The 57671-nt window shown below is 48.6% G+C and carries 56 protein-coding genes (1 of these 56 running past the window's edge); 32 read left to right on the top strand and 24 right to left on the bottom strand.

Annotated elements, in window-relative coordinates; translation table 11 throughout:
• Window positions 1-1172, top strand: partial view of a UDP-glucose/GDP-mannose dehydrogenase family protein gene (locus tag TK45_RS02850; protein ID WP_131257122.1) — the 3' portion only. The gene continues 172 nt to the left of window position 1, outside the view; only the last 1172 of its 1344 coding nucleotides appear in the window; the start codon falls outside the window, past its left edge; it ends in the stop codon at window positions 1170-1172.
• 12 nt (window positions 1173-1184) lie between these two features.
• Window positions 1185-2075: a UTP--glucose-1-phosphate uridylyltransferase GalU gene (gene galU, locus TK45_RS02845; protein WP_131257121.1), complete on the top strand. Its 891-nt coding sequence runs from the start codon at window positions 1185-1187 to the stop codon at window positions 2073-2075.
• Window positions 2076-2128: 53 nt separating this feature from the next.
• On the opposite strand, the gene wecC is transcribed toward galU, so the two are convergent.
• Both wecC and wecB read right to left on the bottom strand, forming a co-directional pair.
• Window positions 2129-3376, bottom strand: coding sequence for a UDP-N-acetyl-D-mannosamine dehydrogenase (gene wecC, locus TK45_RS02840; protein ID WP_131257120.1), 1248 nt, complete (start codon window positions 3374-3376; stop codon window positions 2129-2131).
• Window positions 3377-3385: 9 nt separating this feature from the next.
• Window positions 3386-4456 carry a non-hydrolyzing UDP-N-acetylglucosamine 2-epimerase gene (gene wecB / locus TK45_RS02835; protein ID WP_254426538.1) on the bottom strand — a complete coding sequence of 357 codons (1071 nt, stop codon included), beginning with the start codon at window positions 4454-4456 and terminating at the stop codon, window positions 3386-3388.
• Window positions 4457-4809: 353 nt separating this feature from the next.
• Here wecB and wecA point away from each other — a divergent pair, with 353 nt between their 5' ends.
• Window positions 4810-5850 carry a UDP-N-acetylglucosamine--undecaprenyl-phosphate N-acetylglucosaminephosphotransferase gene (wecA, locus tag TK45_RS02830; RefSeq protein WP_131257118.1) on the top strand — a complete coding sequence of 347 codons (1041 nt, stop codon included), beginning with the start codon at window positions 4810-4812 and terminating at the stop codon, window positions 5848-5850.
• A 64-nt stretch (window positions 5851-5914) separates the two neighbouring features.
• Here the strand turns inward: wecA and TK45_RS02825 are convergent, their stop codons facing one another.
• The 4 genes from TK45_RS02825 to queF form a co-directional block, all read right to left on the bottom strand.
• The gene (locus TK45_RS02825; protein ID WP_131257117.1) at window positions 5915-6922 is read right to left on the bottom strand and encodes an isocitrate dehydrogenase; all 1008 of its coding nucleotides are present in this window, start codon (window positions 6920-6922) and stop codon (window positions 5915-5917) included.
• Between the two features lie 166 nt (window positions 6923-7088).
• On the bottom strand, window positions 7089-7475 hold the full coding sequence (locus TK45_RS02820; RefSeq protein WP_131257116.1) for a DUF3192 domain-containing protein: 387 nt from the start codon (window positions 7473-7475) through the stop codon (window positions 7089-7091).
• 108 nt (window positions 7476-7583) lie between these two features.
• Entirely contained in the window at window positions 7584-8939 is a 1356-nt protein-coding gene (gene ppnN / locus TK45_RS02815; RefSeq protein WP_131257115.1) for a nucleotide 5'-monophosphate nucleosidase PpnN, read from the bottom strand.
• A 421-nt stretch (window positions 8940-9360) separates the two neighbouring features.
• Complete coding sequence (queF, locus tag TK45_RS02810; protein WP_131257114.1) at window positions 9361-10191, bottom strand: NADPH-dependent 7-cyano-7-deazaguanine reductase QueF; 831 nt, start codon at window positions 10189-10191, stop codon at window positions 9361-9363.
• Window positions 10192-10288: 97 nt separating this feature from the next.
• On the opposite strand from queF, the gene syd reads away from it, so the two are divergent.
• Window positions 10289-10795 (top strand): SecY-interacting protein, encoded by a 507-nt coding sequence (gene syd, locus TK45_RS02805; protein ID WP_131257113.1) that lies wholly within the window; start codon window positions 10289-10291, stop codon window positions 10793-10795.
• On the opposite strand, the gene TK45_RS02800 is transcribed toward syd, so the two are convergent.
• Window positions 10766-11059, bottom strand: coding sequence for a hypothetical protein (locus tag TK45_RS02800; protein ID WP_131257112.1), 294 nt, complete (start codon window positions 11057-11059; stop codon window positions 10766-10768). The two genes, syd and TK45_RS02800, sit on opposite strands and share 30 nt — an antisense overlap.
• 160 nt (window positions 11060-11219) lie before the next feature.
• On the opposite strand from TK45_RS02800, the gene TK45_RS02795 reads away from it, so the two are divergent.
• A complete protein-coding gene (locus TK45_RS02795) occupies window positions 11220-11573 on the top strand; it encodes a DUF3192 domain-containing protein (RefSeq protein WP_131257111.1) in 354 nt (117 codons plus the stop codon).
• 13 nt (window positions 11574-11586) lie between these two features.
• On the opposite strand, the gene TK45_RS02790 is transcribed toward TK45_RS02795, so the two are convergent.
• A complete protein-coding gene (locus tag TK45_RS02790) occupies window positions 11587-11817 on the bottom strand; it encodes a DUF2789 domain-containing protein (protein ID WP_131257110.1) in 231 nt (76 codons plus the stop codon).
• 150 nt (window positions 11818-11967) lie between these two features.
• Here TK45_RS02790 and TK45_RS02785 point away from each other — a divergent pair, with 150 nt between their 5' ends.
• Both TK45_RS02785 and TK45_RS02780 read left to right on the top strand, forming a co-directional pair.
• Complete coding sequence (locus TK45_RS02785; protein WP_131257109.1) at window positions 11968-12600, top strand: GNAT family N-acetyltransferase; 633 nt, start codon at window positions 11968-11970, stop codon at window positions 12598-12600.
• 5 nt (window positions 12601-12605) lie between these two features.
• Complete coding sequence (locus TK45_RS02780) at window positions 12606-12935, top strand: DUF962 domain-containing protein (protein ID WP_131257108.1); 330 nt, start codon at window positions 12606-12608, stop codon at window positions 12933-12935.
• A 569-nt stretch (window positions 12936-13504) separates the two neighbouring features.
• On the opposite strand, the gene TK45_RS02775 is transcribed toward TK45_RS02780, so the two are convergent.
• Window positions 13505-13804 carry a DUF3301 domain-containing protein gene (locus TK45_RS02775; protein ID WP_131257107.1) on the bottom strand — a complete coding sequence of 100 codons (300 nt, stop codon included), beginning with the start codon at window positions 13802-13804 and terminating at the stop codon, window positions 13505-13507.
• Window positions 13805-13806: 2 nt separating this feature from the next.
• Window positions 13807-14829: a DUF3549 family protein gene (locus TK45_RS02770; protein ID WP_131257106.1), complete on the bottom strand. Its 1023-nt coding sequence runs from the start codon at window positions 14827-14829 to the stop codon at window positions 13807-13809.
• 68 nt (window positions 14830-14897) lie between these two features.
• Between TK45_RS02770 and TK45_RS02765 the strand changes: the two genes are divergently transcribed.
• Genes TK45_RS02765 through TK45_RS02755 form a run of 3 tightly spaced genes read left to right on the top strand, consistent with a single transcriptional unit; the run spans window position 14898 to window position 16366 of the window.
• Window positions 14898-15212 carry a YqcC family protein gene (locus TK45_RS02765; RefSeq protein ID WP_131257105.1) on the top strand — a complete coding sequence of 105 codons (315 nt, stop codon included), beginning with the start codon at window positions 14898-14900 and terminating at the stop codon, window positions 15210-15212.
• Window positions 15206-15919, top strand: a complete 714-nt coding sequence (truC, locus tag TK45_RS02760; protein WP_131257104.1) for a tRNA pseudouridine(65) synthase TruC — start codon at window positions 15206-15208, stop codon at window positions 15917-15919. The genes TK45_RS02765 and truC overlap by 7 nt, the downstream gene beginning before the upstream one ends.
• Before the next feature lie 3 nt (window positions 15920-15922).
• Complete coding sequence (locus tag TK45_RS02755; RefSeq protein ID WP_131257103.1) at window positions 15923-16366, top strand: flavodoxin; 444 nt, start codon at window positions 15923-15925, stop codon at window positions 16364-16366.
• A 36-nt stretch (window positions 16367-16402) separates the two neighbouring features.
• Here TK45_RS02755 and dapD read toward each other — a convergent pair whose 3' ends face one another.
• From dapD to map, 3 genes are read right to left on the bottom strand one after another with little or no spacing between them, the layout of a single operon-like run.
• Window positions 16403-17227 carry a 2,3,4,5-tetrahydropyridine-2,6-dicarboxylate N-succinyltransferase gene (gene dapD, locus TK45_RS02750; RefSeq protein WP_131257102.1) on the bottom strand — a complete coding sequence of 275 codons (825 nt, stop codon included), beginning with the start codon at window positions 17225-17227 and terminating at the stop codon, window positions 16403-16405.
• Between the two features lie 13 nt (window positions 17228-17240).
• Window positions 17241-19865, bottom strand: coding sequence for a [protein-PII] uridylyltransferase (gene glnD, locus TK45_RS02745; RefSeq protein WP_131257101.1), 2625 nt, complete (start codon window positions 19863-19865; stop codon window positions 17241-17243).
• 24 nt (window positions 19866-19889) lie between these two features.
• Window positions 19890-20684 carry a type I methionyl aminopeptidase gene (gene map, locus TK45_RS02740; RefSeq protein ID WP_131257100.1) on the bottom strand — a complete coding sequence of 265 codons (795 nt, stop codon included), beginning with the start codon at window positions 20682-20684 and terminating at the stop codon, window positions 19890-19892.
• 288 nt (window positions 20685-20972) lie between these two features.
• On the opposite strand from map, the gene rpsB reads away from it, so the two are divergent.
• The 18 genes from rpsB (at window position 20973) to tilS (ending at window position 41054) form a co-directional block, all read left to right on the top strand.
• The gene (rpsB, locus tag TK45_RS02735) at window positions 20973-21701 is read left to right on the top strand and encodes a 30S ribosomal protein S2 (RefSeq protein ID WP_131257099.1); all 729 of its coding nucleotides are present in this window, start codon (window positions 20973-20975) and stop codon (window positions 21699-21701) included.
• Window positions 21702-21777: 76 nt separating this feature from the next.
• Window positions 21778-22650 (top strand): translation elongation factor Ts, encoded by an 873-nt coding sequence (gene tsf, locus TK45_RS02730; RefSeq protein ID WP_131257098.1) that lies wholly within the window; start codon window positions 21778-21780, stop codon window positions 22648-22650.
• 162 nt (window positions 22651-22812) lie between these two features.
• Entirely contained in the window at window positions 22813-23550 is a 738-nt protein-coding gene (gene pyrH, locus TK45_RS02725; RefSeq protein ID WP_131257097.1) for a UMP kinase, read from the top strand.
• Window positions 23551-23605: 55 nt separating this feature from the next.
• The gene (gene frr / locus TK45_RS02720) at window positions 23606-24127 is read left to right on the top strand and encodes a ribosome recycling factor (protein WP_371414259.1); all 522 of its coding nucleotides are present in this window, start codon (window positions 23606-23608) and stop codon (window positions 24125-24127) included.
• An 11-nt stretch (window positions 24128-24138) separates the two neighbouring features.
• A complete protein-coding gene (gene uppS, locus TK45_RS02715) occupies window positions 24139-24894 on the top strand; it encodes a polyprenyl diphosphate synthase (RefSeq protein ID WP_131257095.1) in 756 nt (251 codons plus the stop codon).
• Window positions 24888-25751, top strand: a complete 864-nt coding sequence (locus TK45_RS02710) for a phosphatidate cytidylyltransferase (RefSeq protein WP_131257094.1) — start codon at window positions 24888-24890, stop codon at window positions 25749-25751. Before uppS ends, TK45_RS02710 begins: the two co-directional genes overlap by 7 nt.
• Window positions 25751-26932 carry a 1-deoxy-D-xylulose-5-phosphate reductoisomerase gene (gene ispC / locus TK45_RS02705; RefSeq protein WP_131257093.1) on the top strand — a complete coding sequence of 394 codons (1182 nt, stop codon included), beginning with the start codon at window positions 25751-25753 and terminating at the stop codon, window positions 26930-26932. The genes TK45_RS02710 and ispC overlap by 1 nt, the downstream gene beginning before the upstream one ends.
• 1 nt (window position 26933) lies before the next feature.
• On the top strand, window positions 26934-28286 hold the full coding sequence (rseP, locus tag TK45_RS02700) for a sigma E protease regulator RseP (RefSeq protein ID WP_131257092.1): 1353 nt from the start codon (window positions 26934-26936) through the stop codon (window positions 28284-28286).
• A gap of 38 nt (window positions 28287-28324) precedes the next feature.
• Window positions 28325-30787 (top strand): outer membrane protein assembly factor BamA, encoded by a 2463-nt coding sequence (gene bamA, locus TK45_RS02695; RefSeq protein ID WP_131257091.1) that lies wholly within the window; start codon window positions 28325-28327, stop codon window positions 30785-30787.
• Window positions 30788-30827: 40 nt separating this feature from the next.
• Complete coding sequence (locus TK45_RS02690; protein WP_131257090.1) at window positions 30828-31343, top strand: OmpH family outer membrane protein; 516 nt, start codon at window positions 30828-30830, stop codon at window positions 31341-31343.
• A 2-nt stretch (window positions 31344-31345) separates the two neighbouring features.
• Window positions 31346-32359: a UDP-3-O-(3-hydroxymyristoyl)glucosamine N-acyltransferase gene (gene lpxD / locus TK45_RS02685; protein ID WP_131257089.1), complete on the top strand. Its 1014-nt coding sequence runs from the start codon at window positions 31346-31348 to the stop codon at window positions 32357-32359.
• Window positions 32360-32380: 21 nt separating this feature from the next.
• Window positions 32381-32827, top strand: a complete 447-nt coding sequence (gene fabZ / locus TK45_RS02680; RefSeq protein ID WP_131257088.1) for a 3-hydroxyacyl-ACP dehydratase FabZ — start codon at window positions 32381-32383, stop codon at window positions 32825-32827.
• Complete coding sequence (lpxA, locus tag TK45_RS02675; RefSeq protein ID WP_131257087.1) at window positions 32828-33601, top strand: acyl-ACP--UDP-N-acetylglucosamine O-acyltransferase; 774 nt, start codon at window positions 32828-32830, stop codon at window positions 33599-33601.
• A 5-nt stretch (window positions 33602-33606) separates the two neighbouring features.
• Entirely contained in the window at window positions 33607-34749 is a 1143-nt protein-coding gene (gene lpxB, locus TK45_RS02670) for a lipid-A-disaccharide synthase (protein WP_371414249.1), read from the top strand.
• Entirely contained in the window at window positions 34743-35318 is a 576-nt protein-coding gene (rnhB, locus tag TK45_RS02665; RefSeq protein WP_254426531.1) for a ribonuclease HII, read from the top strand. Before lpxB ends, rnhB begins: the two co-directional genes overlap by 7 nt.
• Window positions 35311-38778, top strand: coding sequence for a DNA polymerase III subunit alpha (gene dnaE / locus TK45_RS02660; RefSeq protein ID WP_131257084.1), 3468 nt, complete (start codon window positions 35311-35313; stop codon window positions 38776-38778). The genes rnhB and dnaE overlap by 8 nt, the downstream gene beginning before the upstream one ends.
• A 40-nt stretch (window positions 38779-38818) precedes the next feature.
• A complete protein-coding gene (accA, locus tag TK45_RS02655; RefSeq protein WP_131257083.1) occupies window positions 38819-39775 on the top strand; it encodes an acetyl-CoA carboxylase carboxyl transferase subunit alpha in 957 nt (318 codons plus the stop codon).
• A complete protein-coding gene (gene tilS / locus TK45_RS02650) occupies window positions 39762-41054 on the top strand; it encodes a tRNA lysidine(34) synthetase TilS (RefSeq protein WP_131257082.1) in 1293 nt (430 codons plus the stop codon). Before accA ends, tilS begins: the two co-directional genes overlap by 14 nt.
• A gap of 19 nt (window positions 41055-41073) precedes the next feature.
• Here the strand turns inward: tilS and TK45_RS02645 are convergent, their stop codons facing one another.
• From TK45_RS02645 to TK45_RS02635, 3 genes are all read right to left on the bottom strand, one after another.
• Entirely contained in the window at window positions 41074-41958 is an 885-nt protein-coding gene (locus TK45_RS02645) for a GGDEF domain-containing protein (RefSeq protein WP_131257081.1), read from the bottom strand.
• A 76-nt stretch (window positions 41959-42034) separates the two neighbouring features.
• Entirely contained in the window at window positions 42035-43162 is a 1128-nt protein-coding gene (locus TK45_RS02640; RefSeq protein ID WP_371414248.1) for a patatin-like phospholipase family protein, read from the bottom strand.
• 22 nt (window positions 43163-43184) lie between these two features.
• Window positions 43185-44036 carry an MBL fold metallo-hydrolase gene (locus tag TK45_RS02635; protein ID WP_131257080.1) on the bottom strand — a complete coding sequence of 284 codons (852 nt, stop codon included), beginning with the start codon at window positions 44034-44036 and terminating at the stop codon, window positions 43185-43187.
• A gap of 188 nt (window positions 44037-44224) precedes the next feature.
• On the opposite strand from TK45_RS02635, the gene TK45_RS02630 reads away from it, so the two are divergent.
• From TK45_RS02630 to TK45_RS02620, 3 genes are read left to right on the top strand one after another with little or no spacing between them, the layout of a single operon-like run.
• Window positions 44225-46576, top strand: a complete 2352-nt coding sequence (locus TK45_RS02630; RefSeq protein WP_131257079.1) for a reprolysin-like metallopeptidase — start codon at window positions 44225-44227, stop codon at window positions 46574-46576.
• 17 nt (window positions 46577-46593) lie between these two features.
• A complete protein-coding gene (gene add / locus TK45_RS02625; protein WP_131257078.1) occupies window positions 46594-47598 on the top strand; it encodes an adenosine deaminase in 1005 nt (334 codons plus the stop codon).
• 47 nt (window positions 47599-47645) lie between these two features.
• Window positions 47646-48308, top strand: coding sequence for a rhomboid family intramembrane serine protease (locus TK45_RS02620; RefSeq protein ID WP_131257077.1), 663 nt, complete (start codon window positions 47646-47648; stop codon window positions 48306-48308).
• Here the strand turns inward: TK45_RS02620 and TK45_RS02615 are convergent.
• From TK45_RS02615 to TK45_RS02605, 3 genes are read right to left on the bottom strand one after another with little or no spacing between them, the layout of a single operon-like run.
• Entirely contained in the window at window positions 48275-48733 is a 459-nt protein-coding gene (locus tag TK45_RS02615) for an MOSC domain-containing protein (RefSeq protein ID WP_217350801.1), read from the bottom strand. The two genes, TK45_RS02620 and TK45_RS02615, sit on opposite strands and share 34 nt — an antisense overlap.
• Window positions 48730-50097 carry an MATE family efflux transporter gene (locus TK45_RS02610; protein WP_131257076.1) on the bottom strand — a complete coding sequence of 456 codons (1368 nt, stop codon included), beginning with the start codon at window positions 50095-50097 and terminating at the stop codon, window positions 48730-48732. Before TK45_RS02610 ends, TK45_RS02615 begins: the two co-directional genes overlap by 4 nt.
• A gap of 6 nt (window positions 50098-50103) precedes the next feature.
• A complete protein-coding gene (locus TK45_RS02605) occupies window positions 50104-50721 on the bottom strand; it encodes a putative glycoside hydrolase (RefSeq protein WP_131257075.1) in 618 nt (205 codons plus the stop codon).
• A gap of 153 nt (window positions 50722-50874) precedes the next feature.
• Here TK45_RS02605 and TK45_RS02600 point away from each other — a divergent pair, with 153 nt between their 5' ends.
• Window positions 50875-53070 (top strand): tandem-95 repeat protein, encoded by a 2196-nt coding sequence (locus TK45_RS02600; protein ID WP_131257074.1) that lies wholly within the window; start codon window positions 50875-50877, stop codon window positions 53068-53070.
• Window positions 53071-53120: 50 nt separating this feature from the next.
• Here the strand turns inward: TK45_RS02600 and TK45_RS02595 are convergent, their stop codons facing one another.
• The 5 genes from TK45_RS02595 to TK45_RS02575 form a co-directional block, all read right to left on the bottom strand.
• Window positions 53121-53369, bottom strand: a complete 249-nt coding sequence (locus TK45_RS02595) for a hypothetical protein (RefSeq protein ID WP_131257073.1) — start codon at window positions 53367-53369, stop codon at window positions 53121-53123.
• A 2-nt stretch (window positions 53370-53371) separates the two neighbouring features.
• Complete coding sequence (gene cmoB, locus TK45_RS02590; protein ID WP_131257072.1) at window positions 53372-54358, bottom strand: tRNA 5-methoxyuridine(34)/uridine 5-oxyacetic acid(34) synthase CmoB; 987 nt, start codon at window positions 54356-54358, stop codon at window positions 53372-53374.
• Window positions 54355-55104, bottom strand: coding sequence for a carboxy-S-adenosyl-L-methionine synthase CmoA (gene cmoA / locus TK45_RS02585; protein ID WP_131257071.1), 750 nt, complete (start codon window positions 55102-55104; stop codon window positions 54355-54357). The genes cmoB and cmoA overlap by 4 nt, the downstream gene beginning before the upstream one ends.
• Entirely contained in the window at window positions 55104-56813 is a 1710-nt protein-coding gene (locus TK45_RS02580; RefSeq protein ID WP_131257070.1) for a proline--tRNA ligase, read from the bottom strand. The genes cmoA and TK45_RS02580 overlap by 1 nt, the downstream gene beginning before the upstream one ends.
• Before the next feature lie 162 nt (window positions 56814-56975).
• Entirely contained in the window at window positions 56976-57461 is a 486-nt protein-coding gene (locus TK45_RS02575; protein ID WP_131257069.1) for a hypothetical protein, read from the bottom strand.
• Window positions 57462-57671: the final 210 nt, after the last annotated feature.

Below are 57671 nucleotides of genomic sequence, written 5' to 3'. Positions count from 1 at the left end.
ATTTTGAAGCCGGTCGCTTAAATTTTACAACCGACGCCAAATCAGCGGTAGAGCATGCCAATGTGTTATTCATCGCAGTGGGTACGCCACCCGATGAAGATGGCTCTGCGGATCTGAAATACGTATTGGCAGTGGCCGAGACAATCGCGACTCATATGACTCGTGAGGCGGTAATTGTGACTAAATCTACCGTACCGGTGGGCACCGCGGATAAAGTTAAAGCGCGCGTGCAACAAACACTCGACGGAGCAGGAAAATCGTTAGATTACCATGTAGTATCAAATCCCGAATTTCTCAAAGAAGGGGCGGCCGTTAACGATTGTATGCGTCCCGATCGCATCATTATCGGCACTGATTCAGAACTGGCAGAAAAACGCTTACGCAAGCTTTACGCTCCGTTTAACCGCAATCATGACCGTGTGATTGTGATGGACATTCGTTCGGCTGAATTAACCAAATACGCAGCGAACTGTATGCTCGCCACCAAAATCAGTTTTATGAATGAAATGGCTAACCTGGCCGAACGTTTTGGTGCTGATATTGAAAACGTGCGCAAAGGTATCGGTAGCGATCCGCGTATTGGCTATCACTTTATCTACCCTGGCTGCGGGTACGGTGGCTCGTGTTTCCCTAAAGATGTACAGGCATTGGTTCGCAGTGCCAACCAAGTGGGTTACAACGCTAGTATCCTCGAGGCAGTTGAAGCTGTTAACTATCGTCAAAAAGAAAAGCTATTTAGCTACATCAACGCACACTTTAATGGTGAATTGGCCGGTAAGACCGTGGCGTTATGGGGATTGAGTTTTAAACCTAACACCGACGATATGCGTGAAGCATCCAGCCGCGTGCTGATGGAGCAATTGTGGGCGGCCGGAGCAAAAGTTCAGGCATTTGACCCTGAAGCAATGGAAGAAACCCAGCGTATTTATGGTAGCCGCGATGATTTAATACTGTGTGGTACCAAAGAAGCTGCGTTGAATGATGCCGACATGTTGGTGATTTGCACTGAATGGAAAACTTTCCGGGTGCCAGACTTCGATCTACTTAAAAACAAATTATCTTCAGCTGTCATCTTTGATGGGCGTAACTTATTTGAGCCGGAGGAAATGGCCGAACGCGGATTCGCTTATTATGCGATTGGCCGTGGATTGTCGGTGAAGGCATTTAATTAAAGGGAGCTAATCATGTCTCAAGTAAAGAAAGCGGTTATTCCGGTTGCAGGACTAGGCACGCGTATGTTGCCCGCGACAAAAGCTATTCCAAAAGAAATGCTGCCCATTGTGGACAAACCTCTCATCCAGTACGTGGTGAAAGAGTGCGTTGATGCCGGTATTAAGGAAATTATTCTAGTGACCCATGCCAGTAAAAACAGTATCGAGAACCACTTCGATACCAGTTTTGAGCTAGAGGCGACACTTGAAAAACGCGTAAAGCGACAATTATTGGACGAAGTACAATCTATCGTGCCAAAAGACGTGACGATTCTGCATGTTCGGCAAGGTGTGGCGAAAGGTTTAGGACATGCAATTCTGTGCGCTCGACCCATTGTGGGTGATGCGCCATTTGCAGTTGTCTTGCCAGATGTGATTATTGATGATGTAGCCAGCAATCCTAAAAAAGATAACCTGGCCGAAATGGTAGCGCGCTTTAACACAAATCGCGTAAGCCAAATCATGGTGGAAGAAGTGCCCCATGAAGACGTTTGTAATTACGGTGTGGTAGACCTCGATGGCGTAAGTATTGAACCTGGGCAATCAGCCAAAATTCATCAAATGGTTGAAAAGCCGGCGGTTGATGACGCGCCATCAGATTTGGCTGTTGTTGGGCGCTATGTTCTATCTAAAGAAATCTGGGAGCAATTGGAGTTTACGCCACCTGGTGCCGGTGATGAAATTCAGCTCACCGATGCAATTGCTTCAGTAATGAAGCTCGAGCAGGTCGACGCGTACTACATGAAAGGCAAAAGCCATGATTGTGGCTCAAAGTTAGGCTACATGAAGGCGAGCGTGGAGTATGCAATACGGCATCCCCAGATTGGTGACGCATTCAAAAAGTATTTATCAAGTCTTAATTAATAACTAACAAAAAAGGCAGGATTAACCTGCCTTTTTCATTAGATATCTAATGACTATTTATTGCTGAACAGCCCGCGAGTATCGACAACGACTTTGCTGTTGATGTCTGCGCTGGTCATTGCTTTGAATTGCTTATGATCAACCAACACAACTAGCACATTGGCTTTATCTAAAGCATCTTTCAGGCTGACCAGTGAGATGGCTTTGTCCAACAACTTTGGCGGTAGCTCATGAATATTGGGTTCAACCGCTAATATTTCACCGATATTCATATCGGCCAACTTAGCGGTAATGTCCAATGCGGGGCTCTCGCGTAAATCATCAATGTCAGCTTTAAATGCCAGGCCCAAACATGCAATAACCGGCCGTTTAAATTCATCCGCGGCTTTACTCACCTGCTGAATAACATAATCTGGTTTGCCGTCATTAATTTCACGCGCGGTGCGAATCATCCTTGCCGACTCTGGTGCCGAGTCCACAATGAACCACGGGTCAACCGCGATACAGTGGCCGCCTACACCAGGGCCAGGGCTCAGGATATTCACCCGGGGGTGACGGTTAGCCAGTGCGATAAGTTCCCACACGTTGATTTTTAGCTCATCGCTGATAACCGACAATTCATTAGCAAACGCGATGTTTACGTCACGGAATGAGTTCTCGGTCAGTTTTGCCATTTCTGCCGTACGGCTGTTGGTGGTGATGCATTCGCCACGCACAAAGGTTTTATAAAGCGCAGTCGCACGTTCGCTGCAGCGTTTTGTCATACCGCCAATAATTCGATCGTTTGAAACTAGCTCTTCCAGTACCCGGCCTGGTAAAACCCGTTCTGGGCAGTGTGCTACCTGAATATCGGCGTCTTCGCCTACCTGTTGTGGAAAGGTTAAGTCTGCTCTGTACTCAGCCAGCCATTCGGCGAGTTGCTCTGTTGCACCGACCGGGGAGGTCGACTCCAGAATTACCAGGTTGCCTTTTTCCAGCACCGGTGCAATTGCTTTAGCTGCACTTTGAATGTAGGAAAGATCGGGTTTATGGCCATCTTTAAATGGAGTAGGTACGGCAATCATAAACGCTTGCGCTGGTTCAGGGGTGAGCGTAGCGCGCAGTTTTCCCACATTTACCGCGGCCTGAACGACCATATCTAAATCAGGCTCAACAATGTGCACTTTACCCTGATTAATGGTATTGACTGCTTTTTCGCTTACGTCGATTCCAATTACTTCGATACCGCGAGACGCGATAACGGCGGCAGTAGGAAGACCTATGTAGCCTAGTCCGACTACGGAAACCTTTTCAAAAGACATGGCTGTTCCTTATGAATTCAAAATAATGTTGGTGATACGTTCGCAGGCTTTACCATCACCATATGGGTTGTGAGCAAAGGCCATTTTTTCGTATGCATCTGGGTTGTCGAGCAATTCATTGGCCGTACTGACGATAACCTTATCGTCAGTACCAACCAGTTTAACTGTTCCCGCTTCCACGGCTTCAGGACGTTCGGTGGTGTCGCGCATCACCAACACGGGCTTACCCAGCGATGGTGCTTCTTCTTGCACGCCACCCGAGTCGGTCAGGATTAAATATGCCCGGCTCATTAGATACACAAAAGGCAAATAGTCTTGCGGTTCGATTAAATGTACGTTGCTGACATTTTTTAAGATACGGTCAACCGGCTCTTTTACATTTGGGTTGAGATGGACAGGGTACAAAATTTCCACGTCACCTCGGTCGGCTAACGCTTTTAATGCATGACAAATACGTTCAAAGCCACCGCCAAAACTCTCTCTGCGGTGGCCTGTAACCAGAATCAGCTTCTTATCTGGATTCAGAAACGCAAATTTTTGCTGCATTTCTGTGTTTAACGAAGTGTCATGTTTTATTTTATCGACAACCTGGAGCAGCGCATCGATAACCGTATTTCCGGTAATGTGCACATCGTTATTGTCGACATTTTCCTGCAAAAGATTCTGTGCGGAACGTTCCGTTGGTGCGAAATGCAGTTTTGTTAGGGAACCTGTGAGTTTACGGTTTATTTCTTCTGGCCAAGGGCTATAGATATCGCCTGTGCGCAATCCGGCTTCGACATGGCCGACAGGTATTTTTTGGTAAAAAGCGGCCAAAGAGGCGGTAAAGGTTGTAGTAGTGTCACCGTGCACCAATACTAAATCTGGCTTTGCATCGATAAATACATCACGCAATCCCAGCAATGCTCGGCTGGTGATGCTGTACAAGTCCTGTCCTGGTTGCATCAAATTAAGATCGTAATCTGGTGTTAACTCGAAAAGTCCTAATACCTGATCAAGCATCTGGCGATGTTGACCTGTAACACATACTTTTACGTTCAATTGTGAGTGGTTTTTCAGTTCCAAGGCTAGCGGAGCCATTTTGATGGCTTCTGGCCTGGTACCAAACACTAATAAAATATTCTTATATTTCACCCTAAATTTCCTTGGGATTGTAATTTTATTTGGCGCAAGTATGCCAGTCTGCAAAGGTTATGCAAAGTGCCAATCAATGTAATATGAAGATTACAGTTCTTGCCGTAAATCGCTCTATCGCTGCTATTGTAACGTGTTTTTTTTTCTTCAATGGGCTACACTTCCGCTCGCTTTAACTCGGGTGTCAGGAACTAAACGTTTTATTACATTTATTTAACTCAAAAGTCGGTGAGGGCGAGGGGTTACACGTGTTAGCATTCGAAAGAGCAGTTACTTCAAGGAATGAGGTCAAATAAGTTATGGTGAGTGTGGTTTTTTTATCTTCTTTTGCGGTGGCGTTCGCCTGTATCGCAATTCTCCGGCCGATTGCTGAAAATATCGGGTTAGTTGATAAACCTTCTGAACGGAAGCAACATGTCGGGCATATTCCACTTATCGGTGGGATCAGCATTTATTTTACCATTCTGATAATCACGCAGTTTTTCATTCAGGAAACACTGGCGGTCAATCTTTACCTCATTTCGTGTTCTTTTATGGTGTTGATTGGTGCCTTGGATGATTATTACGATATCAGCGCACGTTTTCGTCTGGTTGCGCAGCTGTTGATCGCCTCTATTATGATTTGGGGTGCTGGCTATGCTCTGTATGACCTCGGTGATTTGTTTGGTTTAGGTCGCGTCAATATCGGTTTATTAGCTTTGCCCGTTACGCTGTTAGCCGTAGCCACTGCAATCAATGCATTTAATATGACGGATGGTATTGACGGCTTAGTTGGTGTTCTTGCAACAGTCAGTTTTGGTAGTTTATGCGTACTTTTCTATTGGGCGGAGAATCAGAATCTGTTTGTGATAGCCGCTACCTTTGTCGCAGCTTTAACGGCGTTCCTTTTGTTTAATCTCGGCGGTCTGCGTCGCTTATTTGGTAAAGTCTTTATGGGTGATGCCGGCAGCATGATGCTGGGCTTGACCATAGTTTGGCTGCTGGTTATTGGTACGCAGGATGGAGAAGGAAGTTTTCGTCCGGTTACTGCGTTATGGATCATTGCTGTTCCTCTGATTGACATGTTTGCTGTGATGCATCGTCGCGTGCGCAAAGGAAAATCGCCTTTGTCTGCGGATCGAGACCATATTCATCACATCTTTATGCGGTTTGGTTTTTCGTCACGCCAGGCTTGTGCATTGATTGGTTTAATTTCCGTCGCTTTAGCCGGTGTAGGATTGGCTGGGGAATATTTCTCTGTACCAGAGCCGGTTATGCTATTTAGCTTTATTGGCCTGTTTTTGGCCTACGATTATGCCTTTTTACACGTTTGGCGCTTTTCTAAGTGGATGCGTGGTTGAGCTAACATCTGGCAATAAAAAAAACCGGCATAAGCCGGTTTTTTTATGTCTGTTTGAAGTCGTCTTACAGACGATCCAGTACCGCCTGTGTAAAGTCTGTGGTCCCTGCAGAACCACCCAGGTCACGGGTAGTGCGGTCACCGCTTTCAATCACATCTTTCAGTGCGTTGCGGATTTTCTCGGCTTTGTCGCCCATTTCCAGATACTCAAGCATCTGAATAGAGGCCAGGATTACTGAGCTTGGGTTTGCCAGGTTTTTACCGGCGATGTCCGGTGCAGAACCGTGTACGGCTTCGAAAATCGCGCAGTCTTTACCGATATTGGCGCCTGGTGCCATGCCCAGACCGCCAACCAAACCGGCACACAGGTCAGAGATGATGTCACCGAACAGGTTAGTGGTAACCATCACATCGAATTGGTGTGGGTTCATCACCAGCTGCATACAAGCATTGTCTACGATCATCTCAGCAGACTCGATATCCGGGTAACGCTCACCGACTTCACGGGCAACTTTCAGGAACAAGCCAGAAGTTGATTTGAGGATGTTTGCTTTGTGCACGGCGGTAACTTTCTTACGGCCTTCACGACGGGCTAATTCGTAAGCGAATTCAACAATACGCTCTGCACCCGCACGGGTGATTTTGCTCTTCGCTTCGGCTTCTGAACCATCTTCAGAAACGATTTGACCCAGACCACTGTACATACCTTCGGTATTTTCGCGCACAGTGATGATATCGATGTTCTCGTAGCGGGCTTGGGTACCTTTGAAAGAAATTACCGGGCGCACGTTTGCGTAAAGCTCGAATTTCTTACGCAGGCTTACGTTAATAGACGTAAAACCTTCGCCAACTGGCGTAGTCAGTGGGCCTTTTAATGTCACGCCATTTTTAGCGATCAGATCCAAGGTTTTTTGCGGCAACAACTCACCTTCGTTTTCTAACGCAGTAAGACCTGCGTCGGCAAAGTCATAGGCAAAATCACAGCCGACTTTGTCGAGGATTTGCAGGGCAGAGTCAATAATGCTTGGACCGATACCGTCACCACGGATTACGGTAATACGTCGTTGAGTCATGTAGATTCCTTAACGATTAATAAAAGTATGGGCTTATATAAAATAGCCTAATCTCAGAGGGGGCGTTTTATAGCATTTTACTGCTTGATTTTCCACTGAAAAACGTATGCAGGCCTTGATCTGCCCAGCAAAACAATGCTACCGGCGAGGTGTGTCCGAATCGATGTCAGAAGCTGTTTTGTTTGGCCAGATATTGTTGATAGCTGCCATCACCTTTGGCGATGAGTTGGTTGTTGTGAAATAGCAGCGGCGTACATTCATCTTCCGTGGTAATACCGTCGGACGTTTTGCGTTGGGTGCGGTAAAACATGACCTGATAGATATCCGTGCCTATGCGTTTCGCTTCACTGATATCCGGAGAGCCAAGTAAGTCGATAACTTTATCGCGGTGAGTACCCGATACCATCGCTTCGATTTTGACTTTATTGAACAATTCTCGGTCCTGCCAGACCATGTCTTCGGTTTTTTCTTCGTAAAAATATTGTACGGTCAACATAATTGCCGCGTAAGCGACCAGGCCGATGGCAATACGTTTAAAAATAACCTTTTTCATGCGTCCACACTCAAACTGACTGACGAATATTGTAAGGGGGGCAGTGCAAAGACTCTAAGGGATTAAACGCAGAATCACGCCATCTGACGTGATTCCGCAAGAGGAAGATTATCTTACCACTTCATAGCATGGGTTATAGGCTGAGCCAGGTAACTTCATGCGTTGTTGTTCCACAAACGAACGTAACAGGTCATCCAGCATCGCCATAATCTTGGGATCACCATTAATCTGGTATTTACCGTTTTTGCGGATTTCACGGAGGCCTTCAGCCTTCACGTTGCCCGCTACAATGGCAGAAAACGCACGACGTAGGTTCGCCGCTAAAGCGGACACCGGTTGTTCGAAGTGCAGATCCAGGCCCGCGACATTTTCGTGGCTGGGATAAAAGGGCGCCTGGAACTCCGACTCGATCTTTAATGACCAGTTGAAGTGGTATGAATCACCGGTAGCGCGGCGGTATTCCAGTAATTTGCTTTGCTGCTCTTTGATCTTACGTGCAGCTGCGGCGGCATCACCCACCACGATGGTATACAGGCTCTGTGCTTGTGGACCCAATGTTGCGCCAACAAACTCATCGATTGATTCGAAGTATGCGCGCGATTCTTCCGGGCCGGTTAACACCAACGGCAGACACTGATGTTTGTTTTGCTCGTTCAGCATAATACCAAGCAAATACAATAATTCCTCTGCGGTACCTGCACCACCTGGGAAGATAACAATCCCCTGGGCTAAACGCACAAATGCCTCTAGACGTTTTTCGATATCCGGCATGATCACCAGTTCATTCACGATGGCATTAGGTGGCTCGGCGGCAATAATGCCTGGCTCTGTCACACCTAAATAGCGTCCATTACGGTAACGTTGTTTGGCATGGCCAATGGTTGCGCCTTTCATCGGCCCTTTCATCGCGCCCGGGCCACAACCGGTACAGATATTCATTTCGCGCAATCCCAGTTCATAACCGACTTTTTTGGTGTACTGGTATTCCACGTCATTGATTGAATGCCCACCCCAGCAGACCACCATGTTGGGATCGTTTTCTGGCTTGAATACTTCGGCATTGCGCAGCATATCAAACACCATGTGGGTGATATGGCCTGAATCGTTTGCGGTCTTAGCGCCCATGTCGTATTTGGCCGACATGTGCAGTAAGTCACGGATAACGGCAAACAGATGCTCATGTGCGCCTCGAATGAGTACGTCATCCACAAACGCTAATTCAGGTGGGTTAGTCAGCTCAATTTTTATGCCGCGCTCTTTTTGCAGGATGCGGATATCAAAATCTTCATAGGGTTTAAATATTTCTTCCGGATTATCAATTTCGGCACCGGAGTTCAGTACTGCCAAACAGCAGTTACGTGCCAGTTGGTATAATTCGCTGGTAGTAGAGTGCATCAAGCGATCTACTTCATACTGTGACAGCAGGCTCATCGAGCCGACGGGATTTAATTTTACACTTTTCATCGATTTCCTATTTCTCAATTAAGTACCTGCGTGCTTTTGCAGATACCGGCGCTCCACGGCGCGTTTATCATCACCATGTCCATGCCACGGGATCGAATTGCGGATGACTTACAATCCAATCAATTGGGAACACACGTAGCCCTTTCCCGAATGTCGGTTGTCAAATACAGCTTTGGAATGCAGAAGGAAATAATAGTCTGTCTTCTTGATCTGCCCACAACGTGTTGGATAACAACGTCTGAGCAGTTGGCGGGTCCCCGGCTTCGACTGGCAGTGGGGAGACTCGGACAAAAATCCCAAATTGAAACGAGATTTTTGTGTTCCAATAATGCTTTGCAACCCCTTCGTTATACTCTCCACGAAAACGAATATCAAGGGGTTGAAACGCGTAAATTTAATTGTTCGGTCTGGTGGAATAAGGCTACTGACGAGCCTGACGCAGATTTTGCCAACAAGGTTCAAAATCACTGCGGAATGGATTGATGTCGAGGCCGCCTCTGCGTGTATATCGTGCATAGACAGTAAGTTTATCCGGCTTACATTGCGATTTTATGTCACAGAAAATACGCTCAACGCACTGCTCGTGAAATTCGTTGTGCTGGCGAAACGCAATTAAGTATTTCAACAGGCTGGCATGCTCAATTTGTGCCCCCTCGTAACGGATTACGATACTGGCCCAATCTGGCTGCGAGGTAATCAGGCAGTTGGATTTTAGCAAATGGCTATGCAAGGTTTCGCTAACCGGCTCGTCAGTGGTGGTGAGTAGCGAGACATCCGGTTGGTATTGGCTTACCTCAATATCTAGGTCATCAATACATTGGCCGGGCAGGCTGACGGTATTGAATTCGCTCAGTTGCTGCATGGTGTAAAGGGTGACGTCGACATTGCCATTGGCACAACGGCTTAAATCTAGTTGCAATGCCTCCTGCACCTCTTGCCAACTGGCAAAATGGGTCTGGTTAAAACTGTTCAAATATAATTTGAACGATTTTGATTCAATCAGATTTTCAGATTCAGCAGGCACGTCGGCGCGCAAAATAGCGACCTGGGGTTTGCCCTTGCTATTAAGCCAGGATAACTCGTAGCCATTCCAGATATCACACCCGCTGAAAGGCTGTGAAGCCACAATATCCAGCTCATGGCGATTCATGGATCTCGGCACGGCCTGTAGCAATTCCGGGGCATATTTTTCAATATACGTAACGGATTTTCCGAGTGAAAGGTGCGACAGGGCGTGATCTGGTTGCGACATCAATTAACTTCCGAGGTTACAATAGCCACTATTGTACTTGTGTTTAACAGTGAGACTCAATTTGCATCTCGGATTAATTCAGGCACTAGCTCAATTGATGAGCAAGGTAACAGCGCTAAACGTCATGACCGAATTTGACCCCGAATGGCGCAGCCCATGTGAGCAAGGGGAGCCAGATACTCAGGGGATGATTTCCTGGCATCCGGTTCATCGCGAGCCTGCTAATGTGAATTGGACGCCAATTGACGAGGCCATCGGGCTACAACTGCATGAGGATGTAAAAACCTACTACAGCAGCTATTACGCAGCCAATATAGACGTGACGTTACCTCGCGGCAGCCTGACTTTGTTGATGCCGTGGAATGAAGAGGATATGCAGCGTTTACAGCAAAACTTGATTGGACATTTGTTGATGAAAAAGCGATTGCGCCAATCGCCCACCTTATTTATCGCCTGTACCGATGATGAGGATTATCTGATTTCGTTGGATAACAACAGCGGTGGGGTATATTTGGAGCGTGTTGGTCAGGCGCCACAGGAATTGCTGGCGCCCAGCTTGACCGAATTCCTTCACTTACTCCTGCGTGACGGTGAGTTTAGTTAACTGGCTAAGGGCTTTTTCCAGCACAGCTACCCGTAATTCCAGTTCCACAAGTCGCTGTTCCTGAGTTTTATGCGATGTCTCAGTGGCAATACATTCTTCCTGAGGTGCATCTGGATTGCTGCGCCACACCTTTAATGCGTGAATGATTTGCGGCATCGGTAATGGGATCGCACTCTTCGCTTTGATAAGTGCCACCGTAGGTTGCAGGCCGCTACGGGCGAGTTGGCTGCAAATCGACATTATATGCTGGGTATTGTCTCGCATAGTGATTCTCGCTAATCAATGAGTAATTTGACCAAATTTATTGAATTCTCTATCGGGCGAATTTAATAAAATTAATATAAAACAAAGTCTTATATATTGGCCTTGGATTTGCTTAGTCTGGTCATTATAAATGAATGCACATAACAAAAAGAGGTTTTTTATGTACAAATTAGTGTTGTCCGGGGTAATGGTGGCGATGTTGTCAGGCTGTGTGATTTCAGTTGATGGCCGCGATGATAATTGGCAATCAGATTGGGAAGCCCGCGAAGAGCAGAACCGTCGCAAAATCACGCAATTGCAGCCTGGTATGAATATGAGTCAGGTTCAGCAATTATTTGGTCTGGCAGATTTTAATGAAAGTTACGAGAAAGATGGTAAGCAGGTACAGGTCCTGTTTTATCGCACAAATCGCAACCACGGTGACGGTAAAACCACCAAAGACGAATGTACACCGATAGTTCTGCGTGACGGCGTATTAGTCGGCTGGGGTGAAACGGCTTATTCCCAGCTTTAAACGCTTCTTGATATCAGCGCAATCGGGCATTGAGTTGGTCGATTGCGCTAGTCCAATCCGCATCCTCTCTTAATGCATCACGCAGAAATTTACGCTGTGAATCGTTCCAAAACGGCGCGTCTTCTAAATACATGTCCGGATTTAAGCCGCGATGGTTGTCGATAAAGTTGTCAATCTCAGCATCGTCGTAGGCCAGACCTAGTTGCGAAAACAACCCCTTTAAGGTGGGTTTTGATAAGTCCATTGTATTTCCCCTGTCGTAACGGTTAATCACTGCCTGTTTAGTATAGCTTTATTTGTCCGGGCTCAAAAAAAACGTCAACAAAATATTAACAATTTCAGTTTATTGCGTTAGCTTGGGACGTAAATTAGCGCCAAAAATGGAAACTACAAGATGCCAATTCGTAATGCGGTGTTGCCAGATAATCTCAAAGCGGTATATCTCAGTGCGGAGGATCTGCGGATTGCCGCATCAATCCTGTACAACGCTTATCATGATGATCCGGTGTTTTGCGAAATATTTAATTCTATTGAAGATGGCTATGAACAACGTTTGCGTGCTGCAATTCGCGAAGAATTAAATGCATTCTGGCAAGCTAAGCAACCTATGATTGGCCTGTTCGATGAAGACCGTATGCTGGCCGTGACCTGTGTCGTAACGCCTGACGATAAGTTTGGTCCGCAGCGCTTCTGGCATTGGCGTCTTAAAATGCTGTTGACCGCAGGGTACCTTGGCACGCGTCAAATGATGGATAAAGAAGAACTCATCAAACAGCATATGCCAGCAAGTCGCTATCATATGATCTCGTTTATTGGCGTGCATCCAGATCATCAGCAGCATGGAATGGGGCAAATGTTGTTAGGGGCGATTCAGGCATTGTTGGATGCCGACACCACTAGCGAAGGCGTTGGGGTTTATGTGACGCTGGATAAATATCTTGAGTTCTTTAAAGGCGCTGGTTACGGCGTAGTTGAACAACTGGAGGTGGCTGGTATTGCCGGGCACCTGATGTTTAAACCGAGGTAATTTTCGTGTCGCACTTCAATAGTTTTGCCGAATTTTATCCATATTACTTGTCAGAGCACCGTCATCCTGTCTGTCGCGCATTGCACTATACCGGTTCACTCCTGGTGTTAACTGTACTGACGGTCAGTTTGTGGGCAGAGCAATATGTGTGGCTTTGGGCATTGCCATTTATCGGTTATGGTTTCGCCTGGATTGGGCATTTTATTTTCGAAAAAAATCGTCCGGCAACATTTAGCCACCCGTTTTACAGCTTCTTGGCTGATTGGGTGATGCTGAAAGATGGAATTCTGTCTTTGCTGGGGTGTAAAACGCCATTGGATAACATTTCAATCTAATCTCTTTGACCTAATATCCTCGACTGCCTGTAGGAAATGTCTTACAAACGCGTAAGAGCAGGTAGTCAATTTATTCCTAAATAAACATCGTTCATTTACTTAAGTTGCTGTTTTAATGTGATTTTTGTTTTTTCTGCGATTCCAGAATTGTCTAATTGTTAAAAAATTTAATTTTTCGAACGCCTTATTCGATTTGATTAGCTGTACATTACTCCTCGTCACAAGGAAACACGACGGGTCAGGACGACACAAGGATGAACTTGGACACGCTCAGGGCGAGCGAGGAAACACAGGATTGTGTTAGTACCTAAGGATAAGGTACTCAGGGATGGATGGAATAAGGCTGTTAGTCTCAGGGATGAGCACGTCAGGGAGACGGAGCCAGGCATTGATAGGGATGTTACAGGAAGATAATCACGCCCTCAGGGTGCTGAGTCAGGGAAGATAGTTTTCAGAGTGTCAGCGACGGATCGTAGCAGGGACAGAAACTAGCAAGGATTGGTTGAGAAGGATCTTCTTATGGAAAAAGCGCAGAATTCAGTCTGCGCTTTTTTTATGCCTTGCGATTGTCAGATTCGATAGGCCGGCATAGCGATATCTTTGAGTTGGTGGCCGATTAATATCAGGTGGCCAATAGACGCATCTTCCCCATTGCCGGAGAACTCAAAGGCATATTCATTGTACCAGGTTAACTTTCCACGGCTCCATGCCGGACGGGTTTTGATTCTGGCCAAACTAATAAATTGCAAATTGTGTTTATCACAATATTGATTAGCCAGCGTGAATGCGCGCTCAGATATTCCTCGTAGTGTCCAAAAGTGCGCAATCACGGCAAACGCCAACAGTAACCACAAGGTGCCCCACAACATTATTAATGCCTTACCGAGAACACCGCGCCAATCGCAGCGTTCAGTATTTCATCTTTGTGAGGATCTCGCAGTACCTGCAGAATCTGGTCACGTAACTGTGGTATTTGTACTAAATCGGAAAATAACCCGCGGAATAATTCAAAATCACTGGAGGCATGTGCCACGTTCGCTAGGTATTGACTCAGGGTTGCCTTGTCTGTGAGCGCTGGCCATAAGCGGCCGGCAATTACCACTAGAACATCTACTTCTTTACCTTGTGGCGCGTGCAGTAATTCATCGAGTAAGGCCTCTACTGCAGGTGTATCACTGACACCGCATAGCGCGCGCAATCCGGTTGCTATCTTACGTGGCTCCTGCTGTAAACGGATCCAGTTAGCTACGCTCGAACTAAGTGGCTCGCCGATAACCTGATTCTCAAGGCTTTGCAGAATATGCGCCTGCAATGTGTCGGGTAACTGCGTTAACACTTCGCCTAACAAGGCGTCGCGTTTAGCTGGCTCGGTAAATACGACCCAGTCGCTAATACCTTGCAAAGCCAGTTGCTCCCACTGCTGCCAGTTGCGTTGTTCGAAGGTGTCATTCACGGCCTGAAAATGTGTACTCGGTGGCAAATGCAGGGCTTTGCGGCTGATGCTGTTAAAATCCGCCAGTTGTTGCTGGCCTGGAGTAAATTGGTACGGATTGTCTGGTAGCGATTTGTCGGCTGAGTCATCGTCCATCGTGCTGGCGAGACGTTCGACGATTAGTTGCAGGAATTGATCCCGTGCGGCCAATACCAGTTTGCCTTGCTCGTCTAAGGGTAATCGAACAAACCAGATGTAATGTTGCGCATTCAGCTGAGGATTGGCGAATACTATGGCAAACCAACCTTGTTGTTGTCTTGGACTCGGATGAGCAACTAGCCCGTGCTCAAAATCGAGAAATGACTGGTCTTCCCAACGGGTAATGCGGCGACTCATATCAAAAATCATATAGCGAGTCCCTGCCTGAAGCAGGAATTCACTTATGCTGGAAATTCGGCTCATGGTACTCTTAGTTCATTCAGCTAATGGGGCATTGTAACTAATGCCATAGAGGTAATTAAGGTTTTTAAGTGATATCTGTAGATGAGGTGGGCCAGTTAATCGAACAACTGGCTACCAAGCTGAGTGATAGCCAGTTAAATTCACAGTCTGTTCCGACAGCCGTGCAGTTGGCCAGTGAACTGCCTTTTTGTTATGACACCCTGCATTTTGAGCAATGGCTGGAATTTGTCTTTATTCCCCGGCTACGTGACATGCTCCGACAAGGCCAATTACCTGGGGCGATGCAGTTGGTACCTATGTTGGAAATGCGGGCAGCGGAACGTCCCGATGTTTGGCAGTTGTTTGCGATACTGAAACGTTTTGATGAGCTTTTCGCATGTTAGAAATCTTATATCAGGATGAGCTGCTGGTGGCGGTCAATAAGCCAAGCGGACTACTAGTGCACCGCAGTATGATCGATCGCCATGCGACTGAATTTGCCATGCAAATCCTGCGAGATCAGTTAGGTCAGCATGTTTTCCCGTTGCATCGACTGGATAGACCGACGTCGGGAGTGCTGTTATTTGCCCTGAACTCGGACACGGCGCGGAGTATGGCGGTACAGTTTGAACAACAAACTGTGCAGAAAACGTATCAGGCGATTGTGCGCGGATACGGGCCGGAGCAAGGCGTATTGGACTATCCACTAAAAGAACAGCTGGACAAGATTGTCGATAAGAAGGCGCGGCAGGACAAAGACGCGCAGGACGCCGTGACAGAATATCTGCGCCTCAAAACTGCTGAAGAGCCCTATCCGGTCGGGCGTTATAGCACTGCGCGCTTCTCACTGATGCAACTTCATCCTAAAACAGGCAGAAAGCATCAGCTACGTCGTCACATGGCCCACCTTCGTCATCCGATTGTCGGAGATACGACCCATGGCGATGGTAAACAGAATCGTTTTATGCGCGAACAATACGGTTTGCACACATTGGCGTTGTGCTGTACAAACATGACGTTTAATCAGCCGGTCAGCGGTGAAAAAATCAGTGTCAATGCAAGCTTGCCGGAGGATTTTCGGGCGGTTTGTCAGCAATTGGGATGGGAGTAAACAATGGCGAAGATCAATATTCTTTATGGGTCGGTTTATGGCGGTGCTGAGGCATTGGCAGAAGAAATTGGTCGCTGGCTTACCGACCAGCAGCATCAGACAAGCGTGATAGAGTCACCGCAAATCTCCGATGTTACAGCACCGGATTGTTTGCTCGTGATCACTTCTACAACCGGGCAGGGGGACATTCCCGGCAATCTTGAGCCGTTTTTTTATACCTTGCGAGATCAGTTTCCATTGTTAAATGCGAAGCCATTTGCGGTGATCGGCATGGGTGATAGTAGTTATGGTGATACATTCTGCGGCGCGGGTGAAAAATGGTTTGAATTGCTGTGCGAATTGCAGGGGAAGGCGATTCGGCCTTTATTGCGCATCGATGCCACTGAGACACTGGAGCCTGCTGATGAGGCAATGCCCTGGCTGAAAGAGTGGGTAAACGAGATTTAACAAAGCCGGTCAAGTGACCGGCTTTTTAATTGTTGTTTATTCTGCGCCACGCAACAAGGCGTTAATACCCACTTTAGCGCGGGTTTTGGCATCGACTTTTTTAACAATGATGGCTGCGTACAAGCTGTATTTACCATCGGCAGAAGGCAGATTGCCTGGCACCACGACAGAGCCTGCCGGCACACGGCCATAATGGACTTCGCCGGTTTCGCGATCATAAATGCGGGTACTTTGGCCGATATACACACCCATGGAAATAACCGCACCTTCTTCAACCACCACGCCTTCGACTATCTCTGAGCGAGCGCCGATAAAGCAGTTGTCTTCAATGATGGTTGGATTTGCCTGAAGTGGCTCCAACACACCACCGATCCCTACACCACCTGATAAATGTACATTTTTACCAATTTGTGCACAGGATCCGACGGTTGCCCAGGTATCGACCATAGTGCCTTCATCCACGTATGCACCGATGTTTACATAGGAGGGCATCAGCACGACATTCTTACCAATAAAGCTACCATTTCGAACGGTGGCTGGTGGTACGACGCGTACGCCATCTGCAATAAATTGTTCTTTGCTGTAATTGGTGTATTTAGTTGGAACCTTGTCGAAAAAGCGCTGTGGTGCGGCGTCCATGACCTGATTTTCATTAATGCGGAAAGACAACAAAACGGCCTTTTTTAGCCATTGATGTACGACCCATTCGCCGGCAATTTTCTCTGCAACACGTGCCTGTCCGCTATTCAGTAATTCGAGCGCATTGCTGATAGCGTTGCGAGTCGCGTCATCAACGGTAGTCGGTGACAGAGTGTCACGGTTATCGAACGCCTGTTCGATGAGGTTTTTCAGTTCGGTCATTGAAATCTCTTTCCTAACTTAAATTATCCAGTGCCGCACTCAGTTGCTTTTTCAACGCCAGTTGCTGGCTTTGGGTCAGGCCCTGATCATCGGCATTACTTAAAATAAAAACGTCTTCGGCACGTTCACCTATGGTGGTGATTTTGGCCATATGCAGGGTCAGATTTAATTCTACAAACACTTTGCTGATTGTTGCGAGCAATCCCGGGGCATCCAATGCTTCTAATTCCAGCAACGTCTGTCCCGCCTGATTAGTGAAAAAGCGGACTTTAGTCGGAACGCTCAGTTGTTTCATCTGGCGGGAAAGCTTGCGATTATTCCGCCAGATGTCACTGCCACTGACAAGCTGACGATGAATGGCTTTTTGAATTCTGGCAAGGCTGGCAGGCTGATCAATCCGCTCATTCTGCTCGTTTAATATGGTAAAGCTATCCAGTACATATCCGTCCTGCGTGCTGCTGATACTCGCATCCTGCACACTGCAACGGCAACTATCGATGACGGATACCACTTGTGCAAACAGAGATGGGCGATCTTTGGTATAAATCAGCACTTCGGTACCACCGCGACAGGTTTCCTCGCTGATCGCGACGAGTGTTACGTCCTGCTCACTTTTGATTGCGGTAAGAATCGCATTGGTTTGCCAGGCAATCTGTATGGCTTTAAAGCGTACAAAGTAATTGCTGTCCAGATTGTGCCATAAGGAGTCGATCTCTGCGTCTTGCCATCCCTGAGCATGCAGCGACGCTCTTGCCTCACTCTGATGTTTACGAATACGTTGTTGAAAGTCTTGTGACAGGGTCTGATCAGACTCCAGCGCTTTACTGGTCATCAAATACAGTTCACGTAGCAGGGAGGCTTTCCAGTCATTCCACAAATTGTCATTGGTGGCGCGAATATCGGCAAGGGTAAGCACATACAGATGATCCAGATATTCCTGAGACTGGACCTGAGCACAGAATTCAGCGACCACATCAGGATCGTAAATGTCACGGCGCTGGGCAGTAACCGACATGGTCAGGTGATTGGCGACCAGCCATTCAATCAACTCTGCAGCCTCATCGCTGAGATGATGGGTTGCACAGAATTCACTCACGTCCAGCGCCCCCAACTCGGAATGGTCGCCACCGCGCCCTTTGGCGATATCATGAAATAATGCGGCGATAAACAGGTATTCTGGATGATCCAGATTACTGACAATTCGTTGACAGCGTGGGAAGTCTTTAGCGCCGTCTTTACCGGCAAAACCATAAATTTGTTTGACCAAGCGATGGGTGTGTTCATCTACGGTGTAGGCGTGGAATAAATCAAACTGCATCATGCCGACAATTTGGTCCCATTGCGGCAGGTAGGCCTGCATAATGCCATGGCGATGCATCAGATCCCAGGCCAAACCAAAGGCATTGGGCGTGGCCAAAAACGCCATAAACAACTGACGACAGTTTTCAAACTGATGCAGGTACTGACCGCGCCAGCGTCGCCGGGCGAGACGCAACAAGCGCAAGGTGTAGTGGTGAATGCCGCTGATATCTGGTGTGCTGGCTATCAGTATAAAAAATTGCAGTAGTTGTTCTGGCTGAGCAAATACATTTGCGTGCCGGGCCATAATCAGCCCATCACATACGCTGAAATCATCATTGAGCAGAGTGCAATGCTGGATTTTTTTGTTCAGTACATCGTGGCGAAAACGCTGTAAAAGCATTTCATTCAGTTCAATAACCCGAGAAGTGATGCGAAACGTCGTGCGCATCATTTTCTCAACGGCCTGTTTGCCTTCGCCGTAACCCAGCATGGCGGCCACATCCGGTTGATAATCGAACAACAAGCGGTTTTCGCTGCGTCCGGCCTGCAGGTGCAACGCAAAACGCACGCGCCACAGGTGTTCACGGCATTCGCGCAGTTCGTCCAGTTCTTCCTGACTAAAATAATCTTTAGCGACTAATTCGCGACCGGTTTGCACGTGGAAATGCTTTTTGGCTACCCAGCCGATAGTCTGGATATCACGCAGACAGCCCGGATTTTCTTTTATATTCGGTTCGAGGTTATACGCCGTACCGTTAAATTTATTGTGCCGGGTTTGTTGTTCCTGGGCTTTGGCGACAAAGAACGCCTCTGAACGCCATAATTTGTCACTGTGAACATCCTGCATGAGGGCAGAATAAGTCGCAGTGCAACCTGCAAGTACTCTTGATTCAAGCAAGTTGGTGGCAATGGTAATATCCTGTCGGGCCAGGCTGCGGCATTCTTTCAGGGTCCTGACTGACTGACCAATATCCAGGCCGGTGTCCCATAGCAGGGTAATAAACTGCCCGATGGCTTGCTGCAGCGGTTTACCGACATCTTTTTTAGCCAGAATGAGCAGATCAACGTCGGAGTAAGGCTGAAGTTGGCCTCGGCCGTAGCCACCCACAGCGACCAGACTCAGTTGCGCAAAGGCACCAAGTCCACACAGCTGCCATGCGCGACTCACCAGGGCATCTACCGCTTTCGCTCGACCGAGAATTAAATCAGTGATTGGCAGAGCCGAAAAATCGGCTTGCAACCAACTTAAGATTGCCTGGTTGGCTTGTTTGAACGATGCAATTGCACCGGCATCATTGAGTTGTTCTATCTGGTCAAGTACAGCGTTTAATGACACCGGGGCTCCTGCCTTTTGTGTGGTTTAGTCGTGAACGATAACCCGTTCGATGGTTTCTTCCGGACGTAACGTCAGGATTTCACAGCCGTTTTCGGTGACCAGCAGGGTATGTTCCCACTGCGCGCTTAAGCTGCGATCTTTGGTGACAACGGTCCAGTCATCGGGCAACAGCTTGGAATGTCGTTTACCTGCATTCACCATAGGTTCAATGGTAAAGCACATACCAGCTTGTAAAGTTTCGCCGGTGCCCGGTGTACCATAATGCACCACCTGCGGCTCTTCATGGAAACCGGCTCCAATACCATGGCCACAATATTCCCGCACGATGGAGTAGTGGTGAGACTCGGCGTGTTTTTGAATGGCGTGGCCGATATCACCCAGACGTGCCCCTGGCTTGACCATTTTAATGCCCAGATATAAACATTCCTGGGTTACTCTGATCAGGCGCTCCGCCATGATCGAAGGTTTACCTACCACAAACATCTTGGACGTATCGCCGTGATAGCCGTCTTTGATGACGGTCACGTCAATATTAACTATGTCACCATCCTTGAGCTTTTTGTCCGACGGGATACCGTGGCAAATCACGTGGTTTACTGACGTGCAAATGGACTTAGGAAATGGGGGATGGCCATAATTCAACGGCGCAGGAATGGCCTGCTGCACGTTCACGATATAGTCGTGACATAAACGGTTGAGTTCTTCGGTGGTGACCCCTTTTTGAACATGAGGTTCAATCATGGTCAGTACATCGGCTGCGAGTTTGCCCGCAACGCGCATTTTTTCGATTTCATCTGCCGTTTTAATAATGGCTGCCAAAACGTAATTCCTGTGATTTTTAAACTGGCCGCATGTTAGCAGTTCTGCGCCTGCGATGAAATATTTGGCCGCAAGGATTGCACCCATTAAGTGGAATAATTATTTGAGTCAGTAGGGGAGTTGTGGTATAAAGCGCGCGCTGAAATTTTCGTGGTTACGCCACAATAAAATATTCGGTAAACATTAATTAAATAACACACATACATCGACACGGTTTTCGGGGTGTCCTGAGAAAGGGATCGAATAACCGGGATGTATGGAGGCCTAACCCCAATAAGGAATCTATTCATGGCAAACGTATCCATGCGTGACATGCTGCAAGCCGGCGTACACTTCGGTCACCAAACCCGTTACTGGAACCCAAAGATGAAGCCTTTCATCTTCGGTGCTCGCAACAAAGTACACATCATCAACCTGGAAAAAACCGTTCCTATGTTCAACGACGCGCTGAACTTCCTGTCTAGCGTAGCGGCGAAAAAAGGTAAGGTTCTGTTCGTAGGTACTAAACGTGCAGCGAGCGAAGCAGTAAAAGAAGCAGCGAACAGCTGTGACCAGTTCTATGTAAACAAGCGCTGGTTAGGCGGTATGTTGACTAACTGGAAAACGGTTCGTCAGTCAATCAAGCGTCTGAAAGACCTGGAAACTCAGGCTACTGACGGTACTTTTGACAAACTGACTAAGAAAGAAGTGCTGATGCTGCAACGTGAAATGCAGAAGCTGGAAAACAGCCTGGGCGGTATCAAGAACATGGGCGGTCTGCCAGACGTTCTGTTCGTAATCGATGCTGACCACGAGCACATTGCTATTACTGAAGCACGTAACCTGGGTATCCCAGTTGTTGCTGTAGTTGATACTAACAGCAACCCTGATGGCGTTGATTACGTTATCCCTGGTAACGACGATGCAATCCGTGCAGTTCAACTGTACCTGAATGCAGCTGCTGGCGCAGTTGCTGCTGGCCGTGGTCAGGAAGCAGGTGTTGCGGTTGAAGGCGACGAGTTCGTAGAAGCTGAATAAGCTCTCGCGTTAACGCATTGAAATAAGGGGCGTTTTCGCCCCTGATTTTTAACCCATTTTTGTAGAGGACTCCAAAATGGCAGTAACTGCAGCATTAGTAAAAGAATTACGCGAGCGCACTGGCGCCGGCATGATGGATTGCAAAAACGCTTTGCAAGAAACTAACGGTGACATTGAGCTGGCAATTGAAAACATGCGTAAATCTGGTCAGGCAAAAGCCGCCAAAAAAGCTGGCCGTATCGCCGCTGAAGGTATCATCCTGACTAAAGTTGAAGGCAATGTTGCCACCATGATCGAGCTGAACTGCGAAACTGACTTCGTAGCACGTGACGCTAGCTTCCTGGCGTTCGGTGACAAGCTGATCAGCGTTGCGCTGGCTAACAAAGTTAACGATGTAGACGCTCTGAATGCACTGGAAATCGACGGCACAGCTATTTCAACTGTGCGTGATAACCTGGTTGCTAAAATCGGTGAAAACATCAACGTACGTCGTGTTGTGAGCATTGAAGGTGACAATCTGGGTGCTTACGTACACGGTGCGCGCATCGGTGTTCTGGCTATCCTGACTGGCGGTGACGAAGAGCTGTCTAAAGACGTAGCCATGCACGTTGCAGCGAACAGCCCGCAATTCGTAAAACCTGAAGACGTGTCTGCTGAAGTTGTAGCAAAAGAGCGTGAAATTCAGGTTGAGATCGCGGTAAACAGCGGCAAACCAAAAGATATCGCTGAGAAGATGGTTGAAGGCCGTATGAAGAAATTCACTGGCGAAATCAGCCTGACTGGTCAGCCTTTCGTGAAAGATCCTTCTGTTCTGGTTGGTGATCTGCTGAAATCTAAAGGTGCTGACGTTGTTAACTTCATCCGTTTCGAAGTGGGTGAAGGTATCGAGAAGAAGCAAGAAGATTTTGCTGCTGAAGTAGCAGCGCAGATGGCCGCAGTTAAGCAGTAATCTGCGATTGTCGTGGGCAGATTGCTGACAATGTCGTCAATCTGCCGCTTTATGGCAATCAAATCCGAAATAATTGGTATCTTGGCTTTTAGGCCATGCCAATGTCAGATAAACTTACCGCGGCTTATGGTCGCGGTTTGTTTATAAGGGAAAGTCCTGTCTATGAGTACTCCAAAATCCGCCTATCGGCGCATACTGTTAAAACTGAGTGGTGAAGCCCTGATGGGTTCTGAAGGCTTCGGTATAGATCCTAAGGTATTGGATCGTATGGCTCAGGAGATCAAAGAATTAGTCGAGCTGGGCATTGAAGTTGGCCTGGTGATTGGCGGTGGTAACTTATTCCGTGGTGAAGGTCTGGCTAAGGCTGGTATGAACCGGGTAGTCGGTGACCACATGGGCATGCTGGCGACGGTTATGAATGGTTTGGCCATGCGAGATGCGCTGCATCGTGCATTTGTTAATGCCCGCCTGATGTCAGCCATACCGTTAAACGGTGTGTGTGATGCCTATAACTGGGCGGAGGCAATCAGCCTGCTTAAATCGGGTCGTGTGGTGATTTTCTCGGCCGGTACCGGTAACCCTTTCTTTACCACTGACTCTGCAGCGTGCTTACGTGGTATCGAAATTGAAGCAGAAGCGGTATTTAAAGCCACCAAAGTGGATGGTGTGTACGACAGCGACCCTGCGAAGAACCCTGAGGCCAAGCTATACAGCAGCCTTAGTTACCAGGAAGTACTGGAAAAAGAATTGAAAGTCATGGATTTAGCCGCGTTTACGCTGGCGCGGGATCATAGCCTGCCAATCCGTGTATTTAACATGAATAAGCCAGGGGCATTGCGTAAAGTGGTGATGGGGGAGCAAGAAGGCACCCTGATTGACCACGCCGAAAATCTGGCCTGATAGTAAAAGGAACTCTACGGTGATTAACGATATTCAAAAAGACGCCCGCGAGCGTATGGAAAAAAGCGTCAGTGCGCTGAAAAGCCAATTTACTAAAATCCGTACTGGTCGCGCTCACCCAAGTCTGCTGGACAGCATTATGGTGCCTTATTACGGCTCTAACACGCCGTTGAAGCAACTTGCCAATATCGTCGCGGAAGACGCGCGTACATTAGCATTAACCGTATTCGATAAGAGTGCGGCGCAAGCGGTTGAAAAGGCAATTATGCAGTCTGACCTGGGCTTAAACCCAATGAGTGCCGGTTCTGTGATGCGTATTCCATTACCGCCACTGACGGAAGAGCGTCGTAAAGATTTGATTAAAGTCGTGCGTAACGAAGCCGAGCAGGGTCGTGTTGCAGTGCGTAACATTCGCCGCGATGCTAATGCCGATATTAAAGAGTTACTGAAAGAAAAAGAAATCAGTGAAGATGATGCGCGTCGTGGTGAAGAGCAGATTCAGAAACTGACAGATGAATTTGTAAAAACCATGGATCAACTGCTGGCTGACAAAGAAGCCGAGTTGATGGAAATCTAAGCTGGTCTTCCATGACGCAGTTAATGATGGATACCATGCCCAAGCACGTTGCCATTATCATGGATGGCAACGGCCGCTGGGCTAAGCAACAGGGAAAACGTCGCACGTTTGGTCACAAAGCCGGTGTTGAATCGGTGCGTGCGGCGGTTCGTTTTGCCCGCCAAAATAAAATTCAGGCTCTGACGCTGTTCGCTTTTAGCAGCGAGAACTGGCGCCGCCCGGAAGAAGAAGTCAGCGTGTTGATGGAGTTGTTCACTTTCGTGTTAAAAAGCGAAGTGAAAAAACTGCATAAAAACGGCGTACGGCTCCAGGTTGTCGGGGATTTATCCCGGTTTGATGACAAACTGGTGCGATTAATCGAGCAAGCGCAGTTACAGACCGCGCAAAATAACGAATTGGTGTTAAACATCGCTGCCAACTATGGTGGTCGCTGGGATATTGTCCATGCGGCTCAGCAATTGGCACAAAAAGTCGCCTCTGGCGAACTGTCGGCCGAATCTATTGATGAATCTTTGTTTGACCAACACACCAGCCTCAGCCAGCTACCGGATCTTGATCTGCTGATCCGCACCGGAGGAGAGCAACGCATCAGTAACTTTCTGTTATGGCAGGCGGCCTATGCAGAATTTTATTTTACCGATGTACTTTGGCCGGAATTCAATGAACAGGAATTTCAACGGGCCGTGTTGGCATTTGCTTCAAGACAACGCCGCTTTGGACAAACTGGCGATCAAATAGAACAACCTCAATCGGGTAATGCATGCTAAAACAACGAATAATAACCGCATTAGTCCTCGCGCCATTAGCCCTTGGCGCTATCTTATTTTTGCCCTTACAACAGTTTCAAATCGTCATCGCACTGATTGTTGGATTGGGGGCGTATGAATGGGCGCAACTTTCCGGCATTTTCTGGCGTCCTGCTAAAGCCCTTTACGCACTGCTGCTTATGGCGCTTTGTGTGTTGTTGGCGATGCAGGTTAACGTCGATGTGATTTGGCAGGATGGCAGTATCCATCCGTTTTATCAGGGCATTCTTAGTGTTGCGGCAGTATGGTGGGTGGCATCTTTATTGATGATCATCGCCTATCCGAAACAAACCGGTTGGTGGCGCAATAATACGTTAATACGGGGGCTGTTTGGCATCCTCACGTTGATCCCCACCTGGGTAGCGATTGTGGTGCTGCGAACCAAAGATTTTCACATTGACCATTACTTCGGTGCATCAATGATCTTTTACGTATTAGGGATCGTTTGGGCGGCGGATATTGGTGCGTTTTTCTCCGGTGTGAAGTTTGGCCGTCGCAAATTGCGACCTAATGTTTCTCCGGGTAAAACCTTAGAGGGACTGTATGGCGGTGTGATGGCCTCCTTGGCGATTATCGGTTTTGCCGCGTTTCATTTTGACGTGCAGGGCACTGAGATACTGCTGCATTTCGTTATAGGTATTCTGACTGTTGGTGTGTCTGCGCTAGGCGATCTGAATGAAAGTATGTTTAAACGCAGCGTCGGCATTAAAGACAGCGGTAAATTGTTACCGGGTCATGGCGGCATTTTGGACAGAATCGATAGTCTGACCGCGGCGTTTCCTGTGTTTACTCTTTGTTATGTAAACTGGATTGCCTGATGCAATACATCACCGTGCTCGGTGCCACGGGGTCTATCGGTCAAAGCACATTAGACGTGATGGCCCGTCACCCGGACAAATATCAGGCCTACGCGCTAACCTGTCACCGTGATGTGGAGACGCTGGTGCGTCTGGCGCAAGCCAGTCAGCCAGAGCATTTGGTTGTTGCTGATGAGAGCCAGTATTCGCGCTTATGTGAGTTAGCCAGACAGGCGAATCTGCATGCGCAATTGCATGCTGGTGAATCTGCACTGGTCACTGTCGCTTCAGCGCAACCGGTTAATCAGGTGATGGCGGCGATCGTCGGGGCGGCTGGATTATTACCGACTCTGGCGGCGGCGCAAGCCGGCAAAAAAGTGCTGCTCGCCAATAAAGAAGCGCTGGTGATGTCCGGTGAAATGTTTATTCAGGCTGCCAATCGCTCCGGTGCAGTTATTCTGCCCATCGATAGTGAGCACAACGCGATATTTCAATGCCTTCCCCATAACTATCAGTACGGTGACCTCGAGACGAGTGGCATCAGTCACTTGCTGTTAACCGGCTCGGGCGGCCCGTTCCGAACCACGCCGCTTGAACAACTCGTATCTAAAACTCCGGATGAAGCCTGTGCACATCCAAATTGGTCAATGGGGCGAAAAATTTCAGTCGACTCCGCCACTATGATGAATAAGGGACTGGAGTTGATCGAAGCGTGCTGGTTGTTTGGGGTGGCGCCTGAACAAATCGAGGTGGTGTTACATCCTCAGTCAGTGATTCATTCCATGGTGCAATACCGCGACGGCTCTGTGTTGGCTCAGCTCGGTAATCCTGACATGCGTACACCGATTGCCCATGCGATGGCTTATCCGCAGCGTATCGACGCCGGGGTTGCACCACTGAATTTCAGTCAGATGACCAACTTCAGTTTCGAACAACCTGATTTCCAGCGATTCCCTAATTTGCGTTTGGCGATTGAGGCTGCGAAAGCGAACCAATTTGCCAGTACGGCATTAAACGCGGTTAATGAAGTCTCGGTAGATGCATTCTTACGCGGGCAAATAGCCTTTACCCAAATTGCTCAGATAAATGAAGCGATTCTGAACTGCGCACCGAGCTCACAATTAGACAGTATTGACGCCGTGCTCAGCTATGATGCCGAAATTCGTGCACTAGCTAAACAAGGGCTGAAGGGAGCGGCCTGACATGACGGGATTTATCTGGAGCCTGATGTTTTTTATTCTCGCGATCGGTTTACTGGTGGCGGTGCATGAATGGGGACATTTTTGGGTAGCCAGACGTTGTGGTGTCAAGGTACTGCGTTTCTCAATTGGTTTTGGTAAGCCACTCTGGCGTACTAAAGATAAATCTGGCACTGAGTTTGTCATCGCGGCGATCCCGCTTGGCGGATACGTACAAATGCTCGATGAACGAGCGGAACAAGTTCCTGAAAAGGATTTACCCTTCGCCTTTAACCGCCAGCATGTTCTGAAACGTATGGCGATCATTGCTGCCGGTCCGCTGGTTAATTTTATTTTCGCTGTGTTCGCCCTGATGCTGATGTACCTGATTGGAATTTACGCTGCTAAGCCGGTCGTTGGAGATATTACACCCGGCAGCATTGCCGAGCGAGCAGGTTTGCCTGTAGGGAGTGAGATCGTTTCCGTAGGCGATCAGGAGACTCACACATGGGAAGCAGCGAGGCTTGAAGTGGTGCATCATAAAGGTGACAACCAACTTACTCTGGAGATTATTCCGCCTGGCGGACTAGACCCGCAAAGAGTCAATCTGGATATCAGACAGTGGGACTTTGACCCGGAGAAAGAGTCACCTTTTTCCTCGCTTGGAATTGAGTTATTTACCCCCAAAACAACCCCTGTATTGGCGCTGGTGGAAGAAAACTCAGCTGCCAGTGCCGCTGGATTGCAGGTTGGAGACAAAATTATTGGTCTGGATGGAACTCAGATTGAAGATTGGGGACAAATACAAGGTTATCTGGTATCGCGCCCTGGCCAATCGGTGATAATGGACGTTGAGCGAGAAGGTAACATTTTAACGTTATCAGCAACATTAGGGGCTGTTAACCAGGGCAACAAACAGGTAGGCTACCTGGGCGTTGCACCGACCAGAGACAGTTGGCCAGAGGGTATGTTGTCATTACAACGTCTTTCCCCATGGTCGGCACTGATTGAAGGCGGTGTTGAGACCTGGCGGTATATCCGCTTTACGTTTAGCGCAATTGGCAAGTTACTGACAGGGGACTTTTCCCTTAACAATCTCAGTGGACCGATTTCAATTGCACAAGGAGCGGGTGCCAGTGCTGATATCGGGTTAGCCTATTTCCTAAGATTTTTGGCCATTGTCAGTGTCAGTCTGGGGGTACTCAATTTATTACCCGTACCTGTGCTGGATGGTGGACATTTAGTGTTTTATGTATTCGAGTGGATTTCCGGAAAGCCGGTTCCAGAGCGAGTGCAGGAGATTGGCTATAGATTAGGGGGCATGTTGCTGTTCGCAATGATGTCTATCGCCATCTTCAATGATATTGCGCGACTGTGATGTCGCATAACGATGGTAGTTTGGAAGAATAACAACAAATGAAGTTAAAAAAGTTAGTTGTCGCCAGCTTATTAGCTACTTGTGGACAAGCAATTGCCGCTACCGACAGTGAATTCGTTGTCAAAGACATTAAAGTGGAAGGCCTGCAGCGCGTCGCGTTGGGGGCTGCCTTAACCTATATGCCGGTGAAAGTCGGCGATAAAATGAATGATTTTCGTGTCGCGCAGTTAATCCGCGCGTTATACGCGTCCAGTCACTTTGAGAAAATCACTATTTCCCGTGATGACGAAGTGCTGATTATCCGTGTGCGTGAGCGCCCAACGATTGCCAACATCGTGTTCGAAGAAAACGACGACATTAAAGATGAACAGTTGCAGCAATCTCTGGACGATAACAATGTCCGTATTGGTGAGCCATTGGACAAAACCATTCTCACCTCTATTGAAAACGGACTGAAAGATTTTTATTACTCAATCGGTAAATACAATGCCGATGTTAACGCGATTGTCACCCCTTTGCCGCGTAACCGGGTTGATTTGAAATTGTCGTTTAACGAAGGTGACGCAGCTGAGATTAAGCAAATTAACATCGTTGGCAACAGCCTGTTCAGCGATGAAGAGTTACTTAATCAAATGGAGTTGCAATTCGGTGCTCCATGGTGGAATTTCTTGGCTGAAACCCGTTATCAAAAGCAAAAGATGTCGGGCGATTTGGAAAAAATTCGCAGCTATTACATGGACCGAGGGTATCTGCGCTTCAGCAACGACTCCACTCAGGTGTCCATGTCACCGGATAAAAGTGGCGTGTATATCACCATGAATATCAGTGAGGGTGAGCAATATACCATTTCTGGTATCGAGTTGAGTGGTGATCTGCTAGGCAACGAAGATGTGCTTAAAATGCTGCTGCCGCTTCGTGATGGTCAGTTGTATAGCTTAGCCCAGGTTACCTACGCAGAAGAGTTTATCAGTAAGTATCTGGGGCGCTTTGGTTATGCGTTCTCAACAGTCACTACGATACCTGAAATTAACGACGAAGATCATACTGTGAAACTGACCTTGTCAGTGGATCCGGGCCAGCGTATCAACGTGCGCCGTATCAGTTTCAAAGGTAATACGGTGACAGGGGACGAAGTGTTCCGTCGCGAATTGTTGCAACTGGAAGGCTCCTGGTTATCCAATAATCTTTTGGAAGCCAGTAAAAACCGCATTTCTCGTTTAACGTATGTGGAAGAGAATGATTTCGAAACAGTTCGCATCCCAGGTAAAGAAGATCAGGTTGATGTAGAGTTTACTGTTAAAGAGCAGCCATCCGGTTCATTCACTGCAGGTATCGGTTATGGTGATGCAACTGGGCTGAGTTTGCAGGCTGGGATTCAGCAGGATAACTTCCTGGGAACAGGCAAGCAGTTGGCGTTTAATGTCAATACTATTTCGTATCAGCAAAGTGCCACTATTTCGTATACAGACCCTTACTTTACCGTGGATGGTATTAGTTTGGGTGGCAGTATTTTCTATAGTGAATTCGATGCTGGTCGAGCGAATCTGGTGCAATACAACAGCAAAACGTTTGGTGTTGGTGCTAATTTTGGTTACCCGATCAACGAATATAACCGAATCAACTTTGGTTTAACGTACAAGCATCAGGAAGTGTCACCGACCCAAGCTTATGAGCAGTTCCGTAACTTCTACGATGTATTCTCAGATCCGGCTAACCCAGACGCGTCTTTGGTATTTGACACATTCCAGGCCTCTTTAGGATGGTATCGTTCGACATTAAACCGCGGTATTTTCCCTACTGCAGGTTCCATGCAACGCGCGACGTTGGCGGCAACCACGCCAAACTCAGATTTAAATTTTTATAAATTTAACTTTGAATCCAAGTTTTATTATCCGTTGGACAGTCGCCATAAGTGGTCATTATTGGCCCGTGCGCAGTTTGGATATGGCAATGGCTATGGAACGATTAATGGTAATGACCAGTTATTACCCTTCTTCGAATTCTTCCGCGCCGGTGGTAGTGATACAGTGCGAGGCTTCGAAAATAATACCATTGGTCCAAAAGGTATTTTGCGCTCACCCCGCACGATTACCGGCCCGGATGGCACTACGATTGTCTTAAGTCCTGAGTATGACAATATCAGCACAACAACCAGAACGTTAGGTGGCAATGCCATGGCGGTTGCTGGACTGGAATTGATTGTTCCTACACCATTGGTAGAGGAAGACTTCAATAACTCAGTTCGCACCAGTCTGTTTGTTGATGTGGGTAATCTGTGGGATACCGAATTTAACGCTGATGAGTACGTGGGGAAAACCGATCAATATGGCCGCGTAATCGATGATTATTCAGATCCATCAACCTATAGAGCTTCGACCGGTGTTTCAGTACAATGGCTCTCACCAATGGGACCAATGATCTTCAGTTTCTCTAAAGTGCTGAAATCTTATGAAGGTGATGATACTAAGGTATTCACGTTCAATGTGGGTCAAACATTCTAAAAATAGCTGTCATGAGCAGTAAAAAAGCAAGGAGTAACAAGTGAAATTATTCAAGAAGAGCGTGGCAGCAGCTGCCATTTTAACCGCAGGTTTAGTAAGCCCTTCTGCATTGGCAGAAAAAGTGGGTTACGTAAACATTCAGGCTATTTTTCAGTCGCTGCCGCAAACCGCAGCTGTAGAGCCCGCGCTGCGTGATGAATTTAAAGACCAAATTCAGGAAGTCACTCGTCTGGAAAAAGACATTAAGTACTACATGGAAAAGCAGCAGCGTGATGCGGCGACTATGAGTGAAGCTGAAAAGCAGGAACTGCAGAAAAAAGTTCAAGAGTTGGGCAAAGATTACCAGACAAAAGCCGGTGAATTAAAACAAGGTTTGGATCAACGTCAGGTAGAAGAGCGTAATAAAATTCTGGCGCTGATCAAGCAGTCTATCGACAGCTTTGCAGAAAAAGAAAAATACGACGTGATCATGAATGCGGGCAGCGTGGTTTACCTGAAAAACACGGATCAGGAAATCTCAAACAAAATCGTAGAGATCGTGAGCAAGATTAAGTAAATATGGCGTTTACGCTTGAATATTTAGCTCGTCAAATCGGCGGCACCGTAAAAGGTGACGCCGATTTAGTTATTGAGTCCATCGGTACCCTGGCCGGCGCGGGCAATGGTCAGATTTCCTTCCTGTCCAATTCTAAGTATCGTAGCCAACTTGCAACCACTCAGGCGTCAGCGGTGATCGTTTCTGCTGAGGATGCAGAGTTCTGTCCAGTCAATGCGCTAATCTGTGCGAATCCTTATGTGGGCTTTGCTAAAATTGCTCAGTTACTCGATGACACACCCAATGTTTCAGAGGATATCGCTGCAACAGCAGTGATTCATCCTTCTGTGACGCTGGGACGCAATGTGCGTATTGGTCACAATGCTGTGATCGAAGCTGGTGCGGTTCTCGGTGACGACGTGCAAATTGGTGCGGGCTGTTTTATCGGCCAGCATGCAGATATTGGCGAAGGAACAAAGCTCTGGGCCAATGTGACGATTTATCACAAAGTGCAGATGGGTAAACACTGTTTGGTGCAATCCGGAACTGTGATTGGCTCTGATGGCTTCGGTTATGCCAATGAAGGCGGCCAGTGGATTAAAATTCCGCAACTAGGTCGCGTCATCATTGGTGATAACGTGGAAATTGGCGCCAGCACGACGATTGACCGTGGTGCTATCGAAGATACCATCATTGGTAATGGTGTGATTCTGGATAACCAGATTCAAATTGCACACAATGTGGTTATCGGTGATTACACTGCCATTGCGGGCTGTTCGGTGATCGCTGGCAGTACCAAAGTCGGTCGACACTGTACGTTTGGTGGATTGGTTGCAATTAATGGCCACCTGGAAATCTGCGATAATGTCTTTCTTACCGGCATGACCATGGTAATTAAAGATATCAAAGAGCCAGGCGCATACTCTTCGGGTATGCCAGCTGTTACTAATCGTGAATGGCGCAAAAATGCCGTCGCGATGCGTAATCTGGATAGTTTTAACCAGCGGCTGAAGGCAGTTGAAAAACAACTAAAATAATTGCTGTAACAGGAGAGTATCGTGTCGGAACCGGTAAACGTGGTTGAAATTGAAGAAATTATGGCGTTGCTACCACATCGCTATCCTTTCTTACTGGTAGACCGAATTACAGAGCTGGAGCTCAACAAGCGCATCAAAGGCTATAAAAACATCACGATCAACGAACCGTGCTTTACGGGACACTTCCCTGGGAAACCTATTTTCCCCGGCGTGTTGATTTTAGAGGCTCTGGCGCAAACGGCCGGCATTCTGGGGTTTAAATCGGTCGGAAATACCGACGATTTGTACTTGTATGCGGGAATTGATAATGCCCGTTTTAAGTTACCGGTTGTACCGGGTGATCGCTTGGATATGGATGTTGAGTTAATTAAAGAGCGACGTGGGATTTGGAAATTTTCCGGCGTGGCAAGCGTGAATGGCGTGGAAGCCTGTAGCGCAGAGTTTATGTGTGCAATGAGGAAAATGTAATTGGCGATTCATCCTTCTGCCATTATTGATCCATCTGCCAACCTCGACCCCAGTGTCGAGGTTGGTGCGTTTTGTGTGATCGGTGCAAATGTCACCATTGGTGCCGGTACCCGTTTACATTCCCATGTTGTGGTTAAAGGCGAGACGCATATTGGCCGCAACAACGTGTTTTTCCAGTTCGGTAGTATCGGTGAAGATTGCCAGGACAAGAAATACGCGGGCGAGCATACCCGCCTTATCATCGGCGACAATAACGTTTTCCGAGAAGGTGTGACCATCCACCGCGGTACCATTCAGGATGATAGCCTGACCCAAATTGGTAACGGGAACCTGTTTATGGTGAATGTCCATGCGGCACACGATTGCATGATTGGTGATAACAATATTTTCGCCAATAACGTTGCATTAGCCGGGCATGTTCACGTGGGTGATTATGCCATTGTTGGTGGTAATACTGGTGTGCACCAGTTTTGTCATATCGGCTCACACAGTTTCGCTGCAGCAGGCTGTTTGCTGACCAAAGATCTACCACCCTATGTGATGGCGGGTGGCCATCCAATGGCACCGTTTAACATCAATGTAGAAGGGCTGAAGCGTCGCGGATTTAGCAGTGATGCTATTATGCAACTTCGCCGCGCGTATAAAATCCTGTATCGTCAGGGCAATACGTTGGCGGTAGCGATTGAGCAAATTACTGCGCTGGATCCAGCGTCAAGCGAACTTCAACTGCTGACGGACTTCCTCAAGCAGGATAACCGCGGCATCGTCCGATAATCCCCGTGCAAGACGTTAAACATATTGCCATCGTCGTCGGTGAAACATCCGGCGACATTCTGGCCGCTGGATTGCTGCGCGAACTAAAACAGCGCTATCCAAATGCGACCTTTTCCGGTATCGGCGGCCCTCGTATGTTGGCACAAGGCTTTGATAGCCTGTTCGACATGGAAGAACTATCGGTAATGGGCCTGTTTGAAGTGCTCTCGCGCCTGCGCCGTTTACTGCATATTCGCAAATCCCTGTCTAAGCATTTTATTGCCAACCCACCCGATGTGTTTATTGGTGTGGACGCGCCGGATTTTAATCTGGGCCTGGAATTAACCTTAAAACAGGCCGGGATAAAAACCGTGCAGTATGTCAGCCCGACTGTATGGGCCTGGCGACAAAAGCGGATTTTCAAAATTGCCCGCGCAACGAATTTGGTACTGAGTATTTTTCCGTTCGAAAAAGCCTTTTACGAACAGCATCAGGTACCCTGCGAGTTCGTGGGCCATACACTGGCGGACCAGTTACCGTTGCAACCGGATGTTGCTGCGGCACGACTTCATTTGGGATTACCCGCGCAAGCAGCTGTGCTGGCGATTCTGCCCGGCAGTCGTGGTAATGAAGTGGGCTTGTTAAGCGAGCCTTTTTTTCGCGCGGCAGCCTTAATGCAGCAACAACAACCTGATCTGCATATCCTCATTCCTGCAGCCAATGCCAAGCGCCGCGCGCAAATTGAGGCGGTACTGGCTGAGGTTAAACTCAGTAACGTGCAGGTTTTGGATGGACAGTCGCGCGAGGCGATGACGGCTGCGGATGCAATTTTGTTAGCGTCAGGGACGGCAACGCTGGAAGCTATGCTGTGTAAAAAGCCGATGCTGGTGGCGTATAAATTCAGCCCGTTAACCGCGATGATTTTGCGCCGACTGGTGAAAGCGGACTATTTCTCATTACCTAATTTGTTAGCCGGTAAAAAACTGGTGCAGGAACTATTACAGGAACAGGTTGAGCCTGATAGGATAGCAACAGAATTAAGCGGATTGCTGGCTGAGCCACAAACCGCATTATTGGCGGAATTTACCGCTATTCATCAACAACTTAAGTGCAACGCTGATGTGCAGGCCGCACAGGCTATAGAAAAATTATTAGAGGCCCCGTGTTAATAGCTGGTGTAGACGAAGTCGGTCGTGGACCGCTTATTGGTGCAGTGGTGACCGCTGCCGTAATCCTTGATCCCAGCCGGCCCATCGCCGGCTTAACTGATTCTAAGGCCCTGTCTGAAAAAAAACGTCAGGTGCTGGCAGAGCAAATCAAACAAAATGCGTTGGCCTGGCATATTGCCCGTGCTGAAGTGCATGAAATTGACCAACTGAATATCCTGCATGCCACTATGCTGGCCATGACGCGAGCGGTCGAAGGTCTGAGTATTCAACCTGATTTTGTTAAAGTGGATGGTAACCGTCTACCAAAGTGGCACTATGCAGCTGAAGCGGTAGTGAAGGGCGATAGCAAAGTGGCAGAAATTTCGGCCGCGTCGATTCTGGCTAAAGTCGCTCGCGACGAAGAAATGTTGCAGCTGGATGCCAAATATCCACAGTACGGGTTTGCCGCCCACAAAGGTTATCCGACCAAAGCTCACATGGAGGCGTTACAGCGTCACGGCGCGTTACCCGAACATCGCCGCAGTTTCCGCCCGGTGATGCAGGTGTTGCTGGAGGCTGGCCATGAGTGAACATAATTTCGTGCATCTGCGGGTGCACAGTGATTTTTCCATGCGTGACGGTCTGGCAAAGGTCAAACCCATTCTTGGTGCAGTAAAAAGCCTGAATATGCCTGCGGTGGCGCTGACCGACCAAATGAACTTTTGCGGTCTGGTTAAGTTTTATCTGGAAAGTCAGGGGCAGGGGATCAAGCCGGTTATTGGTTGTGATTTATGGTTGCGCGGAGATGAAAGCGAAGACTTATATCGCCTGACAGCTATCGCTATCACCAATAAGGGTTATAAGAACATCACAGATTTGATTTCCAAGGCGTATTTACGTGGACACGTCAAAGAGCGGGCCGTGGTGGATCGTAACTGGCTGAAAGAATTCGCCGAAGACGTGATTATCCTATCGGGTGGCTTGTATGGTGACCTTGGCCAGGCGCTGGCGAAAGGCAACAAAGAGCTGGCACTGCTGATCAGTAATTTCTATCAGAAACATTTTCCGGGCCGTTATTATTTAGAGCTGATGCGCACCGGCCGCACCGGTGAAGAAGATAACCTGCATCAAACCGTGGCTTGGGCCTGCGAGCGTGACTTACCGGTGGTTGCGACCAATGAAGTGGTTTTTCTCAAACCAGACGATTTTGAAGCTCACGAAATTCGTGTCGCTATCCATGATGGCTTTACCCTGGATGATAAACGCCGTCCCAAACGCTATTCCGAGCAGCAGTACCTGAAAAGCGCCGAAGAAATGGCAGAATTGTTTGCCGATATTCCAGAGGCGCTGCAAAACACCGTAGAGATCGCCAAACGCTGCAATGTGACCATTCAGCTGTTCGAGTATTTCCTGCCTAGTTTCCCAACCGAAGGGTTATCTGAAGCTGATTTTCTGGTGAAAAAGTCCCAGGAAGGTCTGGAGGAGCGTCTTGAGTTCCTGTTTCCAGAGCCTGAGGTACGTGAACAACGTCGGGCGGAATATCAGGAACGCCTGGATATCGAGTTGGGTGTTATCAATCAGATGGGGTTCCCGGGTTACTTCCTGATCGTAATGGAGTTTATTCAGTGGAGTAAGGATAACGGGATACCGGTAGGGCCCGGGCGAGGTTCAGGTGCCGGTTCACTGGTTGCCTATGCACTGAAGATCACCGATTTGGATCCTCTCGAGTTTGACCTGCTATTCGAACGATTCCTTAACCCTGAGCGGGTATCCATGCCGGACTTCGACGTAGATTTCTGTATGGATCGCCGTGATGAGGTAATCGACCACGTGGCGGAATTGTATGGCCGCAATGCGGTATCGCAGATTATTACCTTCGGTACCATGGCGGCAAAAGCTGTAGTGCGCGATGTAGGTAGGGTACTGGGTCATCCATTCGGTTTCGTCGACCGCATATCAAAGTTGATTCCGTCTGACCCGGGGATGACGCTGGCCAAGGCGTTTGATGCCGAGCCGCGTTTACCTGAGCTGTATGAACAGGACGATGAGGTCAAAGACCTGATTGATATGGCTCGTCGCCTTGAAGGTGTGACCCGTAACGCGGGTAAGCACGCTGGGGGCGTAGTAATTGCTCCCACGCAAATAACTGATTTTGCAGCATTATATTGCGATGAGGAAGGCCGTAACCCGGTTACCCAATTCGATAAAAACGATGTAGAAACCGCAGGGTTGGTGAAATTCGACTTTCTCGGTTTACGTACCCTGACGATTATCCAGTGGGCACTGGATATGATTAGAGCGAATCGCGGTAAAGATATCGATATCAGCGCGATCCCACTGGAAGATGCCCGTTCATTTAAAAACCTGCAGGCGGCAAATACTACCGCGGTATTCCAGCTTGAATCCAGAGGGATGAAAGAGCTGATTAAAAAGCTCCAGCCAGACTGTTTCGAAGACATTATCGCCTTAGTGGCACTGTTTCGTCCGGGCCCACTGGACTCGGGCATGGTAGACAACTTTATTGATCGTAAACACGGCCGCGAAGAAGTGGCCTACCCGGATGCCAAATATCAGCATGAGTGCTTAAAAGAAATTCTTGAGCCTACTTACGGCATTATCCTGTATCAGGAACAGGTTATGCAGATTGCCCAGGAAATGGCCGGCTATTCCCTCGGTGGCGCCGACCTGCTGCGTCGCGCAATGGGTAAGAAAAAGCCAGAGGAGATGGAAAAGCAGCGTTCAACCTTTGAAGATGGCGCTAAAAACAACGGCATCGACCCAGAACTGGCGATGAAAATCTTCGATCTGGTGGAGAAATTCGCCGGATACGGATTTAACAAATCCCACTCTGCAGCTTATGCCCTGGTGTCTTACCAAACTCTGTGGCTGAAAACTCACTTTCCTGCAGAATTTATGGCGGCGGTAATGTCCGCGGATATGGATGCCACCGATAAAATCGTCACGCTGGTGGATGAGTGTCAGCGCATGGGGCTGACTATCGAGCCGCCCAATGTAAACAGTGGCCAATACAAATTCACCGTCGACCAGCGTGGTCACATTATTTATGGCATTGGTGCGATTAAAGGGGTCGGTGAAGGCCCGGTAGAAGCGATTATTGAGGCGCGCAAAGAAAATGGCAGCTTTAAGGATCTGTTTGATTTTTGCGCCAAGGTGGATCTGAAAAAGATTAACCGTCGGGTAATGGAAAAACTGATCCTGGCCGGTGCGTTAGATGCGCTGGGGCCTCATCGCGCCGCGTTGATGGCGACGTTACCTGAGGCCATGGCCGCAGCTGATCAGCATCGCAAAGCCTCAGCCAGTGGCCAAGCAGATATGTTTGGTCTGCTAGCCAGTGAAGAAGAGCACGTTGAACAGCACTTTGCCAATGTACCCGAATGGCCGGAGAAGACCTGGCTGGATGGCGAAAAAGAAACGCTGGGATTGTATTTAACCGGTCACCCGATTAATCAATATCTGACGGAAATTAAACTGTATAGCCCGTATCGCCTGAATGAATTACTGGATATTCGTCTGGGCCGTGACCAGACCATCAATGTGGTGGGGCTGGTATTGGATGTTCGCCAACTGGTAAACAAAAAGGGCCAACGTTGGGCAATCGTGACACTGGACGATAAAAGTGCGCGTATGGAAGCCAAAATCAGTGCCGAATTGTTCGAAGTGGTGGAAGATCGTCTGAAAACAGACGCTATTTTGGTGATAAGTGGACAGGTCGGCTTTGATAGATTCAACGGCACCAATACAATCAACGCCCGCGACGTCATGGACATTGTGGCGGCGCGGGAAAAGTATGCAAAACAGTTACGTTTGTGTTTGCACGCAGACTGGTGCGTGCCAGCACAAGTCGCTAAACTTCAGGCATTACTGACAGAATATCGTGGTGGAAGTTGTCCTGTGGTGGTGGAATATATTCACCCGGATGCCTCTGCCGTTATGCAGTTCGGCGCCGAATGGTTTGTAAAACCTGACGACCAATTGCTGTATGAACTAAAACAATTGCTGAATGACAAGCAAGTAGAGCTTTGCTTCTGACGGAGTCAGGGGTGAACCGAGGACATGGTTAGGTATTGGGATGAATTTAAACTTCCTGGATTTTGAGCAACCGATCGCTGAACTTGAAGCGAAAATTGACGAACTAAAGTTAGTCAGCGAAAACGGTGATTTTGATATTTCTCTCGAAGAGGAAATCACCAAGCTGCGTGAAAAGAGCGCAGAACGGACCAAGAAAATATTCGCGGAGTTGGACGCCTGGCAGATTGCCCGCCTGGCTCGCCACCCGCTGCGTCCGTATACGCTGGATTATGTGGCGCGAATCTTTGATGATTTTCAGGAATTGGCGGGTGATCGTGCCTTTGCCGATGACAAAGCGATTGTGGGTGGTTTGGCTGAGTTCGACGGACAGCCGGTGATGGTCATTGGCCATCAGAAGGGCCGTGATACACAGGAAAAAATCAAACGTAACTTTGGTATGCCAAAGCCTGAGGGGTATCGTAAAGCGTTGCGCCTGATGGAAATGGCAGAACGCTTCGGTTTACCCATAATCACCTTTATCGATACACCTGGGGCGTATCCGGGCGTGGGGGCAGAAGAACGTGGGCAAAGTGAAGCCATCGCGATGAACCTTAAAGTGATGGCGCGCCTGTCTGTGCCAATTATCTGTACTGTGATTGGTGAAGGTGGTTCCGGTGGCGCGTTGGCGATTGGCGTAGGTGATCGCGTGAATATGCTGCAATACAGTACCTACTCAGTCATTTCTCCAGAGGGTTGTGCGTCTATTCTGTGGAAAAGCGCAGAAAAAGCCCCTTTGGCGGCAGAAGCTATGGGTGTGAGCGCGCAGCAAATTAAAGAGCTGGATCTCATCAATACCATCATTGATGAGCCATTGGGTGGTGCCCATCGTGACCACGATGCCACAGCCGCCAACCTGCGTGCGACCATCAAGCAACAATTGGCGCAGCTTAAAAAGCTCACGCCAGATCAATTGCTGGAAGAGCGTTACAAACGTTTAATGTCATTTGGGTACTGCTGATCCGGTTAATGCGGCGCTGCTTCCTGTACTGGAGCAGCCCGCGACTCATTTTTATGTTGCCTTAAGTGGCGGCATCGATTCTGTCGTATTACTGCATAGTCTGTGCGCTTTGCGCGCTTCTTTTCCCCAACATCAATATTCCGCAATTCATGTGCACCATGGTTTAAGTGCCAATGCCGATAGTTGGCAACGGTTCGTAGAACAACTTTGTGGTGAGTTAGATATTCGCTTGTTGGTGGAGCGGGTAAATCTGCTCAAACAAACCCGAACCAGCCTCGAAGCCGTGGCCCGTGAAGCTCGCTATGGTGTTTTCGTAAAACACGCACAAGGAGCCTGTGTGTTACTGGCCCAACATCTAGATGATCAGCTGGAAACTATCCTATTGCAGTTAAAGCGTGGTGCAGGGCCTGCCGGCCTGGCGGCGATGCCGGTGCGACGGGAAGACAATGGTGTGACCTATTTACGGCCTTATCTGGCGCTGTCCCGCGCACAAATTGAGCACTACGCCTATGCACATGACTTGCGCTGGGTTGAAGATGAGTCGAATCAGGATGTGCGATTCGACCGCAATTTTCTGCGCCATGAGATTATTCCGCGCCTGGCCGAGCGTTGGCCACAAATGGCCGACAATGCCGCTCGTTCCGCACAGTTATGCGCGCAGCATCAAGCCTTGCTGGATGAGGTGTTACAGGAAAAGTTAGTCGGCCTGCAGAGTCAGGATAAAACGCTTAGCATCAATGGCTTACATGCTCAGCCTGAGCGTTGGCAAAGCGCATTGTTGCGCAGTTGGCTGGCGCAATTTGGTCTCAATCCCAGTGCGGCGTGGTTACTGAATTTACAAAATCAGCTCGTCAGCCGGCAAGACGGCATGCCAGAGATTAAGCTGGATGGTAGGGTCATTCGTCGTTTTAATCAGCGGCTGTTTTGTTTGCTTTCGTCAGACCTGTGGCAGATTAATCAGACGATAAAATGGCAGGGAGAGCATGCTGTTAGTTGGGATGCGGTGCCGGTGTTGCTGACTAATATACGGTGCAATCAGCAGCCGCTAGAGATAGGAAACGCACCGTTTAGCTTGCGTTTTACGCCTGTTGGAGAGTTGCAGTCAAAGCCGTTGAACCAGTGGTTTAAGCAGTGGCAAATTGCGCCCTGGTTGCGTCAACAGACGGTGGTGGTTCGAGCCGGGGAATCTGTTATTGCCTTAGCGATTGCCGGTGAAAAATGGCGCTTGTCACAACAAGCACTGGATTGGCAATTTAAAGCGGATATTAGCAGGCAATAAATTGCCGCCTGAGATTATATCAGGCGGTTTTCAGACAGTTACGGCCGCTGCGTTTTGCCGCATATAACGCGTTATCCGCGCGGACAAATACACTGCTGGCATTATCCTCTTCCGCAAACACTGCACTGCCGACGCTGACGGAAATATTGTGTTTGGCCAATAACGGGTGTTGGCTGATGGCGTGAATAATGCGCAGGGCAATCCGTTGATTCAACTGGTCATCGCCACCTACCAGCAAACAGCAAAACTCATCGCCACCAAAGCGAAACGCATAGTCTGACTCGCGAATACTGTCTTTAATCACATTGGCGACGGCAATCAGGATTTGATCGCCAAGCAGGTGACCATACTGATCATTGGCCAGCTTGAAGTGGTCTAAATCCAGCATCAGCAGGCCAAAACCCTGATGTTCACGAAGAGAACGATTCACCAGACGACCGATACTGTCCTCATAGTGGCTGCGATTGCCCAGCCCGGTGAGATAATCCACAAAGCTCATGCGTTTAACTTCCAGATGCTGGATCGCCAATTGCAGCGGTCGTTCAGCGCAGTGTTGAATATCGTCCAGCAGATCAATATCTCGTCCGGTCAGGACGCCCTGACTCAGGTAGCGTACGCGGCTACCATTTTTCAACTCGTAGCTTTGTACTGTCAGATTACCGGCACAAAGACCTGCACTAAAACGGCCAAGTGGACAAATCAGCTCGACACCACATAAGTCAATCAAGTGACGCGCACGATTGAGCAACACATCCAATTGCGGTGGCAGTGCAAGTTGCTCAATAAGGGCGGTGGTAAGATTAAATTTTTGTAAATAATCCAGTTTTCCGGACTGACCGATATGACGGCGGGTATCAAAACCACTGTCGTAATCAGCCTGAAATAACACACTGAGTTGTTCCACGAGACACCTGTTAGTTTCTTGACGCTAGATTTCGCTAACAGGTTATGAGCAATTCATGTGCCAGTTATTGTGAGGATTAAAGCTCGAGAAACTGGCGAATCTCGTCTTCCCGCTGCATGGTGTCGTTGAAGCCATACTGGATCAGCGCGCTACAGTATCTGTGGTCGAAGAGCAGGTAACTGGGCAGGCTCGATTCCGCATCGGCGCGGATCCCCAATATGTTGAGCATGCTGCGCAGTCCGGCGGGCAATAGATGGTAATTCTCGCTGGCCAGATGATTCAGGTCGATGGTTGGATTAAGTACCAAGGTCTGAATAGGTCGCAAATGGCTTTGAGAGCGCTTTTTGGCATCCATCAGGGTAATAAGGTGATTAATTCGTTCCAGTCTTTCCAGATCCGCGCTGAGGGTATCTTCAAACACAGTGTCGAGCAAATGGCCCGCCACGGCAGACAGGCTGGGGGCCTTAGGGTGGCTGATGAGTGGCAAAATAGGTTGTTCCATACCGATCACCATGACCTTATTGGCCCCTAAATGAATTGGCGCACTGAGCGGTGATAGTTGGTGAATTGACCCGTCACCAAAATACTCATTGCCCAGTTTGATACTGGGAAACAGCATCGGGATGGCTGCCGAGGCCATCAGATGTTCTACGTTCAGCCGACAGGCCAAACCACGTCGTTTGACCCGTTGCCAGGGCTCGATATCTTCACCGCTTTGAAAAAACGTTAGTGAGTCATGGTTTGCATAACTGGACGCATTGACACACACCGCACGCAGGTGGCCTTGCGCCAGATTGCGTTCTAGTCGTGGGAAATCCAGCGTTTTATGTAGCAACCGCCGCAAAGGTTCGTTGTTTAAAATACTACTGGGGAAGTGTTCTATGTCGTCACTGCGAAATATTTTCAAATAGTTTTTGATCAGATGACGTAGCACCGATCCGAAGCGGGTTTCGAAAATATGCTCGGGTAGCATATGTTTCCACACATGCTCCAGTTTACGAACGCCTAAGTGATAACAGGATGCATAACAGGCCATCGCGGTCGCGTTTATGGCGCCGGCAGAGGTTCCGCAAATAATCGGAAAGGGAATATTGTGATTGCGTGGCAGAAATTGCGTAATCGCTTTGAGTACCCCAACCTGATAGGCCGCTCGGGCGCCACCACCACTTAACATCAGTGCGGTATCGTTACGTGGGTTATTCACTGCCGTTAATGACCTCTGATGATTAAGACTTGTTTGACAGGCTAAACGTCATACCTTCCGCGGCAGCAAATACCTCCAGACTGTCATCTGCAATCTGTACAATTTCACGGCAGCGTGCCTGCAACTTATCCAGACTGTCATCGGTGCGGATCGGATCATGGCTATAAAGGGCCAATCGTTTAGCGCGACAGGCTAATGCCAGTTTCACCGCTTCCTCAGCAATAGAATGTCCCCAACCAGATTTCGCGGGTAAATCCGAGAACAGATATTGGGCGTCATGGATAATCATGTCGGCGTCCATGGCAAATTCGACAAATTGTAAAAAGTCGGTTTCTTTGCGGTACGGAGGATATAACTCGTTGTCGGTAATGTAGGCAATTTTTACGCCGTCAGCCTGAATGCAGTAGGAGCTGCCACTGCCCGGGTGATTCATCGCCAGGCGCGAAATCACCGCGCTGTTTAGCTGCCATTGCATTTCCTGTTCTGGCCGCGGTGTAATACTAATCAGCGAGGTCAGGGTATCGTAAGAAACGGGAAATAGACTGCCTGACATTTGCTTCAGGATGGCGTCATGTTCTGCCAGCTTAGTCATGCCCGGGGTTATATGAATTTTGCGATCCTTTTGATAAATCGGCGCAAAAAAAGGAAAACCCTGAATATGATCCCAATGGTTGTGCGATAACAGAATATGGATATCACCGCTTTCTTTGATGAGCTGTTTGCCAAGGCCAACGATGCCGGTACCCGAATCCAGGGCGATATGTGTACCGTCATCCAACCGTACGTACACGCACGCGGTGTTGCCGCCATAGCGGACAAACTCAGCCCCTGGGGTTGGTGTCGAACCTCGCACACCAAAGAAAGTTAACTCCATGAAAGTTCTCTGTTTTTTACAAAATTTCCGTTAAGACAATTCATTATGAGTCAAATTAACGTCCATTGCGACTGTCTAAGTTTAGTTTGGGTTATTGTCTTCGATACCTTTGCTGTGATTAAAGGTGCTTGCCTGACATTTCTGTTCTAGGATGTCCACTGTAGTAGTTTCAGACTGAAAGGAAAGTTATGCGTTGTTTGCTTGGTATCACTTTATTGTTTGCTAGTCAGCTAAGCCTAGCTGCGACCTCACCCTGGCAAGCATTAGCAGCTAAAAATACCCAATCCCATCACTACACGTTGGATAGCGCGCAAATGTCCCAACAGTTGCGGGAGGGGCAGGTAGCTTTGCCTGACTTACAGCAAGCGATGCTGACGTTTAAGGTCAGGGAATCCCAAGTATTTGCTCCCGATTTGGCAGCTCGTTATCCACATATTCAAACTTACGAATTACTAGATGCGAATGATCGCGTGGTGGGGAGCCTGGAACTCAGTCACCAACGACTCAGAGCCCAATATCGTACTGACAACGGCATTGTATGGATGACGCCCGACACTGACCGCTATCAGCTGAGCGCGAAGACCAGAGCAGAGCACTATCAGGAGCTAACGCCACGCATTGTTGAGCAGAGTGTTAAACCAGCGGCAAAAGCCAATGCCAGACCAAATGATGGTATCCGCCGTTATCGCATCGCATTTGCTACCACTGGTGAATATTTTGCCAAGTTTGGCAGCACGGATGCCGTGCTGGCTGAATTTGCGACGATTCTGAACCGACTTAACCCTCTGTTTCGCCGTGAAATGAGCGCTGAATTTGAACTGATAGCGGATGCAGAAAAAGGCATTTTCACTGATGCAGCGACCGATCCGTTTGAAAATTCAATCGACAGTGATATCGACATCATTGACACCGCATTGGCAAATGCAGGAGTCCCGGTATCCTCATACGACATAGCACATTTGCTCGGTACCTTTGGTGGTGGGCTGGCCTATGTCGGACTGGTTTGCAACGATACCTATAAAGCATTGGCTGGGACGGGTAGTGATAACCCGCGCGGAGAGCAGTTCTATATTGATTATTTGGCCCATGAAATTGGCCATCAGTTCGGTGCAGAGCATACGTTTAATGCACAAGAAACGGGGGATAGTAACTGTAGTTCAGGGCAACGCAGTGGTAATACAGCATGGGAGCCGGGCAGTGGCAGTACCATTATGAGCTATGCCGGCATTTGCGATGCCCAGAATATTCAAAATAGCGTGGATGATTATTTTCATTACGGCTCTATTTTGCAGTATTACGCAGCACTGGACAGCCGTCAGGCTGGGCAGTGCGGTGAGACGATCGTCAACGGCAACCAGGTGCCAGAAATAGAATCCATGGCGGATTATGTGATCCCTGCCAATAGTCCGTTTGTGCTGACAGGCACGGCGACCGATGCTGACGGTGACACGTTGAGTTATCAATGGGAGCAGTATGATACGGGCGCAGCCACCACCACACTGACACAAATGAATTCGGATAACGGCAGCAACCCTTTATTCCGGAGTCTTCCTGCCAGTGCTGAAGCCACACGGTATTTTCCGGCGCTGAGTTCTGTGATTTCTGGCAGTTTATCGAGGGGGGAAGTTTACCCGACGACTGCCAGAAATATGAACTTCCGCTTTGTGGTGCGCGATGGCCAGGGGGGGATGTCTGCCGAGCCAGTGGTCGTGCGCACAGTAACGACTGCCAGTCCCATTGAGATCACATCGCCGGCCGCAGCCAGTAAATGGCAGGTAGGTAAGAGTGCCAGCATCCGCTGGCAGACTGGTGGTACCCAATTAGCCCCGGTCAGCTGCGGATTTGTCGATATTTTATTGTCTACTGACAATGGGGTGAGTTTTCCAAGCATACTGGCTAGTGCGACGCCAAATGATGGTGAGCATCAATTAACCGCAACGCCTAATCGTGTTACCAGCAGCGCCAGATTGATGCTCAAATGTGCGGATAATATTTTTTATTCAGTATCGGCACAGCCCTTTGCGATAGAAGCCGCTACGGCTACTGTGACGCCATCTTCCGGAGGTGGGGGCGGGGCACTCGGGCTACTCGGTTTGCTGTCTGTGCTGGCGGTATTCCTGCGCCGTTATCCTTCAATGACGGCTTTGTTCGGCGTTTTGGCACTAACCGGGTGTCAGAGTTCGGTTGCAGACACAGGTACAAAGAACCATCAAATAGCTTCGCCAACGGCGTCGGGCGTCGAGCTTGGCGATGCGGAAAATCCCTATGATGTGTTGTGGCAATCGCCTGAGCAGGCAGCCTTGATTGCGATCGCGCGGGGGGACCTAAGATTGTGGAAAATAGCCCGTCGTGAAGGGGGACTTCCGGGCATTGACGTGCAGGACGCCAGTTTGCTTTTACAAACTTGCGGTACCCGGACGTTACCGATTAGCGGTGATACTCTGCGGATTGGCGAAAAAAATAACCGTAGCGCTATGCTCGACTACGCAAAGCGGTATAATGCCACTGTAAAACCACACTGCGCTGCTAAAGCGAAGTAAAAAGGTCAAGGAGCACTATGATTGACCCACGCACCCCTCTAGTGGATTTACACCGTCATCTGGATGGCAACATCCACCCAATGACAATCTGGGAACTTGCCCAGCAACACCATATTCCTTTGCCTGTAACTCAGTTTGATGCGTTAGTGCCGTTGGTGCAGGTGCAGGATAAAACCAGTGATCTACTGACGTTTCTCGCCAAACTGGATTATGGCGTTTCAGTCTTGGCCGATCTGGATGCCTGTCGCCGCGTAGCCTATGAAAATATGCTGGATGCAAAAGCACAGGGGCTGGATTACGTTGAATTGCGTTTTTCCCCTTATTACATGGCCATGGCGTTTAACTTGCCGGTGGCTGGGGTGGTTGAGGCCGTGATTGACGGGGTTAAAGCAGGCAGCCAGGAAACCAGTATCCCGTTCAATCTTATTGGGATTCTCAGCCGCACTAATGGTGCAGAAGCGTGTGATAAAGAACTCAACGGTTTACTGGCTTTCAAACAACATATTTGTGCGCTTGATCTTGCTGGTGATGAATTAGGATTTCCCGCGCCGTTATTTATCGAACATTTCCGCAAAGGTCGTGATGCCGGATGGCAAATCTCGGTCCATGCCGGAGAAGGCGACGGGCCACAAAGCATCTGGAATGCGATTAATTTACTTGGCGCTGAGCGCATTGGCCATGGCGTCGCAGCTGCACAGGATCCAACGTTAATGAACTATATGGCCAAACATAACATCGCGGTTGAATCTTGCCCTACATCTAACTATCAAACGGCAACGGTAACGGATACTGCCAATCACCCGATGAAAGTATTTCTGCAGCATGATATGTGCGTAACACTTAATTCTGATGATCCTGCTGTATCAGGCATTACGCTGGCGCATGAATATGAGGTGGCCCAAAAGGTTATTGGCCTGTCGACAGAGACATTGCGCCAAATACAGCTTAACGGCGTCAATGCCGCGTTTATGAGCACAGCACAAAAGCAAGCATTGATTAAGGCTAAAACGCAGCAAAAATAACCGAATGAGCATATTGCGATTTTTCATCCAGGCCGCATATGTGGACAATGAAGATCGCAAAACCCTTATTTCAGGCAGTCCTAATCAGCGTGTTGTTCACCTGCATTTTATGGTGGATTAAGCTCAGCGAATTGTTTTTCCATTTGCCACTAAATGAATTGGGCATATCGCCCATGCAGGTACAGGGATTGTGGGGTATCGCCTTTGCCCCGCTTATTCATGGTTCACTCGGGCATATTTTTAGTAATACGCTCGCGCTGTTGTTCCTCGGCAGTCTATTTATCTATGGTTATCCGCACAGCTGGAAAAAGGCGAGCTTATTGATTTGGCTGGGCTCTGGGTTAGGTGTGTGGTTATTTGCCCGCCATGCGGTACATATTGGCGCAAGCGGACTTACCCATGGCTTGTTTTTCTTTTTGCTGGTGGCCAGCATTCTGCGGCGCGATAAACGTTCCGTTGCGTTAATGATGATGGGCGTGGTTCTGTATGGCGGCATGATGATGAGCATCTTTCCGCGTGAAGAGCATATTTCCTTTGAGTATCATTTTTTCGGGGCGTTGTTTGGTGCCCTGGCCGCGTTATTATTTTCCCGCGCAGATCCTAAACCTGTGATTAAACGCTTCACTTGGGAAGAGTCGCCGGAATTAGAGGATCCCATAATAGGGGAGCAGTGGCGTCAATCTTCTTCGGATGATGCGTCTAACCAGTGAACGGTGTCGCCAATATGAATAATGCCATCCTGAACAATATTACCGCATACGCCGCCACGCCATTCCGGCGTTAACGCGGCGCGTAGTCCGGGTACCTGCTCATCCATTTTTCGACACGGTTCGGTTTCAACACAGATTTCGATTCGAGCTGGCCCAATACACAGAATGCGGCCTACATCGGCTGAGGTAAACGGGGCGATATCCAATAACAGATTGGCGCGCCGTATGGTCCAGGGCAATGATTGCCCCAGCTCATTACAGGCACATTGCCAGCTGAACAAACTCAGTAACGAGATTTGCCGGCGCCCTGACTTACTGCGATGGTCACCCGTTATGCCATTGAGCTGAGTAAGTTGTGCTGACTCTACCCGTTGCATCGGCTCACCTTTAGCGGGTCTGACTGCGATATCCAGCAATTTCATCATAGGGTTATTTCACCGACTTCGGGTAATGGTGTTGTGCGCTGAATGTACAATAAGCGCAGGGTAAGTAAAATGGCGGCGCTGGTCAGACCAACAATAAAGCCAATCCAAAATCCTTTCGCGGCCATGGCTGGCACCAGCCAGTCGGTCAGTCCGAGAATACATCCCGTTGTTAGTCCGATTCCCCAGTATGAGATACAGGTAAGATAAAACATCGCCGCAGTATCTTTATAACCGCGTAATGCACAGCCGGAGATCACTTGGACCGCATCAGAAAACTGAAATATCGCCGCCAATAACATCAAATCCGCCGCCATCTGGATGACCGCCTGATCCGATGTATACAAAGAGGCAATCGGGGTGCGTAGTATTACCGACAGGCAGGCGGTACAAAAAGCGGTCATAGAACCCACCACCCAGGCACTTTTTACTGCGGCATTGGCTGAGTCGGCATTTTTACTGCCCAAATGAAAGCCAATTCGGATGGTGGTGGCCATGCCCAAACTCAGCGGGATCATAAACATTAGTGAAGAGAAGTTGAGCGCAACCTGATGAGACGCGACGATATCCGCTCCATAAGGAGACAGCAGCAGAGCGACGACTGCAAACAGACTCACCTCAAACAGGATAGCCATGGCGATGGGCACACCTAAGTGAATGATTTCCCACATGCCTTTCAGATCGGGTGCAATCCAGTGCTGGTATAACTTAAAGGGTTGCATCGCCTTGGCGAAGTAACTGTAAGCCCAACTTGCCACGGCCATCACACTGAACACTAATGCTGTCGCCAGTCCACACCCTGCACCACCTAGCGCCGGCATGCCGAGTTTTCCATAAATAAAGACATAGTTTGCCGGGATGTTCACCAACAGACCAATTACCATGATTGCCATGCTAGGACGGGTCTGGGATAACCCTTCTGCCAGATTCCTGAATACCTGATAAAACACAAAACCCGGTACACCCCACAACATATATCCGAGATATTCAAACACCAGATGTTTGAGTTGCGCCTCCATCGGTAATTGCTGTTGAAGCCAGGGAAATATCCAGCCCAGCATACTAATCAGCAATGATAAGCCCAAGGCAACCCATAGGCAGCTGAACAGGGCGCGTGGAATATCCGTTGCCTGCCCACCGCCTTGCAGGCGGGACACAATCGGCGGCAGCGCGAGAATAATGCCCTGAGTAAAAAATAAGATAGGAAAGATCAGGCTACTGGCAATCGCTACTGCGGCCATATCCGTGGCGGACACTCTGCCTGCCATCAAGGTATCAGACACCCCCATCAACATTTGTGTGACCTGGGCAACTAACAATGGCCACGCCAACTTAATCAGCGCGGGAATTTCTTTTTTTATCAACATATTAGCTTAGTCGCACGACTGAGCATCATCTGCCAGACGGGTCATACGAATATTCGCAACTTTGACTTCCAACTTACCTTCGGTTGATAAACCAAACGGGCTGGTGATTTTCGATACATCCAGTCCACGCGCCTGCATGCAAGACAGTGGAATAGGGATGCTGGTCCAGGTGTTTGAATCGACTTTTCGCAGAATGGGTGTTAAGTCAAATTCCGCTCGACAGGGGTAATCGCAAAACATCAATAACTTTACTTTTTCGCGAGGACTGGTGACTACATTGATGTCAAATGTGAGCGCAACTTTATCCGCAACACCGCTCAAGTCGATTGGTTTGCCTGTGATGGCAAATTGACCGATCCCATCGCGAGCTGCCCAATTGAGATGAACAGCATCCCCATCGCTTTTAAAATCACTGCGCTTTAAACTGATTTGACCGCCCAATGATTTTCCTTCCGATTCCTTAATCCGCACATTCCATTTTTGTTTATCACCTAAAGTCAGATTCCAGGCTTGGGTGGTTTTACCATCAACAAAGTAGAAAAAGTTGCGATTAGGGGAACTGGTGTCAGAGTGAGCAGTAAACGCAATCGTTATCAGCATAAGCAGGGCATTTATTTTTTTCATTTTAGTCAGGTTACACGAAAATTAGGCCAGCATTATAGAACGAGTTGTTGAGTACAAACTAGTAGATGAAAAGTGTGAATCAGGGGACATTTCTGACAATTTAGGTATAGTGCTGAGCATGAAGGCTAAACAGTATTATCTACGAGGAATCTTATGAATCGTTTGCCAGGGAATTTTGTTACGGTCGCGTTTGTACTGACCTTGAGCGCATGTGGTGGCGGAGGTGGGAGTAGTGGTGGTGGTTCAACGCCGCCCAGTCGTCCGGTTGCAACAGGTGCCTCGGTAAGTGTCGATGAGGACAACCTGCTTGCAATGACCCTTCAGGGCACTGCCAGCAATGGTGGTACGTTATCGTTTAATATTGTGTCTACGCCCTCACATGGACAAATAGCGTTGAGCGGCGCGCAATTACAATATCTACCCGACACTAATTTTAATGGCAGCGATAGTTTTGGTTTTATTTCAGTAGAAAATGGCGTGTTTTCAACCACGGCAACGGTCAGCATTACAGTAAATCCGGTTAATGATGCGCCAATTGCCAATGGCACGTCGATTACCACCAACGAAGATGAAGCCATTTCCGGTCAATTAACCGGCACAGATGTTGAGGGTTCCGCACTGACCTACACCATCACTCGCCAACCTGCAGCGGGTACTGTGGTTCTATCTGGGGCGTCGTATACCTATACGCCGAATGCCAATGTAAATGACGATTATTTTTCAAGCGGTCAGGAGTCGTTCTTATTCACGGTGTCCGACGGTGAGTTGACCAGTCCCCAAGCTGCCGTATCGATTTCCATCACGCCGGTCAATGATGCACCAGAGTTAACTGTCCCGGATCAATCCGCAGTTGCGGATGCTACCTACAATTTGACTACTCAAGCGCAGGACGTGGATGGCGATACGCTGTCTTATCAAGGCTCCAGCAGTGCCGACGGGGTTGTATTGAGTTACAGCAATAGCGCAAGTGCTGAAGCTACACTTACTGTTCCTATCGGCGTGTGGGGCGAGCAGGATTTGTCCATCACCGTAACCGATTCGCAAAACGCGTCAACCGTTGCCAATTTTGTGTTGGATGTTACCGTCCCCCAGACACAAAGTGCCAGCGGTTCGTTGCAGCTAAGTGCGAATACGTTTGCCAATGGGCGTAAAATTATCAGTACCGATTCTAATCTGTTTATTGCCGGCTTTACTGATGAAGAGTTTGTCAGTGGCGATGCTTTTGTAACCGGTTTGGCGCGATTTATCGTGAAGCTGGATTTGAATGGAAACTATATTGATGCCGTCTATTTGCCAGTCGAGACAGATGAAAAATCACTGGATATGGAATTGGGCTTCGAAAATGGTCAGTTGCAATTAGTTGAAGTGGTGCCACGCAGTGGTAATTTGTATGCCCGTATCAGTCGATTTGATACCGACCTGCAAACGCTGGCAAGTGCGGAGCCTCAGTTACCATTTAGTTTAAGCCGCTCCAATAAATACGCATCCGTCAAATACGTCTCCGGCCAGGGCTTTGCGTTGCTCGCCAACGACAATCAGCTGCACTTTGTCAGTGTAGACGGCGAGTTATCCACGCCATTAAGCCCACAATCCGCCCTGGCTGATAACGTACATAAATATGTTGTTCAGGATGCTCGCCTGGTGGATGGCGAATGGGTTATGTCGGTGAATATCTGGGCGTGTACCGATGATCCTCTGGTGTGCAGCACGGGCGAAAATACTGGATTAGTCAGTGTCACCGCCGACAGCTCGACAAGCGATTATCAGGTTCAGCGGTTGTTTTCGAAGTTTCCTAATGATTCTGCCGTATTATCAGATGGCAAAATTATTGGGTTTAAATTCGATGCCAATAGCGAACTGGTGATGTTTAACCCGGATGCCAGCATTGCCTGGAATAAGGTATTAGGCGGTTATATTGGTTCTGTCGGTGTTGATGCGAATGATACGGTATATATGCAGGCTCTGAGCAACAGTGATGGCGTTGCCGATAGTGCCAGTTTGCTAAGCATTCGTGCGAAATCCGATGGTGATCTGGTGTGGCAAAATGACGTCACGGTAGCCGTAGATGCCGCGCTGTTTGCCAGAGATTTACTCGTTGATGGTGTGGGAAATAGCTATTACCCCATCACATTTAGTAATGGCAGCATTAATAAATATGCCGTTATCAAAGTAGATTACAGTGGTCAGTGGCAATGGACGGAAGTGAACTCTGCAGTTAGTCCTGCTTCTCCTACATTCGAGTGGGGCACACCGAGCATTTTAGTCAATGATAATCAAATATTCGCAGTGGGAGGCAATGCTAACACAGGGTTTGTCCTACGTACTTTAATATCCCCGGCGACTCCTTAAGCACAACAAAAAAGGCGACCAATGGTCGCCTTTTTAATTTTTATCGTCTTTTATAGCGCGATATCCAAAATCACCAGTAGCCAACTGCTGGTGATCCCAAGCACCCCCACTGAGATGATCAGATTAATACGGCGTAATTGTGCGGGGCTGACGTGCTGTTCCAATTTCGCCAGTGTCTCGCCCAATTGCACAAAATCGATAAAGCGAATGTGGCCACCCGTTTGTCGCGCTGCCATGCCCGCCGCGAAAAGTACAATGAGCATGCTCAGAACGAACACAACAAATGCTGCGGTTAACACAATCAGGCCTCCGCAATTAAAGTGGCACGTAACGGGGCCGGGTACCCTTCAACCGTCAGGTTAGGGTTAGTCGGGTCAAGGAAATCGGCCAGTGACTGACCTGTCATCCAATCCGTGCTGCGCTGCTCGTCGGTGGAGGTTTGATCGATATCTGCCACCCGAATATTTTTGAAACCACAGCGTTCCAACCAGACGGTAAGCGCCGCAGTACTGGGGATAAACCACACATTGCGCATTTGTGCATAGCGCTCGCCGGGCATTAGCACCGTAGTGGCATCGCCTTCAACTACCAAGGTTTCCAGAACCAATTGGCCGCCAGGTTTGAGGTGACTGCGCAATTGGTGCAAGAAGTCCACTGGCGAGCGACGGTGGTATAACACGCCCATGCAGAAGGTGGTATCAAATGCTTTTAACGTGGGAATATCTTCGCCGCCAACCGGCAGAAAATGAATGCGAGGGTCTGGGTTAAACTTTTTAATCGCCTGAAACTGAATCAAAAACAGTGCAGTGGGGTCGACACCCACCACTAATTCAGGTTGTTGTGCCAGCATGCGCCACATGTGATAGCCACTGCCACAGCCCACATCCAGCACTTTTTTACCAGCTAGTGAGTCGATATGCGGACTCACCCGATCCCATTTCCAATCTGAGCGCCATTCCGTATCCACATGAATATCGTGCACAAAAAACGGCCCTTTACGCCACGGCATAAACTGGCGCAACAAACCTTCAATCTGCTTTTGTTGATAGTCGCTGATATCGGTAGCGTTACCGAAGCGAACAGCCTCGGCTAGTTCAACCACACTGGGCTCTGTGGAGGGAAATTTCGCCAGCAGGCGTTGCCATTTGGCAAAATCACCGTGCTGATTTTTTTGCCAATCAGCCAACTGTGCCGGCAGGACTTGCAACCAAGGGGAGAGATCAGTGTTCGCAATCGTTTGATAGAAGCTGCGAAACCACTGCTCTGCTAAAGAAATATTTGAGTTCATAGGGCAGGGGATGGCGCCTTGATGGCCACCAGAGAACAAAAATTAAAACACTGAAACCATTTCACCACGTCGCTGAATCCCGCATCACGTAAGCGTGCTTCATGGATGGCAAGGCTATCGGTTTTCATTACGTTTTCCAGCGCAGTGCGCTTTTGGCTGATTTCCAGTTCGCTATAACCATTGCGCCGCTTGAATTCGTGGTGCAGATCAATCAGGAGTTCATTCCCTGCGTCACTGTCATGACGAATCTTTTCAGACAAAATCAATATACCGCCGGGGCGTAAACCGGCATAAATGCGCTGGATGATCGCGTCTCGTTCAGTTTGTGGAATAAATTGCAGGGTAAAGTTCATTACCACCACAGAGGCGTTGTCGATGGCAACATCCTGAATGTCTGCCAGTTGCAGATTGACCGGGGTGTCACCTTTAAACGCATTAAGGTGCAATTGGCAACGCTCAATCATGGCCGGGGAATTATCCACGGCGACGATACTACAAGTATTGGCTTCGATGTAGCGGCGCATCGCCAGTGTACAGGCGCCTAATGAACAGCCCAGATCGTACAATGTTGAACCTGGCTGAGCATAGCGCCCGGCCAGTTGCCCAATGGCATCGACGATGGTGCTGTAGCCGGGCACCGAACGCTGAATCATGTCCGGGAAGACTTCAGCAACTGACGCGTCAAAGCGAAAGTCACCCACTTCCCGGGCCTGACTGTAGATAGCGTCTTTACCGGATGGGAACATTACAGGCCTGCAATAAAATCGGCGACTGCGTCCACATCCAGCATTTGCTTGTCACCGCTACGACGGTGTTTGTATTCCACCTGCTGGTTATCCAAATTGCGTTCACCAATCACAATGGTATGCGGTACGCCAATCAGTTCCATATCGGCAAACATCACGCCCGGGCGCTCTTTTCTGTCATCAAACAACACTTCAATACCACGTGCGGTCAGGTCAGCGTAGATTTTCTCTGCCGCTTCCATTACGCGATGAGATTTGTGCATGTTCATCGGAATGAGTGCCACTTTAAACGGCGCGATAGCATCCGGCCAGATAATGCCGTGCTGATCATGGTTCTGTTCGATGGCCGCCGCAACAATACGCGACACACCAATGCCGTAACAGCCCATGGTCAGGATTTCATGCTTACCGCTTTCGCTCAGCACGCCGCACTTCATGGCTTCAGAATATTTTTTACCTAACTGGAAGATGTGACCGACTTCAATACCACGTTTGATCTCCAGTGTGCCTTTGCCACACGGAGAAGGATCACCGGCAACGACATTGCGAATATCGGCAATCTCAAACTTGGCGACATCAGCCCAGTTGGCATCCGTCAGGTGGAACCCTGCTTCGTTGGCGCCACAGATAAAGTCACTCAGTGCCGCGGCAGCACGGTCAACGATGATGTTTATGTTCAAACCAACCGGACCTGCATAGCCTGCTACGGTATTGCTGAGTGTGGCGATTTGCTCATCTGTAGCCATGGTCAAAGGGGCGAATACGCCAGAGAGTTTTTCTGCTTTGATGTCGTTTAATTGATGATCACCACGTAGACACAGGGCAACCAGCGTCGGAGCACCATTTTCATCCGCTTCACCCTGAACCAGCAAGGTTTTGACGACATGGCTTGCGTCCACATTCAATAGGGTGCTAACCGCATCAATACTGGTCGTGTTGGGCGTTGCCACTTTCTGCGCTTTTCCGCCTGCCGCTTCACTAGGCGCGGGGGCGATGGCCTCGGCCATTTCAACGTTCGCTGCGTAGTCTGAACCATTGGAAAACGCGATATCATCTTCACCTGAGTCAGCTAACACATGGAACTCATGGGAAGCACTACCACCAATAGAACCGGTATCGGCGATAACCGCACGGAAATCCAGACCCATGCGGCTGAATATCGCGCTGTAGGCGTCGTACATTTTCTGATAGGTATTTTCTAGACAGGCCTGATCCATATGGAAGGAATAGGCGTCTTTCATGGTGAATTCGCGACCGCGCATCACACCGAAGCGTGGGCGCACTTCATCACGGAATTTGGTTTGTACCTGATACAGGTTAATCGGCAGTTGCTTGTAGCTGCTGATCTCGCGTTTAACCAGATCGGTGATCACTTCTTCGTGGGTTGGGCCAAGTACAAAATCACGTTGGTGGCGATCTTTAATGCGCAATAATTCAGGGCCGTATTCGTCCCAGCGCCCGGACTCTTCCCACAAATCACCTGGTTGAACAACAGGCATCAATACTTCGATAGCACCAGCCTTGTCCATTTCTTCGCGAACGATTTGCGCAACCTTGTTTAACACCCTTAATCCGCTCGGTAGCCAGGTATACAAACCTGATGCCAGTTTGCGGATCATCCCGGCGCGCATCATCAGTTGATGGCTGATTACTTCTGCATCGGCTGGGGTTTCTTTCAGGGTAGATAACAGGTATTGGCTACTTCGCATGTTTATCGTGTTCGCGGTTAAGGTTAAAAAACGACGCACATTCTACCAGCGCAGCGCAGGCACACAAAGGTTTTTGCCGGGAATTATCCCCAAAGCCCCAGATGGTCTGTGTTCAGACGAAAAAAAAGCACCCGAAGGTGCTTAGTAAAGTGGAGTTGATGCTTAACGCACAGACACCTGACCACGCGGCATGTCCATCAGTTGCCAATCCGGTTGTGAGTGGCAATCGAAGTCTTCGCCGACCACCCAGGAAAAGCTAATCTGGTCGAAAGGTGCTTCCTGGTTGTGGCCGTTGTCGGCGACTCGCGTGGCAATCCGCCAGCCCGTGGCATCCTGATCACCATACATACCGTGCTTCACGATGCCGCTTACCCAGGCATTATTGCCATTGACACTCAGGCAATCTATCTGCGTGTGGTGGCCACCTGAATCACCACCAAAGCCATCCTGAAATTGACCCATTGTTTTTCCATTGGACATTGTCAGTGCAGTTAACGAAAAGCTTTTGTCGCATCCCGGATTGTCACCGAGTGCTTCGCACACATCCGGTCCTCCTACATGTACCTGATTTTCTACACCGGCATTGGCACCCAGCGGCTGGGCTAACGCACAGCTACTTGCAATAACAAATAAAAATTTTGATTTCATGATAACGCTTCCTTTTTCAGTGGTTATTTCCCGAAGAGCGCATCTAACAGAACGGCTGTGAACAACAAGATGTGTAAAACAATCGGAGGTTTGCTTCTTTGGCTAGCGCCCAAGAAGGAAAGGCGTAAGTATAATGAATGTTTTGATTATGTTTAAAAGTTGGCGAAGATCAAACGTCAATAAAATTGGACGAAAAAAAGCACCCGCAGG

It is taken from the genome of Bowmanella sp. JS7-9, assembly GCF_004329715.1.
Classification (GTDB): domain Bacteria; phylum Pseudomonadota; class Gammaproteobacteria; order Enterobacterales; family Alteromonadaceae; genus Pseudobowmanella; species Pseudobowmanella zhangzhouensis.
The sequence above is the reverse complement of the archived record's forward strand: the minus strand, read 5'-3'. Positions and strand labels throughout refer to the sequence as shown.

Excerpts from the sequence above, each read along its gene's own strand:
- TK45_RS02775 (WP_131257107.1), bottom strand. The coding sequence starts at position 13,804 with ATGTTGTGGGGCACCTTGTGGTTACTGTTGGCGTTTGCCGTGATTGCG.
- TK45_RS02710 (WP_131257094.1), top strand. The coding sequence starts at position 24,888 with ATGCTAAAACAACGAATAATAACCGCATTAGTCCTCGCGCCATTAGCC.
- TK45_RS02600 (WP_131257074.1), top strand. The coding sequence starts at position 50,875 with ATGAATCGTTTGCCAGGGAATTTTGTTACGGTCGCGTTTGTACTGACC.
- truC (WP_131257104.1), top strand. The coding sequence starts at position 15,206 with ATGTTAGAAATCTTATATCAGGATGAGCTGCTGGTGGCGGTCAATAAG.
- TK45_RS02580 (WP_131257070.1), bottom strand. The coding sequence starts at position 56,813 with ATGCGAAGTAGCCAATACCTGTTATCTACCCTGAAAGAAACCCCAGCC.
- wecC (WP_131257120.1), bottom strand. The coding sequence starts at position 3,376 with ATGTCTTTTGAAAAGGTTTCCGTAGTCGGACTAGGCTACATAGGTCTT.
- ppnN (WP_131257115.1), bottom strand. The coding sequence starts at position 8,939 with ATGAAAAGTGTAAAATTAAATCCCGTCGGCTCGATGAGCCTGCTGTCA.
- queF (WP_131257114.1), bottom strand. The coding sequence starts at position 10,191 with ATGTCGCAACCAGATCACGCCCTGTCGCACCTTTCACTCGGAAAATCC.
- TK45_RS02820 (WP_131257116.1), bottom strand. The coding sequence starts at position 7,475 with ATGAAAAAGGTTATTTTTAAACGTATTGCCATCGGCCTGGTCGCTTAC.
- TK45_RS02770 (WP_131257106.1), bottom strand. The coding sequence starts at position 14,829 with ATGAGCCGAATTTCCAGCATAAGTGAATTCCTGCTTCAGGCAGGGACT.
- tsf (WP_131257098.1), top strand. The coding sequence starts at position 21,778 with ATGGCAGTAACTGCAGCATTAGTAAAAGAATTACGCGAGCGCACTGGC.
- dnaE (WP_131257084.1), top strand. The coding sequence starts at position 35,311 with ATGAGTGAACATAATTTCGTGCATCTGCGGGTGCACAGTGATTTTTCC.
- syd (WP_131257113.1), top strand. The coding sequence starts at position 10,289 with ATGAGCAAGGTAACAGCGCTAAACGTCATGACCGAATTTGACCCCGAA.
- uppS (WP_131257095.1), top strand. The coding sequence starts at position 24,139 with ATGACGCAGTTAATGATGGATACCATGCCCAAGCACGTTGCCATTATC.
- frr (WP_371414259.1), top strand. The coding sequence starts at position 23,606 with ATGGAAAAAAGCGTCAGTGCGCTGAAAAGCCAATTTACTAAAATCCGT.
- rpsB (WP_131257099.1), top strand. The coding sequence starts at position 20,973 with ATGGCAAACGTATCCATGCGTGACATGCTGCAAGCCGGCGTACACTTC.
- TK45_RS02620 (WP_131257077.1), top strand. The coding sequence starts at position 47,646 with ATGAAGATCGCAAAACCCTTATTTCAGGCAGTCCTAATCAGCGTGTTG.
- dapD (WP_131257102.1), bottom strand. The coding sequence starts at position 17,227 with ATGACCGAACTGAAAAACCTCATCGAACAGGCGTTCGATAACCGTGAC.
- galU (WP_131257121.1), top strand. The coding sequence starts at position 1,185 with ATGTCTCAAGTAAAGAAAGCGGTTATTCCGGTTGCAGGACTAGGCACG.
- lpxD (WP_131257089.1), top strand. The coding sequence starts at position 31,346 with ATGGCGTTTACGCTTGAATATTTAGCTCGTCAAATCGGCGGCACCGTA.
- cmoB (WP_131257072.1), bottom strand. The coding sequence starts at position 54,358 with ATGAACTCAAATATTTCTTTAGCAGAGCAGTGGTTTCGCAGCTTCTAT.
- accA (WP_131257083.1), top strand. The coding sequence starts at position 38,819 with ATGAATTTAAACTTCCTGGATTTTGAGCAACCGATCGCTGAACTTGAA.
- TK45_RS02755 (WP_131257103.1), top strand. The coding sequence starts at position 15,923 with ATGGCGAAGATCAATATTCTTTATGGGTCGGTTTATGGCGGTGCTGAG.
- pyrH (WP_131257097.1), top strand. The coding sequence starts at position 22,813 with ATGAGTACTCCAAAATCCGCCTATCGGCGCATACTGTTAAAACTGAGT.
- TK45_RS02795 (WP_131257111.1), top strand. The coding sequence starts at position 11,220 with ATGTACAAATTAGTGTTGTCCGGGGTAATGGTGGCGATGTTGTCAGGC.
- TK45_RS02790 (WP_131257110.1), bottom strand. The coding sequence starts at position 11,817 with ATGGACTTATCAAAACCCACCTTAAAGGGGTTGTTTTCGCAACTAGGT.
- cmoA (WP_131257071.1), bottom strand. The coding sequence starts at position 55,104 with ATGTTCCCATCCGGTAAAGACGCTATCTACAGTCAGGCCCGGGAAGTG.
- TK45_RS02615 (WP_217350801.1), bottom strand. The coding sequence starts at position 48,733 with ATGATGAAATTGCTGGATATCGCAGTCAGACCCGCTAAAGGTGAGCCG.
- TK45_RS02800 (WP_131257112.1), bottom strand. The coding sequence starts at position 11,059 with ATGCGAGACAATACCCAGCATATAATGTCGATTTGCAGCCAACTCGCC.
- TK45_RS02825 (WP_131257117.1), bottom strand. The coding sequence starts at position 6,922 with ATGACTCAACGACGTATTACCGTAATCCGTGGTGACGGTATCGGTCCA.
- bamA (WP_131257091.1), top strand. The coding sequence starts at position 28,325 with ATGAAGTTAAAAAAGTTAGTTGTCGCCAGCTTATTAGCTACTTGTGGA.
- TK45_RS02575 (WP_131257069.1), bottom strand. The coding sequence starts at position 57,461 with ATGAAATCAAAATTTTTATTTGTTATTGCAAGTAGCTGTGCGTTAGCC.
- ispC (WP_131257093.1), top strand. The coding sequence starts at position 25,751 with ATGCAATACATCACCGTGCTCGGTGCCACGGGGTCTATCGGTCAAAGC.
- TK45_RS02785 (WP_131257109.1), top strand. The coding sequence starts at position 11,968 with ATGCCAATTCGTAATGCGGTGTTGCCAGATAATCTCAAAGCGGTATAT.
- rseP (WP_131257092.1), top strand. The coding sequence starts at position 26,934 with ATGACGGGATTTATCTGGAGCCTGATGTTTTTTATTCTCGCGATCGGT.
- wecB (WP_254426538.1), bottom strand. The coding sequence starts at position 4,456 with ATGGCTCCGCTAGCCTTGGAACTGAAAAACCACTCACAATTGAACGTA.
- add (WP_131257078.1), top strand. The coding sequence starts at position 46,594 with ATGATTGACCCACGCACCCCTCTAGTGGATTTACACCGTCATCTGGAT.
- TK45_RS02610 (WP_131257076.1), bottom strand. The coding sequence starts at position 50,097 with ATGTTGATAAAAAAAGAAATTCCCGCGCTGATTAAGTTGGCGTGGCCA.
- TK45_RS02630 (WP_131257079.1), top strand. The coding sequence starts at position 44,225 with ATGCGTTGTTTGCTTGGTATCACTTTATTGTTTGCTAGTCAGCTAAGC.
- wecA (WP_131257118.1), top strand. The coding sequence starts at position 4,810 with ATGGTGAGTGTGGTTTTTTTATCTTCTTTTGCGGTGGCGTTCGCCTGT.
- TK45_RS02605 (WP_131257075.1), bottom strand. The coding sequence starts at position 50,721 with ATGAAAAAAATAAATGCCCTGCTTATGCTGATAACGATTGCGTTTACT.
- TK45_RS02635 (WP_131257080.1), bottom strand. The coding sequence starts at position 44,036 with ATGGAGTTAACTTTCTTTGGTGTGCGAGGTTCGACACCAACCCCAGGG.